General features: G+C 41.1%; 66 protein-coding genes and 1 pseudogene (1 of these 67 cut by a window edge). 55 read left to right on the forward strand and 12 right to left on the reverse strand.

Annotated features, from left to right (window positions below):
* Positions 1-1,311 (forward strand): SF1B family DNA helicase RecD2 (gene recD2, locus KHB02_RS13025; protein ID WP_241113844.1); only part of this gene is annotated, 1,311 nt, incomplete at its 5' end.
* Between the two features lie 34 nt (positions 1,312-1,345).
* Here recD2 and KHB02_RS13030 read toward each other — a convergent pair.
* Positions 1,346-2,038 (reverse strand): N-acetylmuramoyl-L-alanine amidase, encoded by a 693-nt coding sequence (locus tag KHB02_RS13030; protein ID WP_213144762.1) that lies wholly within the window; start codon positions 2,036-2,038, stop codon positions 1,346-1,348.
* Between the two features lie 148 nt (positions 2,039-2,186).
* Here KHB02_RS13030 and KHB02_RS13035 point away from each other — a divergent pair, with 148 nt between their 5' ends.
* From KHB02_RS13035 to KHB02_RS13110, 16 genes are all read left to right on the forward strand, one after another.
* Complete coding sequence (locus KHB02_RS13035) at positions 2,187-2,663, forward strand: PRC-barrel domain-containing protein (protein WP_213144763.1); 477 nt, start codon at positions 2,187-2,189, stop codon at positions 2,661-2,663.
* A 12-nt stretch (positions 2,664-2,675) separates the two neighbouring features.
* Entirely contained in the window at positions 2,676-2,867 is a 192-nt protein-coding gene (locus KHB02_RS13040; protein WP_213144764.1) for a hypothetical protein, read from the forward strand.
* 22 nt (positions 2,868-2,889) lie between these two features.
* Positions 2,890-3,024: a YrzQ family protein gene (locus tag KHB02_RS13045; RefSeq protein ID WP_213144765.1), complete on the forward strand. Its 135-nt coding sequence runs from the start codon at positions 2,890-2,892 to the stop codon at positions 3,022-3,024.
* Between the two features lie 93 nt (positions 3,025-3,117).
* Entirely contained in the window at positions 3,118-4,197 is a 1,080-nt protein-coding gene (locus tag KHB02_RS13050; RefSeq protein ID WP_213144766.1) for an AI-2E family transporter, read from the forward strand.
* Between the two features lie 333 nt (positions 4,198-4,530).
* On the forward strand, positions 4,531-7,170 hold the full coding sequence (gene alaS, locus KHB02_RS13055) for an alanine--tRNA ligase (protein ID WP_213144767.1): 2,640 nt from the start codon (positions 4,531-4,533) through the stop codon (positions 7,168-7,170).
* A 55-nt stretch (positions 7,171-7,225) separates the two neighbouring features.
* Positions 7,226-7,492 (forward strand): IreB family regulatory phosphoprotein, encoded by a 267-nt coding sequence (locus KHB02_RS13060; RefSeq protein WP_066311816.1) that lies wholly within the window; start codon positions 7,226-7,228, stop codon positions 7,490-7,492.
* Between the two features lie 3 nt (positions 7,493-7,495).
* Positions 7,496-7,912, forward strand: a complete 417-nt coding sequence (ruvX, locus tag KHB02_RS13065; RefSeq protein ID WP_213144768.1) for a Holliday junction resolvase RuvX — start codon at positions 7,496-7,498, stop codon at positions 7,910-7,912.
* Between the two features lie 12 nt (positions 7,913-7,924).
* Positions 7,925-8,227 carry a DUF1292 domain-containing protein gene (locus tag KHB02_RS13070; protein WP_213120080.1) on the forward strand — a complete coding sequence of 101 codons (303 nt, stop codon included), beginning with the start codon at positions 7,925-7,927 and terminating at the stop codon, positions 8,225-8,227.
* Between the two features lie 180 nt (positions 8,228-8,407).
* Positions 8,408-9,532: an endolytic transglycosylase MltG gene (mltG, locus tag KHB02_RS13075; RefSeq protein ID WP_213144769.1), complete on the forward strand. Its 1,125-nt coding sequence runs from the start codon at positions 8,408-8,410 to the stop codon at positions 9,530-9,532.
* A 232-nt stretch (positions 9,533-9,764) separates the two neighbouring features.
* Positions 9,765-10,409, forward strand: a complete 645-nt coding sequence (locus KHB02_RS13080; RefSeq protein WP_213144770.1) for an O-methyltransferase — start codon at positions 9,765-9,767, stop codon at positions 10,407-10,409.
* Between the two features lie 2 nt (positions 10,410-10,411).
* Positions 10,412-11,341 carry a peptidase U32 family protein gene (locus tag KHB02_RS13085; protein WP_213144771.1) on the forward strand — a complete coding sequence of 310 codons (930 nt, stop codon included), beginning with the start codon at positions 10,412-10,414 and terminating at the stop codon, positions 11,339-11,341.
* 24 nt (positions 11,342-11,365) lie between these two features.
* Positions 11,366-12,634 (forward strand): peptidase U32 family protein, encoded by a 1,269-nt coding sequence (locus KHB02_RS13090; protein ID WP_213144772.1) that lies wholly within the window; start codon positions 11,366-11,368, stop codon positions 12,632-12,634.
* 1 nt (position 12,635) lies between these two features.
* Positions 12,636-13,271 carry a uridine kinase gene (gene udk, locus KHB02_RS13095; RefSeq protein ID WP_213144773.1) on the forward strand — a complete coding sequence of 212 codons (636 nt, stop codon included), beginning with the start codon at positions 12,636-12,638 and terminating at the stop codon, positions 13,269-13,271.
* Positions 13,272-13,436: 165 nt separating this feature from the next.
* Positions 13,437-13,913, forward strand: a complete 477-nt coding sequence (gene greA, locus KHB02_RS13100) for a transcription elongation factor GreA (RefSeq protein WP_213144774.1) — start codon at positions 13,437-13,439, stop codon at positions 13,911-13,913.
* A 66-nt stretch (positions 13,914-13,979) separates the two neighbouring features.
* Positions 13,980-15,728 (forward strand): peptidoglycan D,D-transpeptidase FtsI family protein, encoded by a 1,749-nt coding sequence (locus tag KHB02_RS13105; RefSeq protein WP_213144775.1) that lies wholly within the window; start codon positions 13,980-13,982, stop codon positions 15,726-15,728.
* 96 nt (positions 15,729-15,824) lie between these two features.
* Positions 15,825-16,493 carry a YrrS family protein gene (locus KHB02_RS13110; protein ID WP_213144776.1) on the forward strand — a complete coding sequence of 223 codons (669 nt, stop codon included), beginning with the start codon at positions 15,825-15,827 and terminating at the stop codon, positions 16,491-16,493.
* Positions 16,494-16,523: 30 nt separating this feature from the next.
* On the opposite strand, the gene KHB02_RS13115 is transcribed toward KHB02_RS13110, so the two are convergent.
* Positions 16,524-16,727 (reverse strand): YrzA family protein, encoded by a 204-nt coding sequence (locus KHB02_RS13115; RefSeq protein WP_213120089.1) that lies wholly within the window; start codon positions 16,725-16,727, stop codon positions 16,524-16,526.
* Positions 16,728-16,916: 189 nt separating this feature from the next.
* On the opposite strand from KHB02_RS13115, the gene mtnN reads away from it, so the two are divergent.
* Positions 16,917-17,609 (forward strand): 5'-methylthioadenosine/S-adenosylhomocysteine nucleosidase, encoded by a 693-nt coding sequence (mtnN, locus tag KHB02_RS13120; RefSeq protein WP_213144777.1) that lies wholly within the window; start codon positions 16,917-16,919, stop codon positions 17,607-17,609.
* A gap of 190 nt (positions 17,610-17,799) precedes the next feature.
* Positions 17,800-17,979 (forward strand): hypothetical protein, encoded by a 180-nt coding sequence (locus KHB02_RS13125; protein ID WP_241113845.1) that lies wholly within the window; start codon positions 17,800-17,802, stop codon positions 17,977-17,979.
* 154 nt (positions 17,980-18,133) lie between these two features.
* Here KHB02_RS13125 and KHB02_RS13130 read toward each other — a convergent pair whose 3' ends face one another.
* Entirely contained in the window at positions 18,134-18,394 is a 261-nt protein-coding gene (locus KHB02_RS13130) for a YrhC family protein (RefSeq protein WP_213144778.1), read from the reverse strand.
* 525 nt (positions 18,395-18,919) lie between these two features.
* On the opposite strand from KHB02_RS13130, the gene KHB02_RS13135 reads away from it, so the two are divergent.
* The 3 genes from KHB02_RS13135 to KHB02_RS13145 are packed head-to-tail and all read left to right on the forward strand — an operon-like array spanning position 18,920 to position 19,417.
* Positions 18,920-19,060 (forward strand): YrzI family small protein, encoded by a 141-nt coding sequence (locus KHB02_RS13135; RefSeq protein ID WP_213144779.1) that lies wholly within the window; start codon positions 18,920-18,922, stop codon positions 19,058-19,060.
* 36 nt (positions 19,061-19,096) lie between these two features.
* The gene (locus tag KHB02_RS13140; protein WP_213144780.1) at positions 19,097-19,237 is read left to right on the forward strand and encodes a YrzI family small protein; all 141 of its coding nucleotides are present in this window, start codon (positions 19,097-19,099) and stop codon (positions 19,235-19,237) included.
* 39 nt (positions 19,238-19,276) lie between these two features.
* Positions 19,277-19,417 (forward strand): YrzI family small protein, encoded by a 141-nt coding sequence (locus KHB02_RS13145; RefSeq protein WP_213144781.1) that lies wholly within the window; start codon positions 19,277-19,279, stop codon positions 19,415-19,417.
* A 430-nt stretch (positions 19,418-19,847) separates the two neighbouring features.
* Here KHB02_RS13145 and KHB02_RS13150 read toward each other — a convergent pair whose 3' ends face one another.
* Positions 19,848-21,650 carry a M3 family oligoendopeptidase gene (locus KHB02_RS13150; protein WP_213144782.1) on the reverse strand — a complete coding sequence of 601 codons (1,803 nt, stop codon included), beginning with the start codon at positions 21,648-21,650 and terminating at the stop codon, positions 19,848-19,850.
* Between the two features lie 122 nt (positions 21,651-21,772).
* On the reverse strand, positions 21,773-21,940 hold the full coding sequence (locus KHB02_RS13155; protein ID WP_213144783.1) for a hypothetical protein: 168 nt from the start codon (positions 21,938-21,940) through the stop codon (positions 21,773-21,775).
* Between the two features lie 160 nt (positions 21,941-22,100).
* Here KHB02_RS13155 and KHB02_RS13160 point away from each other — a divergent pair, with 160 nt between their 5' ends.
* A complete protein-coding gene (locus tag KHB02_RS13160; protein WP_213144784.1) occupies positions 22,101-23,075 on the forward strand; it encodes a F510_1955 family glycosylhydrolase in 975 nt (324 codons plus the stop codon).
* Positions 23,076-23,296: 221 nt separating this feature from the next.
* Here KHB02_RS13160 and sigK read toward each other — a convergent pair whose 3' ends face one another.
* On the reverse strand, positions 23,297-24,016 hold the full coding sequence (gene sigK, locus KHB02_RS13165; protein ID WP_213144785.1) for an RNA polymerase sporulation sigma factor SigK: 720 nt from the start codon (positions 24,014-24,016) through the stop codon (positions 23,297-23,299).
* Between the two features lie 170 nt (positions 24,017-24,186).
* A complete protein-coding gene (gene pssA, locus KHB02_RS13170; RefSeq protein WP_213120099.1) occupies positions 24,187-24,726 on the reverse strand; it encodes a CDP-diacylglycerol--serine O-phosphatidyltransferase in 540 nt (179 codons plus the stop codon).
* Between the two features lie 131 nt (positions 24,727-24,857).
* Here pssA and KHB02_RS13175 point away from each other — a divergent pair, with 131 nt between their 5' ends.
* Positions 24,858-25,640 carry a phosphatidylserine decarboxylase gene (locus KHB02_RS13175; protein ID WP_213144786.1) on the forward strand — a complete coding sequence of 261 codons (783 nt, stop codon included), beginning with the start codon at positions 24,858-24,860 and terminating at the stop codon, positions 25,638-25,640.
* A 64-nt stretch (positions 25,641-25,704) separates the two neighbouring features.
* Here KHB02_RS13175 and sda read toward each other — a convergent pair whose 3' ends face one another.
* Positions 25,705-25,845, reverse strand: coding sequence for a sporulation histidine kinase inhibitor Sda (gene sda / locus KHB02_RS13180; protein WP_213144787.1), 141 nt, complete (start codon positions 25,843-25,845; stop codon positions 25,705-25,707).
* A gap of 488 nt (positions 25,846-26,333) precedes the next feature.
* Here sda and KHB02_RS13185 point away from each other — a divergent pair, with 488 nt between their 5' ends.
* Genes KHB02_RS13185 through KHB02_RS13220 form a run of 8 tightly spaced genes read left to right on the forward strand, consistent with a single transcriptional unit; the run spans position 26,334 to position 31,360 of the window.
* A complete protein-coding gene (locus tag KHB02_RS13185) occupies positions 26,334-26,849 on the forward strand; it encodes a YqeG family HAD IIIA-type phosphatase (protein ID WP_213144788.1) in 516 nt (171 codons plus the stop codon).
* Positions 26,850-26,852: 3 nt separating this feature from the next.
* A complete protein-coding gene (gene yqeH, locus KHB02_RS13190) occupies positions 26,853-27,959 on the forward strand; it encodes a ribosome biogenesis GTPase YqeH (RefSeq protein WP_213144789.1) in 1,107 nt (368 codons plus the stop codon).
* Between the two features lie 27 nt (positions 27,960-27,986).
* Positions 27,987-28,817, forward strand: coding sequence for a shikimate dehydrogenase (gene aroE / locus KHB02_RS13195; RefSeq protein WP_213144790.1), 831 nt, complete (start codon positions 27,987-27,989; stop codon positions 28,815-28,817).
* 3 nt (positions 28,818-28,820) lie between these two features.
* The gene (gene yhbY / locus KHB02_RS13200; RefSeq protein ID WP_213144791.1) at positions 28,821-29,111 is read left to right on the forward strand and encodes a ribosome assembly RNA-binding protein YhbY; all 291 of its coding nucleotides are present in this window, start codon (positions 28,821-28,823) and stop codon (positions 29,109-29,111) included.
* Between the two features lie 17 nt (positions 29,112-29,128).
* On the forward strand, positions 29,129-29,698 hold the full coding sequence (locus KHB02_RS13205; RefSeq protein WP_213145288.1) for a nicotinate-nucleotide adenylyltransferase: 570 nt from the start codon (positions 29,129-29,131) through the stop codon (positions 29,696-29,698).
* Positions 29,688-30,257: a bis(5'-nucleosyl)-tetraphosphatase (symmetrical) YqeK gene (yqeK, locus tag KHB02_RS13210; RefSeq protein WP_213144792.1), complete on the forward strand. Its 570-nt coding sequence runs from the start codon at positions 29,688-29,690 to the stop codon at positions 30,255-30,257. The genes KHB02_RS13205 and yqeK overlap by 11 nt, the downstream gene beginning before the upstream one ends.
* Positions 30,258-30,614 (forward strand): ribosome silencing factor, encoded by a 357-nt coding sequence (rsfS, locus tag KHB02_RS13215; RefSeq protein WP_213144793.1) that lies wholly within the window; start codon positions 30,258-30,260, stop codon positions 30,612-30,614.
* The gene (locus tag KHB02_RS13220) at positions 30,611-31,360 is read left to right on the forward strand and encodes a class I SAM-dependent DNA methyltransferase (protein WP_213144794.1); all 750 of its coding nucleotides are present in this window, start codon (positions 30,611-30,613) and stop codon (positions 31,358-31,360) included. The genes rsfS and KHB02_RS13220 overlap by 4 nt, the downstream gene beginning before the upstream one ends.
* A 67-nt stretch (positions 31,361-31,427) precedes the next feature.
* Here the strand turns inward: KHB02_RS13220 and comER are convergent, their stop codons facing one another.
* Positions 31,428-32,252 (reverse strand): late competence protein ComER, encoded by an 825-nt coding sequence (comER, locus tag KHB02_RS13225; protein ID WP_213144795.1) that lies wholly within the window; start codon positions 32,250-32,252, stop codon positions 31,428-31,430.
* Between the two features lie 87 nt (positions 32,253-32,339).
* On the opposite strand from comER, the gene KHB02_RS13230 reads away from it, so the two are divergent.
* The 3 genes and pseudogenes from KHB02_RS13230 to KHB02_RS13240 all read left to right on the forward strand — a co-directional run bounded on the left by KHB02_RS13230 (position 32,340) and on the right by KHB02_RS13240 (position 35,921).
* Entirely contained in the window at positions 32,340-32,993 is a 654-nt protein-coding gene (locus KHB02_RS13230) for a helix-hairpin-helix domain-containing protein (RefSeq protein ID WP_241113846.1), read from the forward strand.
* 73 nt (positions 32,994-33,066) lie between these two features.
* Positions 33,067-33,513 (forward strand): annotated as a pseudogene (locus KHB02_RS13235) (ComE operon protein 2); the annotation flags it as partial.
* A 77-nt stretch (positions 33,514-33,590) separates the two neighbouring features.
* Positions 33,591-35,921 carry a DNA internalization-related competence protein ComEC/Rec2 gene (locus tag KHB02_RS13240; RefSeq protein ID WP_213144797.1) on the forward strand — a complete coding sequence of 777 codons (2,331 nt, stop codon included), beginning with the start codon at positions 33,591-33,593 and terminating at the stop codon, positions 35,919-35,921.
* 67 nt (positions 35,922-35,988) lie between these two features.
* Here KHB02_RS13240 and KHB02_RS13245 read toward each other — a convergent pair whose 3' ends face one another.
* Positions 35,989-36,123, reverse strand: coding sequence for a YqzM family protein (locus KHB02_RS13245; protein WP_213120113.1), 135 nt, complete (start codon positions 36,121-36,123; stop codon positions 35,989-35,991).
* A gap of 341 nt (positions 36,124-36,464) precedes the next feature.
* Between KHB02_RS13245 and holA the strand changes: the two genes are divergently transcribed.
* On the forward strand, positions 36,465-37,481 hold the full coding sequence (holA, locus tag KHB02_RS13250; protein WP_213144798.1) for a DNA polymerase III subunit delta: 1,017 nt from the start codon (positions 36,465-36,467) through the stop codon (positions 37,479-37,481).
* A gap of 34 nt (positions 37,482-37,515) precedes the next feature.
* On the opposite strand, the gene rpsT is transcribed toward holA, so the two are convergent.
* Positions 37,516-37,776, reverse strand: coding sequence for a 30S ribosomal protein S20 (gene rpsT, locus KHB02_RS13255; protein WP_213120116.1), 261 nt, complete (start codon positions 37,774-37,776; stop codon positions 37,516-37,518).
* A 221-nt stretch (positions 37,777-37,997) separates the two neighbouring features.
* On the opposite strand from rpsT, the gene gpr reads away from it, so the two are divergent.
* From gpr to mtaB, 12 genes are all read left to right on the forward strand, one after another.
* Positions 37,998-39,113 (forward strand): GPR endopeptidase, encoded by a 1,116-nt coding sequence (gene gpr, locus KHB02_RS13260; protein ID WP_213144799.1) that lies wholly within the window; start codon positions 37,998-38,000, stop codon positions 39,111-39,113.
* 105 nt (positions 39,114-39,218) lie between these two features.
* Positions 39,219-40,418 carry a stage II sporulation protein P gene (spoIIP, locus tag KHB02_RS13265; protein WP_213144800.1) on the forward strand — a complete coding sequence of 400 codons (1,200 nt, stop codon included), beginning with the start codon at positions 39,219-39,221 and terminating at the stop codon, positions 40,416-40,418.
* A gap of 18 nt (positions 40,419-40,436) precedes the next feature.
* Positions 40,437-40,763 (forward strand): DUF3679 domain-containing protein, encoded by a 327-nt coding sequence (locus KHB02_RS13270; RefSeq protein ID WP_213144801.1) that lies wholly within the window; start codon positions 40,437-40,439, stop codon positions 40,761-40,763.
* A gap of 110 nt (positions 40,764-40,873) precedes the next feature.
* On the forward strand, positions 40,874-42,709 hold the full coding sequence (lepA, locus tag KHB02_RS13275) for a translation elongation factor 4 (protein WP_213144802.1): 1,836 nt from the start codon (positions 40,874-40,876) through the stop codon (positions 42,707-42,709).
* A gap of 189 nt (positions 42,710-42,898) precedes the next feature.
* Entirely contained in the window at positions 42,899-44,041 is a 1,143-nt protein-coding gene (hemW, locus tag KHB02_RS13280; protein WP_213144803.1) for a radical SAM family heme chaperone HemW, read from the forward strand.
* Positions 44,042-44,118: 77 nt separating this feature from the next.
* The gene (hrcA, locus tag KHB02_RS13285) at positions 44,119-45,150 is read left to right on the forward strand and encodes a heat-inducible transcriptional repressor HrcA (protein WP_213145290.1); all 1,032 of its coding nucleotides are present in this window, start codon (positions 44,119-44,121) and stop codon (positions 45,148-45,150) included.
* A 101-nt stretch (positions 45,151-45,251) separates the two neighbouring features.
* Positions 45,252-45,878 carry a nucleotide exchange factor GrpE gene (gene grpE, locus KHB02_RS13290; protein WP_213144804.1) on the forward strand — a complete coding sequence of 209 codons (627 nt, stop codon included), beginning with the start codon at positions 45,252-45,254 and terminating at the stop codon, positions 45,876-45,878.
* A gap of 34 nt (positions 45,879-45,912) precedes the next feature.
* Entirely contained in the window at positions 45,913-47,748 is a 1,836-nt protein-coding gene (gene dnaK / locus KHB02_RS13295) for a molecular chaperone DnaK (RefSeq protein WP_213144805.1), read from the forward strand.
* Positions 47,749-48,109: 361 nt separating this feature from the next.
* On the forward strand, positions 48,110-49,246 hold the full coding sequence (gene dnaJ / locus KHB02_RS13300) for a molecular chaperone DnaJ (protein WP_213144806.1): 1,137 nt from the start codon (positions 48,110-48,112) through the stop codon (positions 49,244-49,246).
* A 17-nt stretch (positions 49,247-49,263) separates the two neighbouring features.
* Positions 49,264-50,205, forward strand: a complete 942-nt coding sequence (prmA, locus tag KHB02_RS13305) for a 50S ribosomal protein L11 methyltransferase (RefSeq protein ID WP_213144807.1) — start codon at positions 49,264-49,266, stop codon at positions 50,203-50,205.
* A gap of 109 nt (positions 50,206-50,314) precedes the next feature.
* A complete protein-coding gene (locus KHB02_RS13310) occupies positions 50,315-51,064 on the forward strand; it encodes a 16S rRNA (uracil(1498)-N(3))-methyltransferase (protein WP_213144808.1) in 750 nt (249 codons plus the stop codon).
* A gap of 7 nt (positions 51,065-51,071) precedes the next feature.
* The gene (gene mtaB / locus KHB02_RS13315; RefSeq protein WP_213144809.1) at positions 51,072-52,445 is read left to right on the forward strand and encodes a tRNA (N(6)-L-threonylcarbamoyladenosine(37)-C(2))-methylthiotransferase MtaB; all 1,374 of its coding nucleotides are present in this window, start codon (positions 51,072-51,074) and stop codon (positions 52,443-52,445) included.
* A gap of 23 nt (positions 52,446-52,468) precedes the next feature.
* Here the strand turns inward: mtaB and KHB02_RS13320 are convergent, their stop codons facing one another.
* Positions 52,469-53,413: a Na/Pi symporter gene (locus KHB02_RS13320; RefSeq protein WP_213144810.1), complete on the reverse strand. Its 945-nt coding sequence runs from the start codon at positions 53,411-53,413 to the stop codon at positions 52,469-52,471.
* Positions 53,414-53,631: 218 nt separating this feature from the next.
* On the opposite strand from KHB02_RS13320, the gene rpsU reads away from it, so the two are divergent.
* From rpsU to yqfD, 7 genes are all read left to right on the forward strand, one after another.
* On the forward strand, positions 53,632-53,805 hold the full coding sequence (gene rpsU, locus KHB02_RS13325; protein WP_007087607.1) for a 30S ribosomal protein S21: 174 nt from the start codon (positions 53,632-53,634) through the stop codon (positions 53,803-53,805).
* Between the two features lie 13 nt (positions 53,806-53,818).
* Positions 53,819-54,265, forward strand: coding sequence for a GatB/YqeY domain-containing protein (locus KHB02_RS13330; protein ID WP_213120130.1), 447 nt, complete (start codon positions 53,819-53,821; stop codon positions 54,263-54,265).
* A gap of 114 nt (positions 54,266-54,379) precedes the next feature.
* Positions 54,380-55,015 (forward strand): NfeD family protein, encoded by a 636-nt coding sequence (locus KHB02_RS13335; protein WP_213144811.1) that lies wholly within the window; start codon positions 54,380-54,382, stop codon positions 55,013-55,015.
* A 34-nt stretch (positions 55,016-55,049) separates the two neighbouring features.
* Positions 55,050-56,021, forward strand: a complete 972-nt coding sequence (gene floA, locus KHB02_RS13340) for a flotillin-like protein FloA (protein WP_372447637.1) — start codon at positions 55,050-55,052, stop codon at positions 56,019-56,021.
* Positions 56,022-56,045: 24 nt separating this feature from the next.
* Positions 56,046-56,471 carry a hypothetical protein gene (locus KHB02_RS13345; RefSeq protein ID WP_213144812.1) on the forward strand — a complete coding sequence of 142 codons (426 nt, stop codon included), beginning with the start codon at positions 56,046-56,048 and terminating at the stop codon, positions 56,469-56,471.
* Positions 56,472-56,562: 91 nt separating this feature from the next.
* The gene (yqfC, locus tag KHB02_RS13350) at positions 56,563-56,847 is read left to right on the forward strand and encodes a sporulation protein YqfC (protein ID WP_213144813.1); all 285 of its coding nucleotides are present in this window, start codon (positions 56,563-56,565) and stop codon (positions 56,845-56,847) included.
* A 15-nt stretch (positions 56,848-56,862) separates the two neighbouring features.
* Positions 56,863-57,349 carry the beginning of a sporulation protein YqfD gene (gene yqfD / locus KHB02_RS13355; RefSeq protein ID WP_213144814.1) on the forward strand. The gene runs 707 nt beyond the window's last position, so the window shows 487 of its 1,194 coding nt (coding positions 1-487); it begins with the start codon at positions 56,863-56,865; the stop codon falls past the right edge of the window.

A 57,349-nucleotide genomic window follows, 5' to 3' on the forward strand; every position in this document is an offset into this window, starting at 1 on the left:
AAAACGACCGTTATCAAGGGGATTGTCGAGCTTTATGGAGAGCTCCACGGCTGCTCCTTGGAAATAAAGGATTATCAAAAAAAGGACGAACCATTTCCGTTTCTGCTTGCGGCACCTACCGGGAGAGCAGCGAAACGGATGAGTGAATCTACTGGATTGCCTGCTGTCACCATACACCGTCTGCTCGGCTTTAACGGGACGGAAGGCTTTGATCGTGATGACGGGAGCCCGCTTGAAGGGAAAATTCTCATTGTTGATGAAACCTCGATGCTCGATATTTGGCTCGCGAATCAACTCTTCAAAGCGTTGCCGGAAAACATTCAAGTCATCATGGTTGGTGACGAAGACCAGCTGCCGTCTGTCGGCCCTGGTCAGGTTTTAAAGGATTTACTAAGATCGGAGCGAATCCCGACAGTACGGTTAACGGATATCTACCGCCAGGCGGAAGGCTCCTCTATTATTGAACTGGCGCATGAAATCAAAAAGGGACATTTGCCGGCTGACATAACCCAAAAACAAGCTGATCGTTCCTTTATCAGATGTACTACCGCACAAATTGCAGAAGTAATCGAAAAGGTCGCATTAAATGCGAAAAATAAGGGTTATACGGCAAAGGATATTCAGGTCCTAGCCCCAATGTACCGGGGTCCAGCCGGGATTGACCGATTAAATTTGCTCCTGCAGGAAATCTTTAACCCAAACCCGGATGGCAAAAGAAAAGAAATCCAATTTGGCGATGTTAAGTACCGGATTGGCGACAAAGTTCTTCAGCTAGTCAACCAGCCTGAGAATAATGTGTTTAATGGCGATATCGGGGAAATCATCTCCATCATCTATGCAAAGGAAAATACCGAAAAACAGGATATGATTTATATTTCCTTTGAAGGCAATGAAGTGGAGTATACAAAGCAGGATTTGACGCAAATTACCCATGCCTATTGTTGCTCGGTCCATAAATCACAGGGAAGTGAATTTCCGATTGTCATTCTTCCTGTAACTAGAAGTTATTACAGAATGCTGCAAAGGAATTTAATTTATACGGCGATAACAAGAAGTAAACAATCCTTGATATTATGCGGAGAGGTCGATGCACTGCAAATGGGGGTTGCGCGGGCGGATGAAATGTCAAGACTGACCACACTTTGTGAAAAACTTCAGGAAACCATTGCCATTGGCGATATAACAGCCGAGCCTCAAAAGGACCAAGAACAGAGCAAATTGTCTCTTGAGGAAGAATTAATGGCCGTCAATCCGATGATTGGGATGGAAAATATAACGCCATATGATTTCATGGAGAAAACTGGCAGCTAAATGAAAAAGGACCCCGGATGGGTCCTTTTTTCATTCATTTACTTGATAGTTCCTGTATTTTTCGAGACACAAGCGGGTAAAAATTATTGATGGCGTCGGTAGTCGAGTTACCCCCGAAAAAACCTGTTCCCGGGCAGGTTTTTACATTGTAATCCGGACCTCTGTCTAGAACTCGCTCACCCGTTTTTACATTCCACCAATGATGATAGGTAATACTGTCAATGGAGGGAGTCAGTCCGAATCTTAAGGAAAGTGCAGCCGTGATGTAAACAATCGTTTCTTTTTGCTCAGCTGTCATCACATCATGGCCGATATCGAAGTTTCCGACATTTTCAATCATGATTCCGGTTGTGTTAGCGATCGGGCCAATCGAGCCTTCCGGGGCAACGTCAAACGGTCTGGACACTGCAACCTTTCCATCAGGAAACGTTGTTAAGTTTTGCGCGATATTCTTCCAGCCTCTTTGCTTCACATGGAAATTTTCCATGCTCTCGAGCATTTTAAAATGATTATTCCCATAAAACTGCTTGTAGGACGGAAGCCAGGTATGATGCTGCTGGATGAGGTTTATATTTCTGGTAAATTTATTTTGAAATAACCAATCCTTAAATTCCTCTCTAGTCATCAAAATATATTGTCCATGTGTAGCCGCCCCAAGTGCACGGGAAGGGAAAATAGTAATCATCATGATAAAAATTAAACTAAAAAAGATTAGATTTTTTTTCATTTCTTCGACCTCTGCTTTAACCTCTTTTCTACATTGTTTGTTAAACAACCTTTCTTATTCCAAACAGCTCTTTATGGAAAACGTTTCACCTTATGAATTGATGAAAGATAACGGAAACTAAGATTGTTCGAAGGAGGTGGGATACTCTTTGCGAACATTTTCCTTATTGAAGGGGCAGCCGGTTTTTGAAACGAAAAGAGGAACGAAAATCGGCGAGGTTTGCGATCTTTGCATTTCAAAAAACGGAACCGTCAAAGGCCTATTGATTAAAAAAGGCGTTTTCTTCAAACAATCCTGTTTCTTGGACATTCAGAAGGTTTCTTCCTTTGGCTGGGATGGGGTCATGATTGAGGATGCTGGCAGCTTAGAAAAGCTGAAAGAAACTCCTGAGTTTACATTGAACCATCAGCATTCACTTGAAGGGATGATGATGCTTTCCAATAGCGGCCAGTCGCTCGGATTGTTAAAAGATGTATACTTTCAGGAAGAAGTGGGAACAATCGTAGGGTACGAAATCACGGATGGCTTCTTTTCAGATATCACTGATGGGAAACAGGTAATTCAGTCCGAGAAACCCTTAACGGTTGGAAAAGATGCCATTATCGTTGACGTTAATCAAACGTGAGGTGTCTTTTCCATGCTTAAGTGTCCCAATTGTGCGAGCAAGGATATCGGAAAAATCGGTATCAATCAATACTATTGCTGGAACTGTTTTATTGAATTGTCTGTTGCTAAAGGAATTATCAATACCCATCAAGTCGAGGAAGACGGAACCTTAAGTTCATTAGACGATTTGTTTGAAGAAGAATTACGTCGTTACACACTCTAAATCCAAATAAGAGGTGAAACGTATGAACAAAATGATGACGACCATGGTTGCTTTTGGTGCCGGGATGGCTGCTTATAATTTGGCGCAAAGAAATAATTTGATGTCAGGCCGGCAAATGAAAAGAATGCAGAGAAAAGTAAAACGAGCGATATTTTAAATGCTTAGGTCCCCCTCACATGAAGAGGGGGATTTTTAATGAATATTTATTTACCGAGTCTCCAAAAATAACCACTAAAGGAGGGCACGGGCGTTGGATATTCGTATGAAATGGTATTACCGAATCGGTTTTTCTCTCCTTTTATTAATTGTCATTTACGTATTTCTTAAAATACGTTTTGTCTGGTTGCCGGTTGTAAAAGTGGCCATCATTATTGCACTTCCGTTTGTCATTTCTGGATTTATCACCTATTTGCTGCATCCGATAGTTGAAAAATTGCATGAAAAAGGACTTCATCGTGGCATTGCCATTCTGCTCATTTATGTCATATTTTTTGGTGGACTTGGGTTTACCCTTTATAAGGGGATTCCAGCAGTCATAGATCAAATAAAAGACCTTTCGGAAAGTGCCCCTGTTTACGCTGAGCAGTATCGAGATTGGATTCGTACTCTCCAATCCCATACAAGAGAATGGCCTGACGGACTGCAAACGAGAATCAATGACGGCATTGATGCCTTTGAGAAAAGACTTGATTCTCTTTTATCTATTATTGTTGGCTATTTAGGTCAATTGTTAAATTCAGCAGCACTTTTGCTGATTATCCCTTTTATCACCTTCTATATGCTGAAGGATTTTGCCCTAATTAAACGAAGTGTTTGGTATATGACACCTAAAAAATGGCGGAAAAGAGGAACCCTGTTTCTAAAGGATGTTGACGATTCACTTGGCAGATACATTAGGGGCCAGCTGCTTGTTTGTGTCATTATCGGAACAGTCTCGTCTCTTCTTTTCTGGGTGTTTGATTTAAAGTATCCCTTATTGTTAGGAATGATTGTAGGAGCGACAAATGTCATCCCCTATTTTGGCCCCATCATCGGTGCTGTTCCAGCGGTAATTGTGGCAGCAACGATCTCGGTGAAATTGGTTATTATCACGCTGATTATTGTATTTGGATTGCAGTTTCTCGAAGGTAATATCCTATCGCCCTATATTGTGGGTAAAAGCCTTCATATGCATCCCTTAGTCATCATGGCGGCACTGACAGCAGGCGGTGAGATTGGCGGGATCTTAGGGTTGATTTTAGCGGTTCCGGTGGTAGCGATTCTGAAGGTTGGCATCATTCATGCAAAAAATCACTTTATCGCTGCCCGAAGTAATGAAACATCTCCATAGGTATTTGACAAACTAAGTCAGTACTAGCTATAATTCGTCATAGATAATATTGATTAAAATGAAGAAGGAACAAGTATGTTATAGACCATCTGTAACGCATCATGCGCTGAAGAGAGGGGCCCCCTTGGCTGAAAGGGGTTCTGGATGAAGGATAACAGAACGCTAATCCGGAGTGCAGCTAACCACTGCCGTAAGACCTGCGTTAAAGGCTTTTGAGAGATGGGTGCAGTTTTTGTATCCATAATCAGGGTGGTACCGCGAGATATGCTCTCGTCCCTGTTTTGGGATGAGGGCTTTTTTGTGTGCTTTTTTAAAATAAAGGAGGTATAAAATATGAAAAATTTAACTGGATCGCAAATTCGCTCGATGTTTTTACAATTTTTTAATGAGGAAAAAGGTCACCATGTTGAGCCAAGCGCATCTCTAGTTCCCCATGATGATCCGTCATTGTTGTGGATTAACAGCGGTGTCGCAACCTTAAAAAAATATTTTGATGGCCGTGTCGTGCCTGAAAATCCAAGAATCACAAATGCTCAAAAATCGATTCGGACTAATGATATTGAAAACGTCGGCAAAACTGCCCGTCACCATACTTTCTTTGAAATGCTTGGGAACTTCTCTATCGGTGAGTATTTCAAGGAGGAAGCCATTGAGTGGGCTTGGGAGTTTTTAACGGACGAAAAATGGATTGGTTTTGAAAAAGAACTTCTTTCTGTGACGATTCATCCTGAAGATCATGAAGCCTATGAAATTTGGCATAACAAGATCGGCATTCCAGAGGAGCGGATTATCCGTCTTGAAGGGAACTTCTGGGATATCGGCGAAGGCCCAAGTGGTCCAAATACGGAAATTTTCTATGACCGCGGACCTGAGTATGGAAATGACATTAACGATCCAGAATTGTATCCTGGCGGGGAAAACGAACGCTACTTAGAGGTTTGGAACCTTGTGTTCTCTCAATTTAACCATAATCCTGACGGTACATATACACCGCTGCCAAAGAAAAACATTGATACCGGTATGGGACTAGAGCGGATGGCATCAGTCGTGCAAAATGTTCCGACTAACTTTGACACAGACCTGTTTATGCCGATTATTCGGGCGACTGAAGAAATCTCCGGCGTAAAATATGGTGTCGAGAAGGGTCAGGATGAAGCTTTCAAAGTGATTGCTGATCATATCCGAACCGTAGCCTTTGCGATTGGTGACGGAGCGCTGCCATCAAATGAAGGCCGCGGCTATGTGCTAAGACGCTTGCTCCGCCGTGCTGTCCGGTACGCTAAGCAAATCAACATCAATCGTCCATTTATGTATGAGCTTGTTTCGGTTGTAGGTGAAATCATGCATGATTTCTATCCGGAAGTAAAGGATAAGGCTGAATTTATTCAGAAAGTCATCAAAACGGAAGAAGAACGCTTCCATGAAACCCTTCATGAAGGCTTAGCGATTTTAGCAAGCGTTATTAAGAAGGAAAAGGAAAAAGGCAGCGACATCATCTCTGGTGAAGATGTTTTCCGTCTTTATGATACGTATGGTTTCCCAGTTGAATTGACTGAAGAATATGCCGAAGAAGAAGGCATGAAGGTTGACCACGATGGCTTTGAGGCAGAAATGGAAGTCCAGCGGGAACGTGCCCGTGCGGCCCGTCACGATGAAAATTCGATGCAGGTTCAAGGCGGCGTATTAAGAGATATTACCGTTGAAAGTAAGTTTGTTGGGTATAATGAACAGACCACAAACTCCACAGTTTTAGCAATTATTAAAAATGGCGAACTGGTGGATGAGGCTTCAAGCGGTGAAGAAGTTCAGCTTATTCTTGATGTTACTCCGTTCTATGCGGAAAGCGGTGGACAGATTGCTGACCGCGGTGTCATTCAAGGCGATGGGACAATAGTTTCAGTTAAAGACGTTCAAAAAGCGCCAAACGGCCAGAACCTTCATAAAGTTACAGTGCAAAGCGGAACAATAAAGACAAACCAGCAGTTAACTGCCCAGGTGGATCCGGAAAACCGTGTGAAAATCATTAAGAACCATACAGCTACCCACTTATTGCATCGTGCGTTAAAGGATGTATTAGGGGAGCATGTGAATCAGGCAGGGTCACTTGTCGAACCGGATCGTCTACGCTTTGACTTCTCGCATTTTGGTCAAATTAAACCAGAAGAACTGGAGCAAATCGAAAAGATTGTCAACGAAAAAATCTGGAGCAGCATCGAAGTGGATATTAGCCAGAAGCCAATTGCTGAAGCAAAAGCAATGGGAGCAATGGCCCTGTTCGGTGAAAAATACGGCGACATCGTTCGCGTCGTCAAGGTTGGCGACTACAGTCTGGAGCTGTGCGGTGGCTGCCACGTTCCAAACACATCTGTTATCGGCGTGTTTAAAATCGTCTCTGAGGGTGGAATTGGTGCCGGCACAAGGCGCATTGAGGCTGTTACCGGCGAATCAGCTTACAAAGCTTTAAATGAGCAGGTTGGCATGTTAAAGGATGCTGCGGAGAAATTGAAGGTTATTCCAAAAGAAGTGGGGCATCGAATTGATGGTTTACTGGCTGAAATCAAACACCTTCAAAGAGAAAATGAATCGCTCTCTGCTAAGCTTGGCAATATTGAGGCAGGAAATCTGGTCAACAAAGCAAAAGAAATCAATGGAGTTACTGTCTTAGCCGCAAAAGTTCAAGCGCAGGATATGAACAACTTGCGAAACATGGCTGACGATTTGAAACAAAAGCTCGGTTCTGCAGTGATTGTATTGGGAAGCGCCCAAGATGGCAAGGTGAATTTAATTGCAGCCGTTACAAAGGATTTAATTGAACAAGGTTACCATGCCGGCAAGTTAATTAAAGAAGTGTCTGCCAAGTGCGGCGGCGGCGGCGGCGGCCGCCCGGATATGGCTCAGGCAGGCGGCAAGGACCCTGAAAAACTGGATTCAGCGCTATCCTTTGTCGAAGAATGGGTAAAATCTGTTTTGTAATAAGGACAAAGTAGTGTAAAATGTAGGTAACAATTCCAATTCGAGGTGCACGTTCATGAGCTCATTTGATAAAACAATGAGATTTAATTTTCCTGAAGAGCCTTTTGAACATGATGTCAATGATGTTCTTTTTCAAGTGTATGAGGCATTAAAGGAAAAAGGGTATAACCCTATTAATCAAATTGTCGGTTACCTATTATCTGGAGACCCAGCCTACATTCCGCGTCATCGCGATGCCCGCAATATCATCCGTAAGCTGGAACGGGATGAAATCATTGAAGAACTGGTAAAATCGTATTTAAAACAGCAGCGAGAGGGTTAATCAATGCGTTTAATGGGTTTAGATGTAGGTTCAAAGACAGTTGGAATCGCCTTAAGTGATGAACTTGGGTGGACAGCGCAAGGCCTGAAAACACTCAAAATTGATGAAGAAAAAAAACAGTTCGGTTTTGAGGAAATTGGCCAATTAATCAACGAAAATCAAATTAATACTGTAGTAGTAGGCTTGCCAAAGAATATGAACGGTACAATCGGACCGCGAGGAGAGGCAAGTCAGTATTATGCGGAAGAACTGGAACGCCGGTTTGCCGTTCAAACCGTTTTATGGGACGAGCGGCTGACCACTATGGCAGCAGAACGAATCCTGCTTGAAGCAGATGTCAGCAGGAAAAAGCGGAAGAAAGTCATAGATAAAATGGCGGCCGCCATGATTCTTCAAGGCTATTTGGATAGTAAAAAATAATGAGGTGAAAAAATGGCGCACGAACACCATTATGATGATGAACAATATATTACCCTGATCAATGAAAACGGTGACGAGGAGTTATTTGAAATTCTGTTTACCTTTGAATCTGATGAATTCGAAAAGTCATACGTTTTATGTTATCCGGTTGGTGAGGCAGAGGATGATGAGGAAGTCGTTGTCCACGCCTATTCCTACATCCCTACTGAAGAAGGCGAAATTGGAGAATTATCACCTGTCACAACCGATGAAGAATGGGACATCATTGAAGAAGTATACAATACCTTCATCCAAGATGAAGAAGAAGAGGAATAACACTCAGGAGGAATCAGCTGACAAAGCTGGTTCCTTTATTTTTTTATCGTCAAATTTCCGTCGACAAATTAAATGTAAAATTGACATTTTTCCTACCTTATGCTGAAATTATTACGACATGGTTCAAGTTTATTAAAGAATAAATAAAGCACCCGAGCTAACAGGGAGGGGGGAAATTAGATGACAGAAGACAAGAAACATGTAATTCAGCAAAAAATGCTCGAACATCAGAGTGAAGCACGAATCGTCAGAAGAATTGTGTTAATTATTACGATTATATTGGCGGTCACCATCGTCCTCATTGGCGGCGGGGGATACCTCTATATACAATCAGCACTTAAACCCGTAGATTCTAGCAGCAAAGTGCAGAAAAATGTGGAAATTCCGATTGGCTCCTCAGTAACTGGGATAGGTGAAAGGCTTGAGCAAAACGGGATCATTAAGGATGCCAAGGTATTCAAATATTATGTAAAGCTCAAAAATGAAGGCGGCTTTATGGCGGGGGACTATCAATTAAGTCCTTCCATGGATGTTCCTGAAATTGTCAGCCGCTTGAAAACAGGCAAGGTCCTTGCCAAAGCATCGTTTAAAATTGCAATACCAGAAGGAAAACAGCTGAAGGAAATTGCCGCCATTATGGCGAAGGCAACAAATCAGGATGAAGCCCAGGTACTTGCCAAATTGAATGATAAAGAATTTATAAAAACATTAATGGCAAAATACCCTGATATTCTAACGAATGAAATCTTGAACCCTTCAATCATGTACCCGCTAGAGGGGTATTTATATCCAGCCACCTATCCATTCTTTAAACCGAATCCATCTGTTGAGGAAATGGTTACAGCCATGCTTGATAAAACGAGAGAAGTTCTAGCTGACTACACAGATGAGGCGAAAGATAAAAAGCTGTCCGTTCATCAGCTCCTTACAATGGCATCCTTGGTCGAGGAAGAGGCCACGGAGAAAGCTGACCGAAAAAAGATTTCCAGCGTCTTTTATAATCGGATGGAAAAGGGGATGCCGCTGCAGACGGATCCAACCGTTCTATATGCCCAAGGTAAGCATAAGGAAAGAGTGGTCTATAAGGATTTGGAAGTCAATTCTCCTTACAATACGTATAAAAATCCCGGACTTCCACCAGGCCCTATTGCTAATGCAGGAAAATCTTCCATCGAAGCTGCGTTAGAACCGGAACAAACGGATTATTATTATTTCCTGGCAACCGCGGACGGCACGGTTATTTTCACTAAAACGCTAGAAGAACACAATCAGGAAAAAGCCAAGCATATTTCCAGTAAAAAATAGTACGTCACCCGAGGGAATTATTCGCATTCCCTCTTTTTTTATGGTAGAATACTAAAGTGTTTCATAAGGTATCTATAGCGTCACTCACAGGTTATTTTGGCGGTTTACTGCCAGTGTCAATGGTCCGAATGAATATCGCTCGGTTCGTTGTTTTTCTGTGAACGCTATTTTTTATGTCTAAAGAGCTATATTTTGGCAACAATGCAGTTTAAAAGGATTGAGGTGAAGCAGCTTGTTAAATGAAAAGCTGCATTCTTATATAGAAGGTCTAATTCCGGAGCGTCATTCTTTGTTAATGGAAATGGAGAGTTATGCCAACGAGCATCATGTTCCAATCATGGAGCTGGCCGGAATGGAAGCGATGATTCAAATGCTAAGAATCCATGGTGCCAAAAATATCCTTGAAGTGGGCACCGCCATTGGCTACTCTGCATTGAGAATGGCTTTTGCACTTCCGGATTCGAATATTATCACGATTGAGCGGGATGAAGAACGCATTCAATTAGCAAAAGAATTTATTGCTAGGTCCGATTACCATGAAAATATATTTCTCATCGAAGGAGATGCGCTGGATGTTGAAGAGCGTGTAAGAGGCCATGCTCCCTACGATGCTATTTTTATTGATGCGGCTAAGGGGCAATATCAAAAATTCTTTGAAATTTACTCAAAATATTTAAAAGCAGACGGTTTGATTATTACGGATAATGTCTTGTTTAAAGGACTTGTTGCAGAATCGGAAATAGAATCTAAAAGGACGCGGAACCTTGTCAAAAAAATAGACGAATTTAACCGCTGGTTAATGAATCATAAGGATTTTGATACGGTTATTCTCCCAGTCGGTGATGGGGTCGCAATCAGTAAACGAAGAGGTGAATGAAAATGAAAAAGACAGAACTATTGGTAACTCCCATTTCTGTTGATGACATTTTGCCATTGGCAGAGGCAGGGGCTGATGCCTTTGTTGTTGGGGAGCAGCGGTACGGCTTGAGACTTGCAGGGGAATTTACTCGAAGTGACGTGCAAAAAGCTATTGAACTGGCTCACTCAAAAGGAAAAAAAGTATATGTGGCTATGAATGCCATTTTTCATAATGATAAACTTCCAGAGCTGAACGATTATATTCGCTTTGTATCTGATGCAAAGGCTGATGCTATTATATTTGGCGATCCGGCTGTATTAATGGCTGCAAAAGAAACAGCTCCGGAAATGAAGCTGCATTGGAGCACCGAGACAACTGGTACCAACTGGTATACCTGTAACTATTGGGGCAGAAAAGGAGCGAAAAGAGCAGTCCTTGCCCGCGAAATTAACATGGATTCAATCGTGGAAATAAAGGAACAAGCAGAGGTTGAAATTGAAGTTCTCGTTCATGGAATGAGCTGCATGTTTCAATCGAAGCGTTCGCTCTTAGGCAACTATTTTGAGTACCAAGGCAAAGTCATGGAAATCGAAAACCGCAAACAGCAAAAGAATATGTTCCTCCACGATAATGAACGCGAGAACAAATACCCGATTTTTGAAGATGAAAATGGAACTCATATTATGAGCCCAAATGATATCTGCATTATCGATGAGCTGCAGGATATGCTTGAGGCCGGAGTTGATTCGTTTAAAATTGATGGAATCTTAAAGAGTCCGGAATATATTTTAGCTGTTACAAAATTATACCGCGAAGCCATTGACCTTTATTTTGAAGACTCGGACAATTATGAGGACAAAAAGGACGAGCTGTTAGAGGCGATTGAACAAATCCAGCCGGCTAACCGCCCATTAGATACAGGATTCTATTTTAAAGAGACAGTTTACTAATTCAGAAAGGGAGGAGTTCAAATCATGAGTACTGTAAAAGATAAGATTTCAGAGATTATTGATGGAAAACGCGTCATTGTCAAAAAGCCGGAACTCCTAGCTCCTGCAGGCAATCTTGAAAAATTAAAAATTGCTGTTCATTATGGTGCTGATGCCGTATTTATCGGCGGACAGGAATACGGACTGCGCTCCAATGCCGACAATTTCTCTCAAGAAGAAATCAAAGAAGGCGTAGAGTTTGCGAAAAAGTACGGGGCTAAAATTTATGTAACCACTAATATTTATGCTCATAATGAAAATATTCCCGGTCTGGAAGAATATATTCTAGGACTAAAAGACGCGGGAATTGCGGGAATTATCGTGGCAGACCCGCTGATTATTGAAACCTGCCGCAGGCTTGCACCTGAAATTGAAGTTCATTTAAGCACACAGCAATCTCTTTCTAACTGGAAAGCCATTCAATTCTGGCAGGAAGAGGGGCTTGAGCGTGTCGTGTTGGCCCGGGAAACAAGTGCGGAAGAAATCCGTGAAATGAAGGAGAAGGTGGATATTGAAATTGAGACCTTCATCCATGGAGCGATGTGTATCGCTTATTCCGGCCGTTGTACTCTCTCTAATCACATGACAGCCCGCGATTCTAACCGCGGCGGCTGCTGTCAATCATGCCGCTGGGATTATGACTTGTATCAGTTAGAGGGCATGGATGAAAATGCCTTATTTGTTGAGGGTGATTCTCCATTCGCGATGAGTCCGAAGGATTTAAACCTTATTCAGTCCATTCCGAAAATGATTGAGCTGGGCATCGACAGCTTGAAAATTGAAGGACGGATGAAGTCCATTCACTATATTGCCACTGTCGTAAGTGTCTACCGAAAAGTGATTGATGCGTACTGTGCGGATCCTGATAATTTTGTGATTAAGAAGGAATGGCTTGAAGAGCTTGATAAATGTGCCAACCGTGAAACGGCTACGGCCTTTTTCGAGGGTGTTCCCGGGTATAAAGAGCAAATGTTTGGTAATCATAGCAAAAAGACTAGTTTTGAATTTGTCGGTCTTGTCTTGGATTATGACAATGAAACGCAAATGGTTACCCTGCAGCAGCGTAATCACTTCAAACCTGGTGATGAAGTTGAATTCTTTGGACCAGAAATTGAGAACTTTACCCATGTAATCGATAAGGTTTGGGATGAAAAAGGAAATGAATTGGATGCGGCAAGACATCCGCTTCAAATTGTACGATTTAAAATGGACAAACCGGTTTATCTTAACAACATGATGCGAAAGGAGAACTAGCATGATGCATAGGCCGGTTGTGATCGGTGTTGCCGGAGGGTCAGGCTCCGGTAAAACGAGTGTGTCAAAAGCGATATATGAAAGCTTTAAGGGTCACTCGATTTTAATGCTTGAACAGGATTATTATTATAAAGACCAAAGCCATCTGCCGTTTGAGGAGCGGTTAAAAACGAATTATGATCATCCGCTTGCCTTTGATACGGATTTACTTATCGAGCATATCGAACAGCTCTTGAGGTATGAGCCGATTGAAAAGCCGGTATATGATTATTCCATTCATACACGCTCTGACCAGGTGATTGATGTAGAGCCGAAGGATGTTATCATCTTAGAGGGAATTTTGGTTCTTGAGGACGAGCGGCTCCGTGATTTAATGGATATTAAATTATTCGTCGATACCGATGCGGATATTCGTATTATCCGCCGCCTCCAGCGCGATATTCAGGAACGCGGGCGTACACTTGATTCGGTTATAGACCAATATGTCAATGTTGTCCGCCCGATGCATAACCAATTTATTGAGCCGACCAAGCGCTATGCAGATATCATTATTCCTGAGGGCGGGCATAATCATGTGGCGATTGATTTAATGGTCACAAAAATTCAAACAATTCTTGAACAAAAGTCATTTTTATGAAACAATAGCAAGTGATAATCCTAAAAATGTCCACAAAATGGATGAATATTAGCTGCGCGCCCTATAATAGGACGCGCTGCTATCAATTTTTTGCCAATTGGCATAATGCTTACATATCATACATACACAATCTATGGGGTTGTGAGACCAGAAGGAGTGAGGGTTTTGGCTGCAGAAAAAGTTTTTCCAATGACTCAGGCAGGAAAAGAAAAATTAGAACAGGAACTTGAATATTTAAAAACGGTTAAGCGTAAAGAGGTAGTAGAAAGAATTAAAATCGCCAGAAGTTTTGGGGATTTATCTGAAAACTCCGAGTACGATTCTGCTAAAGAAGAGCAAGCTTTTGTTGAAGGCAGAATCACTACGTTAGAAAATATGATCCGCAATGCCAAGATTATCAGTGAAGGTGAATTGGCAGGGGATACTGTGTCTCTAGGCAGCTCAGTAACATTTGTTGAGCTTCCGGACGGCGATGAAGAAACCTATACGATTGTCGGTAGTGCAGAGGCAGATCCGTTCGAAGGGAAAATTTCCAACGACTCTCCAATTGCCAGGAGCTTAATGGGCAAAAAGGTAGGGGACCAAGTATCTGTCCAAACCCCTGGCGGCGAGATGAGTGTCCGCATTGTTAGTATAAAATAAGGAAAAATCAGCCTGAATAGTTTGAAAACGCTAAACCTCGTCAAAACTTTTGACGAGGTGTTTTTTATGTGGAGAAGAAGAGCAAAAGGCTGGCTTATAATTTGTATCGTTTGCTTTATGCTTTTAATGGGGCGTCTTATGCAAATTCAATTGTTTGAGACGGAAACCTTTTCCAAGCATAATGTGAATTTGCTTGAAGACAGCGTCCAGCAGAGGACACAGGAACTGGTGATTGATAATGGGAGGGGGAACTTTCTGGACCGAAACGGCACCATGCTGACACATAAAAAAGTCAGTGTACTTGTCTTATTCCCATTCCTAAAAAAGTTGGACTGGGATATTAAAAAGGTGTCCGACATCTCAGGCATATCGGAATTTGCTCTGAAAAATGCGGTGGATTCAGCGCAAAAGCCATTTGCCTATGGTGACCCGGCCCCAATTGAATTGACACCTTCACAGATGGAAAGAATCAATGCGTTAAACATACCTGGCGTATTTGCGATAGAGAAGAAATTTGAACGGGCCAATGTGCCGGCAGAACAATTGCTTGGACTGACAGGAGAAAATGCAGCCGAATTGCAAAAGCGCTATCCTAATAAAGAGCTGTCCGAGAAAACCTTAATAGGTGTTTCTGGGCTTGAGGAAAGCTTTGATGAATTCCTGCTTCCTGAAGGGAAATCGAAGCTTGTCTACCACGTAGACGGGGGAGGGGCGCCTTTATTTGGCATAAACGTAAAATATGTTGACCCGGCTAATCCATTTTATCCTGTCAATGTTCGGACAACCATTGATAAAACAATTCAGCAAAAAGCCGAGGAGCTGGTTGATAAGTATCAAATTAAAAAAGGTGGACTGGTTCTGCTGAACATCGAGGATAACAGTGTACTGGCTATGGTTTCAAGGCCTGACGTCAATAAGAAGGATCCTTACAGCGGGACAGGCATTACTAATAGAATGCTGAAGCAGCAAATCATGGGTTCTGTTTTTAAAACAGTTGTTGCGGCGGCCGCAATTGACCATAATCTTGATGATCCAAACAGACTGTTTGACTGCAGTAAAAAAATCAATGGCAAACCGGAATTAAAATATGATTACGGCATGTTAAATTTTACGGATAGTTTTGCCAGAAGCTGTAATCGCACCTTTGGTGAACTGGCGAAGGAGCTGCAAAAGATCGACCCAAATCTTTTGGAAGTGTATGCAGAGAAATTGTCTTTAACGGGTTCTGTCGGTTGGCAGGGAGACGTTTATCATACAAGTGATTTCAAACAGTTTGATAATGAAGACAAGGGCAGGGTCTTTCTGTCCGATGAGGCTAGAAAGGATCCGAACTTTGCCGCAATGTCTGGAATTGGCCAGAATGAGGTCAGGGCAACTCCACTGGCTGTTGCCAATATGATGGCGAGCATCGCTAGGGGCGGCAAGAAAGAATCGGTCCGCGCCGTTTCAAAAATAGAGTATAAAAACGGAACTACGATGGTTAATTTCCCTGAACAGCCGCTTAAAGGCGATTCCATTTCCCCATATACGGCGATGAAACTACAAAAATTACTGAGAGAGGTCGTATTGAACCAAAATGGGACGGGCCGCTGGTTTAAGGAACTCCCATATGAGGTGGCGGGAAAATCCGGTACAGCTGAAACTGGTAAATATGAGGATGGCAAGCAGCTGCATAATAAGTGGTTTGCAGGCTATTTTCCCTATCAGAATCCAAAATATGCACTAGTAACCGTTAATTTGGATGTGACAGAAAATGAAGGAGGGGTAAATTTATTATTTGCCGATATGGTGAAAAGGCTATCCGAGCAGGAATAATGGGTTTAATTCACTTCTAAATCGAGGAAATTCCTTCAAGTTGTTTTGAAATCATGTTAAAATATTCACAGCCTAGCTTTTTAGGAGGGATGATTTTTGAATAATGATTTCAAGCAAAATTCACGGTCTACTTACCGTGCCAAAAGAAAAAAAACGAATATTGTCTTAAATAGTTTAATTATCATTGTCCTGGCCTTAATAATTTTGGTAGCTTATAATATTTTTGCATCTGGAAGTGACGAGAAAGCTGTGACTAAACAGGAAACGCCGAAACAAGAACAAAAACAGGCGGCACCTAAAGAGAAAAAAGCTGAAGAGACCAAGAAAAAGGAAAAGCCTTCAGAAGATAAAGCAGCCAAAGAGGAAGATGAAAAACAAAGCGAGGAAGCCACAGCACCAGAAAATGCTGATGATTCACAGGCTGTTATTACTGATGGAGGGACTTCGCCTAATGTGGTAAAAACCATTGAAAATCCAGCTTGGAAGCCAGTAGGTACAACGCAAACAGGAGAACATACAGCTGTCTACGATCAATCTTCAGTTGATTGGCAGGAAATGCTAAAGGCCGTCTCCTATGCAACTGGGCTGGATTCTGGCAATATGACTGTTTACTGGCTCGGCCGGGATAAAACCACTGCTAATGCATCCTTTGCTACAGTTGCATCCAAGGATAAACAGCAGAAATATAATGTATATATCAAGTGGGTTGATGGCCAAGGCTGGATGCCGACAAGGGTCGAAGAATTAGCGGAAATCCAGCAATAGTGAGCAGGATGGGCCATAACCGGTTCCATCCTATTTCTTTTTAAAATGGACCACTGCCGAAAAGTAGGTTTGTCCTTTTTCATTCACATGGACTTGATGGGAAACGGAGTGGACCCCCAGCAGGATTCCTTTGTTGACCTCGATTTGGTTCGCGATTTTCTTTTCCAGCGTTTTTAAATCTCCGGCTTCAAAAAACTCCACTTTATCTTCAATAAAATCAAGTTGAAAATTCATCTATACAACCTCCTTCCATGCATAATTCTAATGAAATATTTATTCTAAATCAATGATTTGATAGAAAGCTGTCAGCAAAAAAGGTACAATGATGTTTGCGGATACGATGTAACAATTTGAAGAAAAATAATAAAACAATCGTTTAAGCGAAAAATAAAGCAAAAGCTTTTAGGAGAGAGGTTTATACATATGAAAATTGCTATCATTGGTGCAATGGAAGAGGAAGTAACCTTACTAAGAGACCATATTGAAGGACAAACAAAAGAAGAAGTAGCTGGCTGTGAATTTACCTTTGGGAAAATGCACGGCAAGGATGTCATCCTGTTACGTTCAGGCATTGGTAAGGTAAATGCCGCCATGTCTACAACCATTCTATTGGATAAATATAAGCCAGATTGCATCATCAACACTGGTTCTGCTGGCGGTTTAAATCCAGACCTGAATGTGGGAGATGCAGTCATTTCAACAGAAGTGCGCCACCACGACGTTGATGTAACGGCTTTTGATTATGAATATGGCCAAGTACCCCAGCTGCCGGCAGCTTTCTTGGCTGATGAAAAGTTAATGTCGATTGCCGAAGCAGCAGCAGGGGAGTTGGAAAATTTCCAGATTGTCAGAGGTTTAATTGCAACAGGCGATTCCTTTATGGAGGACCCTAAAAAAGTGGAATTTATCCGCGGGAAATTTAAAAATCTACAGGCAGTGGAAATGGAAGCAGCAGCGATTGCGCAGGTCGCCTTTCGGTTTGGTGTTCCATTTGTAATTATTCGTTCCCTTTCGGATATTGCCGGAAAAGAGTCAGAAATTTCCTTTGATCAGTTTATCGATAAAGCAGCCACAAATTCGGCAACCTTAGTTATGAAAATGGTTAAGGCTTTATAGCCTTTTAAGAAAAAGCTCCTCATAGGATCGAGAGGATCCGCACTTATCGGTTGGGGATCAGGTTAAGCACCCGAACTGAAAAATAGACGGAAAAATTTCGCTTATTTAGTGATTGTTATTAAAAAAGGCTTAAATAGACGGAAAATTTTCGGTTATTGACTCGATAAATTCAAAAATGGGGGATTTTTCTTTGCATAACCGGAAATTCTTCCCTTATTTACCCCAAAACGAGCTCATTTCTGTATTTAACCGGAAAACCTTCGCTTATTTTACTTTTGCTGATTACTCGATTAAGGACAAGGCATCATATTTAATGAGGAGTGAGTTTTTCCAAGAGAACGGTGAAGTAAGTGAGGTTTTATATAAATAAGGTTTTGGTTTTACTAATAAAGAAACTCGCCAATTCCTATGGCGAGTTTTACTTTTTTAAATACCAATAACGATTCCAATACCACTGTCATTTCGGCCCTTATTTTTAGAGAAGCACCTCAAAAAAGGAACCCTTTAATTCACAGCAGAGGCGCTTATTTCTTCGAGTAATAATCCTGTCCATCCTCTATCTCTAGCAATTTCATTTCGCATTGCTTGGAAAAAGTAAAGAATAGTATCGATGCGGCCAAGAAGGACATAGAGGATAGAATGCATATATTTAAATCCATATCCGTTTTTGTATCGGACGGAATAATGACGCCAATAAAGAAAAAGATCCCCACAGCCAATAAAACAGTTCCGTACCGCTTAAAATCAACCACCTTCTCATAAAGACTCCGCGTTTTCTGCTTCACAGCTGATTCACCCCTTCTTTTAAAAATCTACTAAACCACTTTACCATACAGATTTCCGATAAACAGTTAGTAAATTCTTGAAAAGATGCCTAACACTTAATATCCTGGGGTATTTGACTATTTTTGAAATAAATTTCTAAAAAGTGGTTTACAAACCACTTGTATGTGGATATAATTACCGTAGCAAGTAAAAAATTCCAAAAAGGAGGTCGAAGGTAATGTTATTAGCGATTAATGTAACGAGTTGTGTTCCAAATGCAATGGCTGAAACTGAATATTTGAATATCATGCATTCGACCAGATTGGAATGGATTGCTTAGTGTGTTAATTTGCATCTACATATCCATGCCGCAGGGAGAATGACGCCTTGCGGTATTTTTGTGCCCATTTTTCGGGGAAAGGCCGCAAGGAACTATCTTCTTGCGGCCTTTTTGTGCCCTTTTCACTAGCACTTTGGATATGTTCTGCATAATCTGAAAATGTTGTTGGACTAACAGAAATAACTTTATAAGGAGGTGATCAAACATGACACTGAATATTTTATTCTTCACCATCACAATTCGAAAAAGAAAAGTAACATTGCAGGAAGCCGCTCAGCAGGAAATGGTTGAAAAGCTTTACGAACAAAATAGGGATCGCCAGATTTCTATGCATAATTTCATGTAATCAAGAATTTGGCTGCAGAAAGGAAGGTGAATGAGAATGACTTTAAATCTATTCTTTGTAACTGTTACATTCAAAAAAAGAGAAATTAGTCTAGAAGAGGCTGTCCAGCAGGAGATGGTTGAACGGTTATATGAGCAGAACAAGGACCGTCAGATTTCTATGCACCAGCTAATGTAAGGGAAATTTAAAGGGTTTAAACTAAAGGAAGTGATAATCATGACCCTGAATATATTGTTTTTAACGATTACGATTTCAAAAAGAAAAGAAAGCCTTGATGAAGCTCTTAATCAAGAAAGGATTAACAAGCTTTACGAAGAAAACAAAGACCGGCAAATATCAATGTACCGTGTTATGTAAGTGGAACAAAATTTAAATAATGAAAGGTGGTTTTTATAATGATTTATTTAATGCAGGGAAGAGGAGCTTATTTCTGGGTTTTGAAAGATACCACTTAGCCAAGGGAATTTCGGATAGGGAGGTAGTCGGTATGCCGCTGCATATTTTGCTTTTGTCGCTTATTTTTAAGTCTAATAAAAAGGAATCATAATTTCATTTTGAGGATTGAAGTTTGTTAACATAATGTTCACATTTCCCAAAGTTAGATACTGTGAAAATATGATAAATTGAAGGTAAGAAAGCAGTATCCATTAAGGGGTGGGGAAGATGTTCATGGTAGCATTGGCCTTTGTTATTACAGGTGCAATTGGCTGTGTAATCTCTGCTGAGATCAGTGTTGTTGAATAACAAAGAAGCATCGGCCAATTGGCCGATGCTTTTATTATGCTAATTATTTTCCTTCAGTCAGCTCCAAGAATTCATCGATGTCATCCAAACAGATACCTACAGCTTTTTCCCAGAAATCCTTTTCTGTCAGGTTTACCTGAAGATGTTTCGCTGCAAGGTCTTCAACTGTCATGGATGCTGTATCACGCAGCAAGGAAATGTATTTTTCTTCGTAGCCTTTCCCTTCCGCTAGTGCCTGTGCGTAGATCCCCAATGAGAAAAGATACCCAAATGTATAAGGGAAGTTATAGAACGGAACACCTGTAATAAAGAAATGCAGCTTTGATGCCCAGAATAATGGATGATACTCCTCAAGGGCGTCACAGTACGCTTCCCTTTGTGCTTCTAACATTACCTCATTTAACCGTTCAACAGAAATAGGTCCCTGCTTTCTTTCTTCGTAAAAACGGGTTTCAAACAGGAAGCGGGCATGGATATTCATCAACAGGGCAACGGTTCTTTGAATCTTATCATCAAGGAGAACCAGCTTTTCATCCTCATTTTTCGCACTCTTAACAGAAGCGTCGGCCACAATCATCTCAGCAAACGTGGAGGCAGTTTCGGCCACGTTCATCGCATATAAGCGGTTGATATGCGGGACGCCTCTCATTGCGTACGTATGGAAGCCGTGTCCGAGCTCATGGGCTAATGTGGAGACATTTGACGGCGTACCCGAGTATGTCATGAAAATGCGGGATTGTTCGCTCTCTGGCAGATAGGTACAGAATCCGCCTGGTGCTTTGCCTGGCCGGTCTGCTGCTTCAATCCACTGCTCCTCAAACGCCATTTTGGCAAATGCTGAAAGCTTTTCGCCGAATTTTGCAAAGTTTTCTTCAATAAATTGGGCGCCTTCCTGATAAGAAAGTTTGGATTCTGTTGTGCCGTATGGGGCATCAAGGTCATACCAGCTTAACTTTTCAAGGCCAAGGAGCTGTGCCTTCCGCTCTAAATATTTCACGAGTTTTTCCTTGTTTTCTGTGATGACCGCCCACATGGTGTCAAGCGTCTCTTTTTTCATTCGGTTGATGCTAAGGGGTTCTTTAAACACCTCATCCCAGCCCCGTTTTTTGTATACATTTAAACGGAATCCGGAGAGATGATTTAAGGTTTTTGCCAAGAAGTCTGCCTGATCGCCCCATGCCTTCTCCCAGTTTTCAAAAACAGCTTGTCGGATTTCTCTGTCTGGGTTGGAGAATTTATTGAAAGCCTGACCGACAGATAGCTGTTTTTCCTCACCATTTTCGTCGGTATATTGAACTTTGATTTTGCTGACGATTAAGTCATATAATTGCCCCCAGCTGTGATAGCCGTCGACACCAAGAGCGTTAATGAGTGCTTCCTCTTCTTTTGAAAGCTTCTCTTTAGCCCGATCACGCCATTCCGATAAAATAAAGCCAAGTTCCTTTAAAGAAGCTAAAGATATAATGTTATCCCATACTTTATCGTCTATTGTTGTCAGCAGATTGTGAAAAGCTCCAAGCGCTGTTTGGAAGGCTGCACTTAATTCGGTAACCTGTGCATCAAGTGCGTACGCCTTTTTATCCTCGGTATTTTGTGCCAGCAGGCATCCGATAAATGCACCTGCCTGACGGAGTTTTTTTCCAGTTTTCTCAAAGTCATGAAGCACCTCCTGCAGGAATGCACTGTCCTGGGCAGAGTTGCTTGGTGTCCAGTTATTTACTTTTGTATGGAAAAGGTTAATCAATTCTTCGGTTTGCTTCAGGTGATTCTGCAATTCCGGGGAATCGCTTCCTCCTTTAAAAAACACATCAAGATTCCAAATATCCGAATATGTAACCGCTGCCATAATGGGACCTCCTTTTTTATATGTACGTTCTTAATTATATTGTTATTTTTCAAAAAATTCCATCAAAATGGCAAGACGATAATAGAAAAAGCTTATGCCAAAACGCATAAGCTACAAAAAGTTTAATAATAAAAACAGCTAAACCACCACCAGGCGAAGAAGATTAACAGCAGTATAAAAAGGATAATCACAACTGCAAACCAAATCCAGCCGCGCCGTGCGCAAGGGGCTGAATATGCAGCATAGGGAGCCCCGAAGCCTGCGGGGGCGTATGGGTAACCAAAAGCCATCTAACACACCCCCTTTTCCTGTTTTTAATAGTCTATGTGGTTGTATGCCTTCATGAGTAGGCACCTGCTGAATGAATGTCTATAAACTGATTATTTGACAATGATACTAAGGCTGAGTTATAAGTGATAAGAATTAATATTCTCGCTTGGAGGAATAGAAGTGAAGGGTCATAAGTTAATTTACTTTACGATTTTAATCGTGTTTATTTTGGCTGCTGCTGGCTGCACAAATAATACGAAGGAATCTAAAAAGACTGAACAGGATCAAAAAACCGCTGTACTGCCGAAGTTTGATGTTACAGCAGCAAAATCGATAAAGGTTAACCGGATCTATGGGATTGGTTATCCTGGTAATGACAACGCTCTCTATGTAGCAGCGGGTAATGGTCTAAAGATATATAAGGAACCAAATTGGTTCGAAACGACAACGAACCGTCATCAATATATGGGGTTTCAGGCCGTGGAAGATGGCTTTATCTCAAGTGGACATCCGCAAAAAGGGACAGGTTTAAAAAATCCGCTTGGGCTTGTTAAAAGCGATAATAAAGGGGAGACCTTAAAAAAACTGGCCTTTTATGGAAAAGGTAACTATGTTTTCATGGCCTCAAGCTATTCAGGTAAAGGTCTTTATGTGATCAGTGATCAAGAGACGGACCAATTAAATACTGGTGTGAATTATTCTAAAGATAACGGGCAGACTTGGCAGCCTAGTAAATTCAAAGATTTCCAAGCAGATTCGCTTGGAATGATGGCTGTCCACCCGGTCAATGGAGACATTATGGCCATGTCTACACGGTCAGGCATTTATTATTCCACTGATAATGGAAACACGATGAAGCTTGTGACGGAGCCATTTATGGTTACTGCTCTTACTTTTGCTGGAGATTCTCTTTTATTTTGTAGTGTTGAAAACGACAAAATACTTTTAAAAACTTTAGATCCTGCAACGGCCGAGCAAACGAATATTGCCATTCCATTCTTGGACTACGATAATCCGATTACCTATTTGGCAGTAAATCCAAAGAATCCAAATCAGATGGCCTTCACTACCTACAAAAATGACCTTTATGAAAGCCCAGATGGCGGGAAAACGTGGAATAATTTATTTTTAAAAGGGGAAAAAGAGCAGGAGTAGCCTGCTCTTTTTTACGGTCTAGGAAATTATAGATTAAGCATAGTGGATAATTTGTTACTAGGATAGACACGTCCAGCTCCAGCGCCCTAGCGGCTAGTGTCCTTCGCTCTCCGCCCTACGATAAGTCAACATCGAATCGCTTACGCTCTTCGTGTTTCCTTTATCTCAGTTGGAGAGCTCCAGGCCATACGCCGCTGAACAGGGCGCTTGCGCTTTTGTTCTTATGAGTTTTTTTTCTTTTTTTCCTTCTCGGCCCGGTAAAATTCATGGAACATTTTCATCAGAGCCCGCTTTTCAATCCTAGATACATAGCTTCTTGAGATGCCAAGCTCTTTGGCAATTTCGCGCTGGGTTTTTTCTTTTTGCAGATCAAGGCCAAAGCGGCCGATAATCACTTCTTTTTCCCGGCTGTCTAAAACCTCGATATATTTCTTGATTTTTTCAAGTTCCATATTCAGCTGGATCGTATCAATAACATCTTCCGATTCTGATTTCAAGACATCGATTAAGGAAATTTCATTCCCTTCTTTATCCTGGCCAATCGGGTCGTGCAGGGAAACATCTTTTTTTGTCTTCTTTAAAGCTCTTAAATGCATAAGAATTTCGTTTTCAATACAACGGGCGGCATACGTGGCCAGCTTTGTTCCTTTACCCTCTGAATAACTCTCGATGGCTTTGATTAACCCAATCGTTCCAATCGAGATTAAATCCTCAGAATCCTCACCGGTATTTTCAAATTTTTTTACGATATGGGCAACCAGCCGCAAATTGTGTTCAATCAACATATTTCGCGCATGGGAATCCCCTTCGGCCATCAAGCGCAGGTACTTTCTTTCATCTGCAGCGGATAGGGGTTGAGGAAAGGCGTTGTTCTTTACGTAAGATACAAGAAATAAAAATTCCTTAACCAAATAGCCAAGAGCCGTTAAGATTCCAGACATTCACTTCCACCCCGTATCTTTATTGGACTTTAGCCTATTATTAATTCCTATGAAGAAAACGGGAAATTGTGTCTGTCCAGTTAATTTTATTTGAGTGCGGTAGGAAATATAAAAAAAAAGACCTACTTAGTACTAAAACCAAGTAAGTCAATTTATTAAATTCCGAATTTTTAAACTTTTCTAAGCTTAAAGGTGCTAACCATAAGGAATGAAAGAATGATAATAATAAATAAGAACGTTTGTGACGGCAGGTATGGTATCGCCAAAAAGCTTAGAGTTGCCAAACAGCCAGCAGCAGTAATCGGCAGACCAGTAAAGTAGCCGTTGCTTTCGGTAATATTAAACCTAGCTAAACGAAAGGCACCGCAGCCAATATAAAATACAGTGAAAAATGAACCGGGGCCGCCGAATTCATTTAAAATTCCTTGGTATAGTAATAGTGCAGGGGCAACTCCAAATGATATAATATCACTCATGGAATCTAATTGTTTACCTAATTCCGACTCAATATTAAATTTTCGGGCGATCATTCCATCAAATCGATCTGCCAGCGCCGCAATAAAAATGAGCAGTAAGCTTAATCGCAAATTCCCGTGCAGACCAAACACGATGGCAAATCCACCTAATGATAAATTGGCTAAAGTGATGACATTTGCAGTTTGCGATTTTAATTTCTTGATGGTTTGATCTATAACATCCAATAAAAACATTTTTTACCTACCACTCCTTTCTTCAAGCCGAAGGAATTTATAATTTCCACAGTTTACTTTATAATATTTAATTTTAAGGGTTTTATGTCTATTCGTAAAGAGTATTTTTACACTATTTGGGGGTAATACCAGTGATACAGTCCTTTTACCGATTATTTATTGAATTAACGAATGGAAGGTGGACATCAAGCTTCTTAAAAAGATTTGCCAGGTCCCGTGCGAGCCGCGTCATTGTCCCTTCCTTTGCAAGAGTTTATCATCTCAATTTAGGAGAGATGGAGAAGGAACTGCACGAGTTCCCTACCCTGCATGATCTATTTGTCAGAAGACTGAAGAAGGATGCACGGAAAATTGATGAAGCAACCGATTCTGTGGTGAGTCCGGTTGATGCAGTCATTGAAGATGTTGGGAAAATCAATCAGAATAGTGAGATTCTTGTAAAAGGAAAAACGTATTCTATCGAAGAAATGCTGGGGGACGCAGGAGCTTTGCCAAAATATTTAAATGGTACATATATGATTCTATACTTAAGCCCAAGTCACTACCACCGGATTCACAGCCCAGTAAGCGGTACGGTTACTAAGCAATGGAAGCTTGGTTCAAAATCCTATCCTGTTAATAAGCTCGGGCTAAAATACGGAGTTCGTACACTTGCCAAAAACTACCGTATCATTACAGAAGTTCAAACAGAGTTTGGGCATGTGGCGATCGTGAAGGTTGGGGCTATGTTTGTCAATTCTATTGAAACCATTCATGAGGGTTCAGATTTAACAAAAGGCAGTGAGATGGCTTATTTTACCTTTGGGTCAACAGTGGTGTTGCTGTTTGAACATAACATCTTCGAGCCTGCTGCGGATCTAGAAACTCCTAAAGAAATTAAAGTCGGCGAAAAAATTGGTATCCTATTAAAATAAAAATGAGGCGCGCAAAAATAGCGCCTGCTTTTGGGCAAAAAGAAAAGCCCATTTGGGCAGTTAATTATGATGATTTTTTTATTTTATAAGAAAGGGACCGACGGCGAATTTCGGACTCAATAAGGTTAATAAATTCGCTGCTTAGGTTTAATTCTCTTGCTTTAAAGTAAGATTCAATCAGTAATTCATCGGAAAGTTTACGCATGTCTGATTCCACCTCCGGTTTATAAATTGATGGTTCTATTTTAGTAAAAGGGAACATAATATAGTAAGTTCAGATGGTGTACCCTAAATCTACCAAATTTATTCCTGTAGAACAATCGTTCTAATTATCCACAGGATAAGGTGGATAACTTGTGATTAGCTTGTTTATAAAGCGATGAAAAGTGTATGATTCAATGGGTATAATGTTAATAACGTTATCCACAGGTGTAGGGAAAGTAGATGTTTGTCGAAAAATATTTTTATTTTTTTATGAAACTGCCTTTTTCTTCATAAATCTGATATGATTCTGCCTATTTTGCATACATACATATCATGTATTGTCGGGATTTGAAGAACAATAAGATTAAGAATAAAATGGTTTTGCTTTTTCTTTTGAAACCAAAGTTAAAATTAGTTATGATGGTACAAGAATAGGGAAATCCTTGGCTTCATCACCAAAGATTAGTAATTTAATGAGGTGTACGCTTAGTGCTAAAACAATTTTTACCTGATGAACACGTGAAGAGCATTCTTGAGATATCTCCGGAACAATTAAAATCAAGAGGCATAAAGGGAATTATTACTGATTTGGATAACACATTGGTGGAATGGGACCGTCCAAACGCAACTCCCGCTTTAATTAAATGGTTTGAGGAATTAAAAAAGCAAAATATTCTAGTTACAATTGTTTCAAACAATAACAAAGAACGGGTAGGAGCCTTTGCAGATCCTCTCGATATTCCGTTTATTTTTCAAGCCCGAAAGCCGCTTGCAAAGGCTTTTAAGAAAGCAATTACACAAATGGGCATAAAAAAGGAAGAGGCTGTCGTGATTGGCGATCAGCTGTTAACCGATGTGCTTGGTGGAAACCGCAGCGGCTTTCATACCATTTTGGTGGTGCCTGTTGCCCAGACAGACGGCTTTTTCACAAAATTTAACCGTTTTGCAGAACGGCGGATTTTAAATTGGTTTCGAAAAAAAGGAATGGTTTCATGGGAGGATTAATTAGTGAGTGACCTACAACATATATGCATAGGCTGCGGAGTAAAGGTTCAGACAGAAGACCCTGAGAAAATTGGTTATGCTCCCGCTTCCGCATTGGAAAAAGAAACAATTATTTGTCAAAGATGCTTTCGTCTCAAGCATTATAATGAAGTACAGGATGTCAGCTTAACAGATGACGATTTTTTAAAAATACTAAATGGAATCGGCAAAACCGATGCGTTGGTTGTCATGATAGTCGATATTTTCGACTTTAACGGCAGTTGGCTTCCTGGGCTCCACCGGTTTGTCGGGGGCAATAAAGTGATCCTCGTTGGCAACAAGGTCGATCTGCTGCCGAAATCAGTTAAACATAATAAGTTGATTCATTGGATGAAGCAGGAAGCACGGGAGCTAGGGTTGCGTCCTGAGGAGGTATTTTTGGTCAGTGCGGCAAAGGGCTGGACGATGAAAGAAACAGCCGCTGCCATAGATGAATACCGCGATGGAAAGGACGTCTATGTAGTCGGCTGTACGAATGTTGGAAAATCTACCTTTATCAATCGGATTATAAAAGAGGTGACCGGCGAAGGGGATATCATTACGACCTCTCACTTTCCTGGCACGACGTTAGATATTATCCAAATTCCGCTTGATGACGGAAAATCACTAGTGGATACACCGGGAATTATCAATCACCATCAAATGGCGCATTTTGTTGATAAAAGGGATTTAAAAGTGATTACGCCTAAAAGAGAAATCAAGCCGATGGTTTTTCAATTGAATGAGGGGCAGACATTATTCTTTGGCGGGCTGGCCCGGTTTGATTACGTAAGCGGAGGCAGAAGATCTTTTGTTTGTTATCTTTCCAACGATTTAAACATCCATCGGACAAAAGTCGAAAATGCCGATGAGCTTTATGAAAAACATGTTGGGGAAATGCTGACCCCTCCTCGGCAAGAGCATCTGGAAACATTTCCGGAGCTTGTCAAACAAGAGTTTTTCATTAAGGAAGCCAAGACAGATATTGTTTTTTCAGGTCTTGGCTGGGTGACTGTCAATGAACCAGGAGCTAAGGTAATCGCCTATGTTCCCAAAGGTGTTCAAGCATTATTACGAAAATCATTAATATAAAAAGTGAAACTGGGTGGGGAGAAATACGTGAAAAAGCTATATGCGGTTATTGGATATCCAATCGGGCACTCCATGTCCCCGGTGATGCACAATGATTTATTTTCTTTTTATCAAATCGATGGCCATTATCTCCCTTTTCAAGTGGCGCCGGAGAACCTCGAGGATGCTGTGAAAGGCTTAAAAGCAATTGGGGTTGGTGGATTTAATGTAACTATTCCTCATAAAAGCAGAATCATCCCTTATCTTGATGGGGTAGACGAACTGGCGAATGCAATTGGTGCGGTAAATACCGTCGTTAACGAAGACGGCCGTTTGATTGGTTATAATACAGACGGATCTGGATTTCTAACGGGATTGGAAAACCAATTTGCTTCTATTGAAGGAAAAAAGATTCTTGTGATTGGAGCGGGCGGTGCGACCAGAGGTATTTATTTTACTTTGGCAAAGGAAAAACCCGCTAAGATTGACATTGCCAACCGGACCGTGGAGAAAGCTTGGAGTCTCATTAATGATTGTCCGTATCCCAATTCATCAGCTGCCTTTTCTTTGGAGGAAGCGGAACAGGTACTGGAAGATTACGACTTAATTATCCAGACAACCATGATTGGGATGGCGCCGAAAGTTTCTGAACAGCCGATTAAACTCGACAACTTAAAGAAACAGGCAATTGTTTGTGATATTGTTTACAATCCGCTGAAAACAAAATTTTTACAAGATGCGGAACAAAAAGGTGCACAAATTCAAAATGGGATTGATATGTTTGTTTTTCAAGGGGCTCTTGCTTTTGAAAAATGGACAGGGACTTTCCCGGATGCAGAACGAATGAGAGCAATTGTGCTCAAACAACTCGGAGGTTAATACATGTTAACAGGAAAACAGAAACGATTTTTACGTTCAAAGGCCCATCATTTAGATCCGATTTTTCAAGTTGGAAAGGGCGGCGTAAATGAGAACATGGTGAAGCAAATTGCTGATGCTCTTGAGGCAAGGGAACTCTTTAAAGTAAGTGTCCTACAAAACTGCGACGAAGATAAAAATGTGGTTGCCCAGCAGCTTGCTGATGGGGCAGGGGCAGAATTAGTACAGATTATCGGAAATACGATCGTCCTTTATAAGGAATCGGTTGAAAATAAACAAATTACTCTTCCCTAAAGTAAAGGTGGGGTTGTATTATGAAGGTTGGAATTTTGGGCGGAACGTTTGATCCACCACATTTCGGACATCTTTTGATTGCTAATGAGGTTTTAGCCGCTCTTTCGCTTGATGAAATTTGGCTCATGCCGAATCGAGAGCCTCCGCATAAGAAAAAATCGGAATCGATTTCGAACAATGACAGGCTTCAGATGCTGGATTTGGCCATTGAAGGGAATCAGGCATTCAAAATTCAGCCAATCGAACTTGACAGGGAGGGGCCATCTTATACCCTTGATACGATGAAGGTCCTTAATGAAACCTATCCCGGGCATCAATTTCATTTCATAATTGGTGCGGACATGATTGAATATTTGCCTAAATGGCATAAAATTGATGAACTGGTTAAGCTTGTCCAATTTGTCGGCGTACAAAGACCTTCCTACAGCCATCTTACAGAGTATCCTATTCTGTACGTTGATGTACCGGCGATAGAGGTATCTTCAAGTATGATTAGAGAAAGATTTAAAAACGGAAAAACTGCGCGTTATTTAATGCCTGATTCCATCATCCACTATATTGAGGAGAACCATTTATATGGAACGTGATGTAGCATTAAAGCTTGTAAAGGAACAATTAACGGAGCATCGCTACCAGCATACCTTAGGCGTAATGGAAACAGCCATTGCGTTAGCTAGAAGGTATGGGGCAGATGAAAAAAAGGCCGAAACGGCTGCTATTTTTCATGATTATGCCAAATTCCGCCCAAAAGAGGAAATGAAGGAAATTATTAGGACCCAGGGGTTTTCTCAGGATCTACTCAGGTTTAATGCTGAACTTTGGCATGCTCCTGCCGGCACCTATCTTGTTGAGAAGGAAGCAGGGATTAAAGACAGAGAAATTCTCGATGCTATCCGTTACCATACATCAGGAAGGCCGGGGATGAGCCTGCTTGAAAAAATTATCTATTTAGCGGATTATATTGAACCAGGCAGACACTTTCCGGGTGTTGAGGAAGTACGGGAAATGGCAAACGAGAATTTAGATAAAGCATTGATCCAATCAGTCAAAAATACGATATTATTTTTAATGAAAAAAAATCAGACTGTCTATCCAGAAACGTTTCATACGTATAATGATTTAATCCAAAATGGAAGGGTTGAGTAAATGGACAATCAAGAACTACTTCAATTGACAGTTAAAGCAGCGGATGATAAAAGGGCTGAAAACATTCTTGCACTAAACATGAAGGGAATTTCGCTAATTGCCGATTACTTTATGATTTGTCATGGAAATTCCGATAAGCAGGTTCAGGCAATCGCAAGAGAAATTAGGGAAAAAGCCAATGAAAACGGGCTTGATGTGAAGAGAATGGAAGGTTTTGATGAAGCGCGGTGGGTGTTAATCGATTTGGGGGACGTTGTTGCCCATGTCTTCCATCGTGACGAAAGAAGCTATTATAATTTGGAGCGCTTGTGGGGAGATGCCCCGCGGGTTGACGTCTTGAGTGAATTAAATTCATGACAAGCTACCAGCATTTCGCCTATCTTTATGACGAACTCATGAAGGACGCACCATATGATGAATGGATTCGATTTGTGGAAGAGAAGCTTGCCAAATACGATATTAAAGGTAGAAAGCTGCTTGACCTAGCCTGTGGAACAGGGCAGCTTTCTGTTCGTTTTGCCAAGCAGGGCTTCCAAGTGACCGGATCTGATTTATCGGCTGACATGCTGGCTGTTGCCCAAGCAAAAGCAGAAGCAGAGGGGCTTGTGATTCCATTCTTTGAACAGAATATGGCTGAATTCGAAAACCTGGAACAGTTTGATGTCATCGGCATCTTTTGCGACTCCTTGAATTATTTGGAAACGGAACAAGAGGTTAAAGAAACCTTTTTGCATGTTTTTCAACATTTACAGCAGGGCGGACTTTTTATTTTTGATGTTCATTCTATTTATAAAATCATTCAAGTCTTTATGAACCAAACCTTTGCTTTAAATGAAGACCATATCGCTTATATTTGGAATAGCTTCCCAGGGGAGGAGCCAAATAGCGTGGAGCATGAGCTAAGCTTTTTTGTCTTGGATGAAAAGTCGGGAAGATATGATCGTTATGATGAGCTTCATTATCAGCGAACCTTTAGTGTTCAGCAATATTCCGATTGGCTGGCTGAGGCAGGTTTTCAATTATTAGAGATAAATGCTGATTTTGAGCATGCTAAACCACAAACCCATTCAGAACGAATTTTTTTTATTGCACACAAAAAATAAGCCATCTTTCTTAAAAAGATGGCTTTTTTTTATTTATTCTTGCAGGAATTTGCGGAAATTTGGCGAATTAATGTTTTGAGATATGCAATTCTACTTTATCAAGATCTTCCTTGAATTTTGCGTGGGTGGCTTGAAATACATGTTCAAACATTTCCCCAAGCTCATTGTCGAGCACCTTAATTCCTTCTCCGGTAATTCCGCCTTTCACACAAACTTTTTCCTGGAGCGATGGTAAGGTATAATGGCCTTGCTTAAGCAATTCACCAAGACCTACAATCATCTCACTGGCCAAAACTGTGGCTACTTTTTCATCGATTTCCGTTTCCTTTACGGCTGCATTAATAAATGCCTGCAGCAAATAACTGAAAAATGCAGGTCCGCAGCTGACAATATCCGATGCTACTCTTGTTACCTTTTCATCAATATCAACTGGGACTGAAATCTTCGTCATTAAATTGTCCATTTCCAATCTCCAATTATCCTGACAGCTTTCCCCATAGGTCATTAAGGAAACTCCCGAAAGAGCCCGATTCGTGATGCTTGGGATGACTCTTACCACAGAACAAGAAACCTTACTCTCAATTTGTGCTGTACTGATAGGGCTTGTTATCGAAACAAGACATTTATTTTCCGTCAAATGGGGATTGATCTTATCTATCACCTTAAAAACATCTAATGGCTTTACACAAACAAATATTAAATCGGATTGTGCCGCAACTTCTACTTCATTTGCCCCAACCCTAATTTCCTTGTATTTATCTTTAAGCAGCATGGCTTTAGCGATCGTTCTGTTCGTAATCAGCATCGAAGAAGGAGATACGGCTTCTCCGTCAATTAACGCTTCCACCAAAATCCTCCCCATATTACCGGTGCCGATAATGCCAATATTCATTGTTTCGACCCTCCTTCACCTCAGAGTTTCTTTTATAACCTTATGAGGAATGTTTGTAAAATATACCTTTAGAAAGGATGGATCCAAGTGAAAGACTGGTTGATGGAACATAAGAGTTATGCTGTTGCTGTTGCATTGCTTGTCGTGGTCTTGATTTTTTATTTTTACCAAAACGGTGCTAGTGAGGCTATCCAACCGCAGCCCTTAGCGACTGATCAAGTATCAGAGGCAGGCAGTATTCAAGAAAAATCCGATGAAATTATGGGGAAGAAACAGAGTCAAACAGCTCCAGTGATCATGGTAGATGTAAAGGGACAGGTGAAACAGCCAGGTGTTTATAAGGCCTCAGAGGGGGAGCGGGTTATTGATGTGGTTAGCCGTGCGGGAGGTGTAACCGAACAGGCCGAGCAAGGCCAAGTGAATTTTGCTGAACGGGTAAAGGATGAAATGGTCATTTATATTCCGGCAAAGGGTGAAGGGGCGGTGGTTCTCCCGGAGGCATCGGGAAATGGAGTAATGGTCTCAGGGGGGACAGGTCAGAATGAAGGGAAAATTAATCTCAATAAAGCGGAGGTCAATGAACTGCAAAACCTGCCTGGTATCGGGCCGGCAAAGGCAGCGGCGATCATCGATTACCGGGAAACAAGCGGACCCTTTAAACGAGCAGAAGATTTAAAGAATGTCAGCGGAATCGGTGAAAAAACGTATGAAAAATTAAAGGATTTGGTTACGGCGCCATAATTCTATCATTGACGTTCATGGACAAGCACTATTAAACTTAAACAAAGAAAACATCATCAAGGGAGTGGCTAAGGTGAATCGTATTTCATGGGATCAATATTTTATGGCGCAAAGTCATTTGCTTGCACTGAGGAGCACTTGCACCCGGCTCACAGTTGGGGCGACCATTGTTAGGGATAAGCGGATTATCGCCGGGGGCTATAACGGTTCCATTGCCGGCGGAGACCATTGTATCGATAAAGGTTGTTATGTCGTAGATAATCATTGTATTCGTACTATTCATGCTGAAATGAATGCCCTTTTGCAATGTGCAAAATTTGGCGTTCCGACAGCAGAAGCGGAAATTTATGTGACCCATTTTCCTTGTTTGCAATGCTGTAAAGCGATTATCCAGGCTGGCATTAAAACTGTTTATTATGCTGAAGATTATAAGAATCATCCTTATGCAATTGAACTGTTTAAACAAGCGAATGTAAAAGTGGAAAAGGTAGAATTAACCGAATCAGTGATAGATTTTCGAAAGGTTAATTCATAACCTTTGTTTGGCGCCGGACTTGAATCCGGCGTCAATATTATTCAAAGACTGGAGAAGGCACGATGACCGGAAAATATATTTATTTTGCAGTTGCAGCTCTTTTAGGAGTATTGGCGGCACTGAACCATTTTCTGCCCTATTTTATGTTGTCCATCCTTTATCTGTTTGTTTTGCACCATTATAAAAAGCTTCAACCATACCTATTATCTGTAATAACCGCAGTATGGCTTGTATTTTTCCTCTTTGGCTTTCAGGCAGCCAACCACAATCATACGAAAATTCCTGAGACTGTCTCTTTATTTTCCCTTGAATATATTCAAGACCCCAAAATAGATGGTGATTTATTACAAATCCAGGCAAAAGAGCATGTTTATAAAGAAAAACTCCTTATCCGCTACAAAATGAATTCACAACAAGAAAAAGAAGACCTTAAAGATAAGTCTTTTTATGGTTATGTATGCAAGCTGTCTGGTGATTTGAAGAAACCAAAGATAGCTAAAAATCCGAATGGCTTTGACTATAGTAATTACCTTAAAACAAAAGAAATTTACTGGATTGTTGAAAGTAAGGAAAATCCTCTGAGTAACTGTACTCCTGTAAAGAGAAGTTCCCCGTTCACTCTCATTCAAGATCTCCGCTTTATGGGAATACATTACCTCGAAAAACAGTTTCCAACCGAAATTGCATCATTATCTTCCGCTTTAATTTTTGGCGAGAGGGGAATGCTTAGCCTGGATTTACAGGAGGATTATCAAAAGACAGGACTCGTTCATTTATTGGCGATCTCAGGACTCCATGTTTCCCTCCTGATCGGGATGGTTTTTTATATGGGGATAAGATTGGGTTTGACTAGACAGACGATGACGAATTTTCTTTTGATGGTATTGCCTGTATATGTCATCTTAACTGGCGCGTCTTCGTCAGTAATTCGTGCAGGGCTTATGATTTTTCTTGTTCTGGCAGTAATAAAGTGGAAGAACCAGCTTAAATTGCTGCCCCTTGATGCCATAAGCCTTGCCTGTATCATATATCTGACCTTTAATCCGTTGGTGCTTTTTGACGTCGGCTTTCAATTATCGTTTACAGTAAGTGCCGCCATCATCTTGTCTGCAAAGTATATTTTGGGGAAATACTCGATTACTATTATCCAAATGATTGTCATTTCCGCAGCCTCTCAATTAACCGCACTCCCTTTTCTGCTGTATCACTTCTTTGGATTGTCCTTCATAGGAATAGTGGCTAACTTAATCTATATCCCGTTATTTTCATATGTTTATCTTCCTGGATTGTATGGTTTATTTTTTATTCAACTTGTATTAGGGTGGACTCCGGGAATCCTCATAAAATTCTTCATGTCTATAATTACCCTTTTTAACACTTTAATTGCTTTACTTGCTGATTTAAACTTTGCTGCATTAGTGCCCGGAAGACCAAATCTTTTCTTTTTACTATTTGATATTGTGGTGATTGTTTGTATTTTTTACATTTGGGAAAAGAGGGGGTATCCAAATAGAAAATGGCATCTTGTCGGTTTATCTGCCGCTCTATTGACATTTCAATCAGGCTGGAACTGGGCCGACCCCTTTGGTGAGGTAACGATGATCGATGTGGGACAAGGAGATAGTATCTTCATCCATTTTCCCCGTGGTGGCGGGAATTATTTGATTGACACGGGTGGAACGATGAATTTTATGGATGAAAATTGGCAAAAGCGGGCGAAACCGTACGAGGTGGGAAGAGATGTTGTTGTTCCATTTTTAAAGGGAAAAGGGATCACAAAAATTGATAAATTAATCTTAACACACGGGGATATGGATCATATCGGGGGTGCCAAATCTATAATAAAAGAACTTAAAGTAGAAGAAATTCTTCTGCCCTCAGTCGCCGAACCATCTGCCATGGAGGAAGAAATCAAGGCGGAGGCTGAAAAAAAGGGAATAAATCTCGTTCTCGTTTCTTCTGGATATCGATGGGGAAACGCGGATCATCAATTTTATATACTTAGTCCGGATGAGAACTTTAAAGGAGAACGAAACAGCGGGTCGCTTGCCATTTTTGCCCGTTTCGGAGGGTTGAATTGGTTTTTTGGCGGAGATTTGGATAAGCCGGGTGAGGAAAGAATTATCCAGAAATATCCAGAATTAACGGTAGATGTCCTTAAAGCTGGACATCATGGGAGTAAAACATCAAGCTCTGAAGCCTTTATTCGGCAGGTTAAGCCTAAAGCGGCCATTATTTCTGTAGGGGAAGATAATCGATTTGGACACCCCCATCAGGAGGTGATTAAGCTTTTAAAAGAAGTAAATGCGGTAATTTATCGAACTGACCTGCAGGGAGCGATTACTTACAGTTTTTATAAAAATACAGGAACCTTTTCTACGTTTTTGCCATAAGATACATCACTTAATGAAAAAGAGGCTGCGGGTAATACAGCCTCCTGAAACTCTTATGTAGCATTAATTAAGAACCGATCAGCTTAATGACTGTAGCAATGATAAACATTACAGCAAAAAAGCCAAAAGACACACCAAATCCAACCCCTGAATCAATTGCATCGTTACGCTTGCTTTGCGGATTTTTTTCAAATTGGTTCACAGTCTACCCCTCCTATTTCACAATATAGTATAAGCGATTTCCTTAAAAAAATCCAGCCTCCCCTAAATGCTTTTCCTGTACTGACAAGTGTTGTCAAAATAGTTTGACTAACAAAGGGCTACAATAAGCTTACCAAAGGAACTCCGCCTGACATATCGGTACCTAGGGCTGATAAAAGCAGGCGTTCATTATAGATCGGGAATTGGCACTATGGCGAATGCTGTCAATTCCCTTTTAATTATTCGGAAATAACTATTTCGAACCTGGCGTTTTGTACTTGTCAAATTGTCCAAGCTTCATTACGATAATAAAGAATGAAATAAAGGGGAGCGCTGGACAAAATGGTAACAGATGTATGGCGAAAAATTAAACAAAATCATATTGCTCCTATTTATTTATTATATGGAACAGAAAGCTTTTTAATCAATGAGACCAAGCAATTGCTGCTAAACCATATATTAAATGAAGAGGAAATGGACTTTAATTTTGCAGCCTATGATTTGGAGGAGACTCCGCTTGAAATTGCAGTAGAGGATGCGGAAACCTTTCCGTTTTTAGGAGAGAGAAAGGTTATTTTTTTACATAATCCGATTTTTTTAACAGCTGAAAAATCGAAAGAAAAAGTCGAGCATAATATAGCAAAGCTTGAAGCCTATATACAGGAGCCTGCACCGTATACTGTCTTGGTCATTTCGGCACCTTATGAGAAATTAGATGAACGAAAGAAAATTACAAAAGAACTTAAACGAACTGCAGAGGTCGTCGAGGCAAAAAAATTAAATGAACATGAACTAAAAAATTGGGTGAGGGACCGGGCGAAGATAGCAGGAATCGAAATCGAGACTGATGCTGTGGAGCAGCTCCTCGCGCTTTCGGGCACCAACTTGTTCATGCTGTCGAGTGAATTAGAAAAGCTTGCTTTATATGCTGCAAATGAGAAAAGAATTGATGCGGCGCTTGTGGAAAAATTGGTTGCTCGTTCATTGGAGCAAAATATTTTCACGCTAATCGAAAAAGTGGTGCAGCGGAAATTGGAGGAAGCATTAAGGATTTATTTTGATTTGTTAAAGCAAAATGAGGAACCAATCAAAATATTGGCTCTGCTTTCTAATCAATTTCGCCTAATTTATCAAGTGAAGGAGCTGTCACGACGCGGATATGGCCAGCAGCAGATTGCCGGTTTCTTGAAGACCCATCCATTTCGAGTGAAGCTAGCTCTCGGACAGGCAGCGCAATTTACGGACGAGGAGCTTGCAAATCTCATGAGCCTCCTTGCCGAAGCCGACTATCAAATGAAAACCGGCGGGATGAATAAGTCATTACTGATAGAAATGTTACTGTTCAAATTAAAGAAATAAAAAAACGATTCCTGAAAAAGGAATCGCTTTTTTATTATAGTGCGTTGATTTTCTTCATTAGGCGAGCTTTTTTACGAGCTGCAGCGTTTTTGTGGATAAGACCTTTTGCAGCTGCTTTATCTAATTGGCTAGCAGCATTTACTAAAGCTTCCTTCGCAGTAGCAGCGTCGTTAAGAGTAACAGCAGCTTCTACTTTCTTTACTGAAGTACGCATTGCAGATTTCGCCATTGTATTTTGAGCATTACGAGATTCGCTAGTTTTTACACGCTTAATAGCAGATTTAATGTTAGGCATCAATTTCACCTCCTGTAAAGAATCGAGACTATATGAACTCGACTAAACATTCATAAACAATTATTCGCAACAAGAGATATTTTATCAAATGGTCAACTAGATTGCAATATAGAATTCATTAGCTCGGCTAGAATAAATTGCATGTTTTCTTTGAAAAGGGGCAAAAATAGGAAATAGTTTCTATTTGCAGGAAATCTTTTTTTACTAATGGAGGATTGAACATGAAGGAATCTATCGACTTAAGTCAATATTCGGTCCGCACTGATTTAGCGATTGAAGCCAGGGAAATGGTACTGGCCCAATCTGTTGAACAAGAGGAAAACTTGTCTCAAATTGAAGGGGTCATTATTAAAGAAAAAGATGTTGACGATATAAAAATCTCCTTAGTAGAAGTGACGAAACAAGGAGAGGCGCAGCTTGGAAAAAAAGCCGGACGATATTTAACCTTGGAGGTCCAGGGGATCCGTCAGCAAAATACGGAAGTGCAGCAAAAAGTGCAGAAAATCTTTGCTAGCGAGTTTGCCCATTTTCTAGAGGGGTCAGGGGTTAAGAAAACCGATTCCTGTCTTGTGGTTGGATTAGGGAACTGGAATGTAACGCCGGATGCGGTTGGTCCGATGGTTTGTGAAAACCTGCTTGTGACACGCCATCTTTTCCAGTTACAGCCGGAAAATGTGGAGGAAGGCTACCGATCTGTCAGTGCATTGTCACCGGGAGTTATGGGGCTGACAGGCATTGAGACCAGCGACATTATTTTCGGAGTTGTAGAAAAGATCAAGCCGGATTTTGTAATCGCTATTGATGCCTTGGCATCACGGTCTATTGAAAGGGTAAATTCTACCATCCAAATCTCTGATACTGGCATCCATCCCGGTTCTGGGGTGGGGAACAAACGAAAGGAATTAAGTAAAGAAACATTGGGTGTTCCTGTTATTGCTGTAGGAGTTCCTACAGTGGTTGATGCCGTTTCGATTACAAGTGATACGATTGACTTCATTTTAAAGCATTTTGGCAAAGAAATGAAAGAAGGGAACAGACCTTCAAGAGCACTTGCTCCGGCCGGGATGACCTTTGGAGAACGACGCAAACTGACCGAAGAAGATTTGCCGGAGGAAAAGCATCGTAAAACCTTTCTTGGCATTGTCGGTACACTTCCGGATGATGAGAAACGCAAACTGATTCAAGAAGTCCTTTCACCGCTTGGCCATAATTTAATGGTTACGCCAAAAGAGGTTGATGTGTTTATTGAAGATATGGCAAACCTTCTCGCCAATGGACTAAACGCCGCCCTCCACAGCACCGTTGATCAAGGTAACGCAGGGTTCTATACACGATAAAAATGTTAGAGGCAGTCTGATTTGGACTTGCCTCTAAAAAATGGTTCTACCAACTCTATTAATGTCATAGGATTTACTAGAATCCTTTTTGTGAGAGGTGGAACCATGAAAACCAAAGCTTCAGGAACTTTTATTATGGTGCAAGGGACAAGTGTCCTTAAGTTTATGGCAGCACTGTTTATATTTTTATTGTTTATTTTTTCTATCAGCGGGCTCTTAACATCCTTAAAGCCCCAATATAGACTATCTTCATCCTCTGTCAACCAGGCGGCAACGAAAGTGAACGGTGAACTTCTTTTTCAACTAATGGGCTGGGAAAACCACCACTTCTTAAAAGTGAAGCCTGACTTTACGATGCCAACATTAACGAATTTGGTTTTTAAACTGTCAAGCAACATTAATTTGGATGACCCAAGAAGTATGCTTGGCCGAGAACTGCCAGGATTTTTTCAGTTTGATGGGCAGATATTGGTTGCAGGGGAAGGGACAAATTATACAAATATGCCATTGGAATCCTCGCCGCCGATTGAAATTATGAAAGCGGAACAAGAGGCATCCCTTCAGAATATAGAAGGCTTGGACAAACCTTCGGATAATAATCCGTCACCTGCACCCGGCCAAACGACTGGAGATCGGAAGGTTGTCTACGTTTACTTTACTCATAATCGGGAATCCTATTTACCGTACCTTAAAGGGGTCACCAATCCTAATTTAGCTTTCCATTCGCAAATCAATGTCACAAAAATCGGCGACCAATTAAAAGAAAGCCTTGAAGAAAGAGGAATCGGAACCTTTATTGATAAAACGGATGTTCAAGCGAATCTAAATAAAAAGGGTTTAAAATATTGGGATTCTTATACGGAATCCCGTTCCGTGGTACAAACAGCCATGGCCTCCAACCGGGATTTGCAATATTTAATTGATATCCACCGCGATTCAAAGCGGAAGAAGGATACGACCGTTACTATTAACGGGAAATCTTATGCCAAAATTGCTTTTATCGTCGGTGGTAAAAATCCAAATTATGAAAAAAACGCAAAGCTTGCAAATGAATTACACCAACTTTTGGAAAAAAAATATAAAGGTTTAAGCAGAGGAGCATTCGTAAAAAATGAACCTGGAAGCAACAATATCTATAATCAAAACCTTTCTGAAAATGCGATGTTAATTGAATTTGGCGGTGTCGATAATACATTTGAAGAACTGAACAGGTCGGCAGATGCACTCGCAGATGTGTTCAGCGATTATTTCTGGCAGGCAGAAAAGGTGAACAAGGATACGGAGCAATCTACTAATAAACAATAGATGATAGGAGCATTTCATATGAAAATGTTCATGGTAAAAAGTTTCATTATCGCAGCGCTAATGTTTATTTCAGTTTTAACGGGAATGGAACTGGCGAACAATGGAATCCAAAAAATGAAAGGGTATCAGGATCCCAATTTTCAAAACGCGGTCTCTATAAATGAAACAGGGACTGATCTAAAGGCGACCTTTCTTGGCAAAAATATTTCCAATCATGATATTGAAGCAAAAAAGAAGAAACTTGAAGAGATCAATGCCTATAATTTTTTCTCCTCAATGGGTAGAAAAATGTCAGATGGCTTAACCAAAGCTTCTGAGAGTCTGATTGATTTGGTAGTGAAATAAACGGCGGCACCAGTGAAGGTGCTGCTGTTTTAGTTTTCATTGAATCTTGATAATCCTCTTGTTATAATGAAAAATAGTGTATCTGCGCCAATTTAGTAGGAGTGAACCACATGAATAGAGATGAACGACTGAAACGACAAGAAAAAATCAGAAACTTTTCAATTATTGCCCATATCGATCATGGTAAATCGACCTTGGCCGATCGAATTTTAGAAAAAACCAATGCCCTCTCCTCCCGAGAAATGAAAGCCCAGCTTTTGGACTCGATGGACTTGGAGAGAGAGCGCGGGATAACGATAAAATTAAACGCGGTCCAGTTACAATACAAAGCCAAAGATGGCGAAGAATATATTTTCCATTTAATTGACACCCCGGGACATGTCGATTTCACCTATGAGGTGTCGCGCAGCCTGGCTGCTTGTGAGGGGGCTATTCTAGTTGTCGACGCAGCGCAGGGAATTGAAGCGCAAACATTGGCAAACGTTTATCTAGCATTGGATAACAATCTTGAAATCTTACCTGTAATTAATAAAATCGACCTCCCGAGTGCAGACCCAGAAAGGGTGCGCGATGAAATTGAAGAAGTCATAGGGCTTGATGCTTCCGAGGCAGTTTTAGCCTCTGCAAAAGCTGGAATCGGAATTGAAGATATCCTTGAGCAGATTGTTGAGAAGGTCCCTGCCCCTGTAGGAGATCCTGGGGCGCCATTAAAAGCACTGATTTTCGATTCGCTATATGATGCCTATCGCGGTGTAATCGCCTATATTCGTATCGTCGATGGGACTGTAAAGGTCGGCGATAAAATTAAAATGATGGCCACCGGTGCGGAATTTGAAGTGACTGAAGTCGGCGTTCATAATCCAAGAGAAGTGCAGCGAAATGAATTAACTGTCGGTGATGTGGGCTATCTGGCGGCATCTATTAAAAATGTCGGCGATACCCGTGTCGGGGATACGATCACCAATGCCAAAAACGGAGCTAAAGAAGCGCTGCCTGGCTATCGTAAATTAAATCCAATGGTTTATTGCGGAATGTACCCAATTGATACAGCTAAATTTAATGATCTCCGTGAAGCGTTGGAAAAGCTGCAGCTGAATGATTCCGCCCTGCAATTTGAACCGGAAACCTCACAGGCGCTGGGGTTTGGCTTCCGCTGCGGATTCCTGGGACTGCTTCATATGGAAATCATCCAAGAGCGGATTGAGCGGGAATTTAAAATCGATTTAATTGCGACTGCTCCAAGTGTTATCTATCATGTCCATATGACAGACGGAGAACAGATCAACGTGGACAACCCATCCAACATGCCTGACCCGCAAAAAATCGACCGGGTAGAGGAGCCATATGTGAAAGCAACCATGATGTCGCCAAATGATTATGTTGGCGCAATTATGGAGCTTTGCCAGCAAAAACGCGGCAATTTTATCGATATGCAATACTTGGATGAAAACCGGGTCAGCATTATTTACGAAATTCCGCTTGCAGAGATTGTTTATGATTTCTTTGATCAATTGAAGTCAAATACGAGAGGCTATGCTTCATTTGATTATGAACTGATCGGTTATAAACCGTCCAAGCTGGTTAAAATGGATATCATGTTAAACGCCGAAAAAGTTGACGCTCTTAGCTTTATTGTCCATAAAGACTTCGCCTATGAACGGGGAAAAGTAATTGTCGAAAAGCTGAAGGAACTAATTCCAAGGCAGCAATTCGAAGTTCCTATTCAGGCTGCCGTCGGGCAGAAAATTGTCGCCCGTTCAACCATAAAGGCGATGCGTAAAAACGTTTTAGCGAAATGTTACGGTGGTGACATCTCCCGTAAACGTAAATTGCTCGAAAAGCAAAAAGAAGGTAAGAAGCGGATGAAACAGGTTGGTTCCGTTGAAGTGCCGCAAGAAGCGTTCATGGCCGTGCTAAAGATGGACGACAATAATACAAAAAAATAACTTCAACACGAGGTCAGGACAAGCCCATAAAGGTGAAGCCTGCCTCTTTTTGTTAGCTAATAAGGGATTATAAAATTTTTCCAAATTTTATAATCCCTTAACGCATAAATTCAACTACGCCTCTGTCATCGTCCTAACGGACTCGCCAATCGGCGAGTTTTCATTTATTAATTAGGAGTTGAAACATAAATGATTAAAGCTGCCTATCTGCACATTCCTTTTTGTGAACATATTTGCCATTATTGTGATTTTAACAAAGTGTTTCTTAAGGGGCAGCCTGTTGATGAATACTTACTAGCTCTGGATCGGGAAATGCAAATGACTCTGGCGCAGTATCCAGTGAAAGAACTTGATACTATTTTTGTTGGGGGAGGAACGCCCACCTCTTTAAATGAAAAACAGCTTGAACGATTCTGTGAAAGCATTAACCGACATTTATTGAAAAGTTCAGATGTAGAATTTACTTTCGAGGCAAATCCCGGTGATTTATCGAAGGAAAAATTACAAATATTAAAGGATGCAGGTGTCAACCGGATAAGTCTTGGCGTCCAAACCTTTAATGATGAATTGTTGAAAAAAATCGGCCGTGTTCATCGGGCCGAGGATGTCTATCGAACCATTGACAATGTGAAGGAGACAGGATTTCAGAATATTAGTATCGACCTGATTTACAGTTTGCCCGAGCAAACACTTGAAGACTTTCAAGCTTCTATTCATACGGCGTTTTCATTGGACATTCCGCATTACTCGGCCTACTCGTTAATTATCGAGCCTAAGACCATTTTTTATAATTTAATGAAAAAAGGCCGCCTTCCAGTCCCAGGTGAGGATATAGAGGCACAAATGTACGAAATGGTAATGGAGGCAATGGAAAAACACGGATTCAAACAGTATGAAATCAGCAACTTTGCCAAGCCCGGCTTTGAAAGCAAGCATAATTTAACCTATTGGGACAACGAAAACTACTTTGGTTTTGGGGCTGGAGCGCATAGCTACGTAGACGGCTTTCGCCGTTCAAATTATGGGCCTTTGAAAAAATATATGGACCAGATTAACAGTGGAAAACTTCCTTTCATTGAGGAACATCCAGTAACATTAGCGGAACAAATGGAGGAAGAAATGTTTTTAGGCCTGCGAAAAACGGAAGGTGTTTCAATCTCACGTTTTAAAATGAAATTTGACCGTGATCCCGAGCAATTATTTAAGCAGGAATTAGTTGATTTAACATCAAGACAATTGTTAAATGTACAGGATGGCAGAATATATTTAACTAAAAAGGGCCGTCTGCTAGGAAATGAAGTTTTTCAGTCGTTTTTAGGAGTATGTAATTGACACCATAATTCCTTTTTGATAATTTATTAGTATAATTAGCACTCGTTAATGCGGAGTGCTAACAGAGGTGATGAATGTTGTTAACAGATCGTCAATTGTTGATTCTTCAGGTTATTGTTGATGACTTTATTCGATCTGCACAACCAGTCGGCTCTAGAAGTTTGTCGAAAAAAGAGGAAATTTCCTTTAGTTCGGCAACGATTCGAAATGAAATGGCCGATCTTGAGGAAATGGGGTTTATCGAAAAAACCCATACCTCATCGGGGCGTGTCCCTTCGGAAAAAGGTTATCGTTACTACGTTGACCATTTGCTTTCACCGCAGACTTTGAATCCTCAGGATATTTCAATCATTCAATCCATCTTTGCGGAGAGGATTTTTGAATTTGAAAAAATTATCCAAAGGTCTGCGAAAATTTTGTCAGAAATGACGAATTATACTTCTATTGTTCTAGGGCAGGATGTCGGCATCAATAAGCTAAAAAGAATTCAAATCATCCCTTTAAACAAAGAAACAGCTGTTGCAATCTTAGTGACAGATACTGGCCATGTGGAAAATAGGACCTTTTCACTGCCGGCTGTACTTGATATGAGCGAATTGGAGAAAATCGTCAACATCCTAAACGAAAAATTATCCGGCGTCCCGCTTGAAGATTTACATGATAAGATTTTTAAAGAGGTGGCAATGCTTTTAAAACAGCATATCCGCCGTTATGATCTTTTTCTTCATACCATTGCGGAAACCTTTAAAATGCCAGCAACTGAGAAGTTATTTTTCGCAGGGAAAACGAACATGTTAAGTCAGCCAGAATTTCATGATATTGCCAAAATACGTAATCTATTAACCATGATAGATCGAGAAGATTGGATTACAAATTTAATCAGAAGCAATCAAAAGGGTATTAGCGTGAAGATAGGCAGTGAGAATCAAAATAGTATCATGGAAGATTGCAGTCTGATCACGGCTACTTATTCTGCCGGCACAGAAAAATTGGGGACGATTGCGATTCTTGGCCCGACAAGGATGGAATATTCACGTGTTATCAGCTTATTGCAGTTATTAAGCCATGATTTATCGGCGGTATTAACAAAGCTGTATCAATACAAATAACACTGGTAATATTGAGTAAGGGTGAAATCAACCATTTCACCCTCTTACCATGGTTATCAGCCATTAAATAATTGAGATTTGATTCTTTAAGGGAGGTGAGTATGTTGTCAAACGAAAAAAACAATACCTTGAATGAAGAAATGGAAGATTTAAGAGGCAGCGAAAACGTTGAATTTACTGATAATGAAGCTGCTCGTGCCGGACAATCAATTGAACAAACAATTGAAATGGAGGCAGAAACTGCTGAACAGCCTGTTCGTGCTGAAGCTGAAGCGCAATTGCAGGAAATACAAATGTTAAAGGATAAACTGGAGGCGGCAGAGAACCGCTACCTTCGCCTGCAAGCAGACTTTGATAATTTCAAACGCCGTACCCGCTTGGATCAAGAGGCGGGCGAAAAATATAGAGCGCAAAAACTAGTGACCGATTTACTTCCGGTACTTGATAACTTTGGAAGAGCTTTGGAGATTGAGGCAGACAACGAACAAACAAAGTCAGTGCTGCAGGGAATGGATATGGTCTACCGCAGCTTAATCGATGCTTTGAAAAAAGAAGGTGTCGAGCCAATTGAAGCAGTGGGGAAGGAATTTGATCCCCATCAGCATCATGCTGTAATGCAGGGAGACGATGCTGCTTATGGCTCAAACATAGTGATTGAGGAATTCCAGAAGGGCTATTTACTAAAAGACCGGGTGATTCGGCCATCAATGGTAAAAGTGAATCAATAAGCCTACATATTATTTTATAAGGAGGATAAAGGCAATGAGCAAAATTATCGGTATTGACCTTGGTACAACCAACTCCTGTGTTGCTGTACTTGAAGGCGGGGAACCAAAGGTAATTCCCAATCCAGAAGGCAACCGTACAACTCCATCTGTTGTAGCCTTCAAAAATGGGGAACGTCAAGTAGGGGAAGTGGCAAAGCGCCAGGCGATCACAAACCCAAATACGATTATTTCCATTAAACGTCATATGGGGACTGCCCATAAGGAAGAAATTGAAGGAAAGCAATATACACCGCAGGAAATTTCGGCTATCATTCTTCAGTATTTAAAATCCTATGCAGAGGATTATCTTGGTGAGCCAGTAACAAAGGCAGTCATTACAGTTCCTGCTTACTTTAACGATGCTGAGCGCCAGGCTACGAAGGATGCAGGTAAAATTGCCGGTCTTGAAGTAGAACGGATCATTAACGAACCGACTGCTGCTGCTTTAGCATACGGTTTGGATAAAACAGACCAAGATCAAACGATTCTTGTTTATGACCTTGGCGGTGGTACATTTGACGTTTCCATTCTTGAACTTGGAGACGGTGTTTTTGAGGTAAAATCAACTGCTGGCGACAACCGTCTTGGCGGTGATGATTTTGACCAAGTGATTATTGATTATTTAGTAGATCAATTCAAAAAGGAAAATGGCATTGACCTTTCTCAAGATAAAATGGCCTTGCAACGTTTGAAGGATGCTGCTGAAAAAGCGAAAAAGGATCTTTCCGGCGTGACTTCCACGCAGGTATCCCTGCCATTTATCACTGCAGGCCCTGCAGGTCCGCTTCATTTGGAAGTAACTTTATCAAGGGCTAAATTTGATGAATTAACAGCACATCTTGTTGAACGTACGATGGGACCTGTCCGCCAGGCATTGAGCGATGCAAGTATGTCTCCATCAGAACTTGACAAAGTTATTCTTGTCGGTGGTTCTACTCGTATCCCGGCTGTTCAAGAAGCTATTAAAAAGGCAACTGGCAAAGAGCCGCATCGCGGTGTAAACCCTGATGAAGTTGTAGCGATGGGTGCAGCAATTCAGGGCGGCGTTATCACTGGTGACGTAAAAGACGTTGTACTTCTAGATGTAACGCCATTATCCCTTGGTATTGAAACAATGGGCAGTGTATTTACAAAATTAATCGACCGTAATACAACCATTCCAACTTCCAAGTCACAGGTGTTCTCAACTGCTGCTGACAACCAAACAGCCGTGGATATCCACGTTCTTCAAGGGGAGCGTCCAATGGCAGCGGACAATAAAACATTAGGCCGCTTCCAGTTATCTGACATTCCACCGGCACCACGCGGAATTCCGCAAATCGAAGTAACTTTCGATATTGATAAAAACGGTATCGTAAATGTTCGTGCCAAGGATCTTGGTACAAATAAAGAGCAGCAAATTACCATCAAATCATCTACAGGACTTTCTGATGATGAAATCCAAAAAATGGTCCGTGAAGCAGAAGAAAACGCGGAGGCGGATAAACAACGCAAAGAAGAAGCAGATCTTCGCAATGAAGCAGATCAGCTAGTCTTTACGACAGAAAAAACCTTAAAGGATCTGGAAGGTAAGGTTGACGCTGCTGAAGTAGCAAAAGCAAATGATGCGAAGGATGCTCTAAAGCAAGCTATCGAGAAAAACGATTTAGCAGAAATGCGTGCGAAAAAAGATGCTCTTCAAGAAATCGTTCAGGCTTTGACTGTAAAGCTATATGAGCAGGCTGCTGCTGCACAGCAAGCGCAGGCAGGCGGCGCTGATGCAGGTGCCTCTGGCAAAAAAGACGACAATGTAGTTGATGCAGAGTTTGAAGAAGTTAAAGACGATAAATAGAAAAGCGGAAGCGCCTTGACCAGTGACGACAGGCATAAGACGAGCCGGCTTGAAGGTTGCTTTTTAACCTTCAGGACGGATTGGCTTATGACCCAGAGCCCCTAGGCGCTGGAGCTAGACAGTAATCGTTGTATTAGACGGTTACTTGTATTACTGATAAAAAAGTCAAAGTCAGACTAAAGGCTTTGGCTTTTTTAGCTAATCAGAATTTATTTCATAAATTCTGAACGCATAAATATAACTACGCCTCTGTCTTTGTCCTAATGGACTCGCCAGTCGGCGAGTTTTTATTTATTGCTATACCTTTCCTAGGGTGTTAGAATAATCTTTATGTGAAAAGATTCGGGAGTGATGGTAATCAATGAGTAAACGGGATTACTATGAGGTGCTTGGTTTAAGCAAAGGTGCCTCTAAGGATGAAATAAAAAAGGCTTATCGCAAACTGTCTAAACAATATCACCCGGATATCAATAAAGAACCGGATGCAGCGGATAAATTTAAGGAAATTGCAGAAGCCTATGAAGTGTTGAGTGATGACCAAAAACGGGCACACTATGACCAATTCGGACATACAGACCCGAATCAAGGCTTCGGAGGATTTGGCGGCGGTTCTGATTTCGGCGGCGGTTTTGGCGGCTTTGAAGATATCTTTAATACCTTTTTTGGCGGAGGCGGTTCTCGTCGGAGAGACCCGAATGCGCCAAGACAGGGTGCAGACCTGCAATATACAATGACCATTTCTTTTGAGGAAGCGGCATTCGGTAAAGAAACGGATATTGAAATGCCTCGTGAAGAAACATGTGAAACATGTAGTGGTACAGGAGCAAAGCCTGGAACGAAGCCAGAGACCTGTAAACATTGTCAGGGTTCAGGACAAGTAAGTGTGGAGCAGAATACTCCATTCGGCAGAATTGTGAACAGACGTACCTGCCACTACTGTAACGGAACTGGTAAAGAAATTAAAAATAAATGTGCCACATGCGGCGGCACTGGTAAAGTAAAGAAGCGGAAAAAGATTCATGTGAAAATTCCTGCGGGTATTGACGATGGCCAGCAGATGCGTCTCTCTGGACAAGGCGAAGGTGGTATTAACGGCGGGCCGGCAGGAGATCTTTATGTTGTTTTCCACGTTCGTGAGCATGAATTTTTTGAACGTGATGGCGATGACATTTATTGTGAAATGCCAATCACGTTTGTTCAGGCGACACTCGGAGCCGAGATTGAAGTGCCAACCTTGCATGGGAAAGTAAAATTGAAGGTACCTTCTGGTACACAAACCGGAACCAAATTCCGATTAAGAGGAAAAGGCGTTCCGAATGTCCGTGGTTATGGTACGGGCGATCAACATATTCTTGTTCGGGTTATCACCCCAACAAAATTAAGTGATAAACAAAAACAATTGCTGCGCGAATTTGATGAGGCAAGCGGCAATGCTCCTCTAGGGGAACATGAAGAAAGCTTTTTTTCAAAAGTAAAACGTGCCTTTAAAGGCGAGTAAGGATTGGAGCTGGTAGAATGAAATGGTCTGAAATTAGTATCCACACAACAAATGAAGCGATTGAGCCAATTTCTCATATTTTACACGAAGCTGGGGCGAGCGGTGTTGTAATTGAGGATCCATTTGAATTGACAAAGGAAAGGGAAGATCAATTCGGTGAAATCTACCAGCTTAATCCAGATGATTACCCTGAGGAAGGTGTCATTGTAAAGGCCTATTTGCCGGTCAATAGCTTCTTGGGCGAAACAGTCGAAGCGATTAAAGATTCTATTAATAATCTTATCCTATTCAATATTGATATAGGCTTAAATAAGGTTACAATCAGTGAGGTAAACGAGGAAGAATGGGCGACTGCTTGGAAGAAGTATTATAACCCTGTTAAGATCTCTGAAAAGTTCACGATTGTACCTACTTGGGAGATATATAACCCCGTCAGCAGCGATGAATTAATCATTGAATTGGATCCAGGCATGGCGTTTGGTACGGGGACACATCCGACGACGGTGATGTGTATTCAAGCCCTTGAAAGAACGGTCCGCCCTGGTGATCGAGTCATTGATGTTGGAACAGGTTCGGGTGTTCTAAGTATTGCTGCTGCCATGCTGAGAGCAGAGGATGTCAGGGCTTTTGACCTTGATGAAGTGGCGGTTACACAGGCAAAATTAAATATTAAGTTAAACAAAGTTCACAATAAGGTGAATGTTTCTCAGAATAACCTGCTTGATGGCGTTGAAGAAGGATCAGCTGATGTCATTGTGGCCAATATTTTAGCGGAAGTCATTTTGCGATTTACCGATGATGCGGCCCGGATTGTAAAGCCGGGAGGTTATTTCATTACATCAGGTATTATTCAGCAGAAAAAAGATCAAGTAAAAGAGGCACTTGTATTATCCGGTTTTGAAATTACAGAAACCATTTTAATGGAGGATTGGGTTGCCATTATTTCTAAAAGGGTATAATGAAGAAGCGAGGGGGGATATTCATTCCCCTTTTTGTATTTCATTCTTTATTATTGCGTTAAATTTTAGTAAAATAAGACGTATTCTGTTTTAGAGAGGGTGCAAAGTTGTGCAGCGCTATTTTGTTAAAAACCGAGCAAGTGAAGATCGTTTTTTCATAGACGAAGAAGATCGCCACCATATAGTCAAGGTGATGCGCATGGAACTTGGCGATCAAATCATCTGTGTCGATCCTGATGGAAAGCAGGCCATCTGCCGGCTTGCAGAAATTACCGATGAAAGAGTTGCTGCAGACGTTGTACAATGGAAAGAAGAAGTTTCTGAGATGCCGATTTCAATTACTATTGCAAGCGGGCTGCCTAAAGGGGACAAGCTTGAGTGGATTATCCAAAAAGGAACGGAATTAGGAGCTCATCAGTTTATCCCTTTCTCGGCCGCACGCTCGGTTGTTAAATGGGATGAGAAAAAGGCTGCGAAAAAAATAGAGAGATGGCAAAAAATTGCCAAAGAGGCGGCCGAGCAATCACATCGTGCCATGCTGCCAAAAGTGGAAAGAGCGATGAGTTTTAAAGAATTGCTTGCTAAAAGTAAAGAATTTGATTATAGATTAGCTGCGTATGAGGAGGAAAGTAGAAACGGAGAAACATCCGTTTTTTCTGCTGTCCTGAAACAATTAAAACCTGGTGAATCTCTCCTTCTTGTCTTTGGACCCGAAGGGGGCCTTTCAGAAGAAGAGGTACAGCAGTTAACGCATAATGGTTTTGATCTTTGCGGACTCGGTCCGCGCATATTAAGGACGGAAACGGCCCCATTGTATTCCCTTGCGGCCATTTCCTATCATTTTGAATTACTGAGGTGAACATACAATGGCAACAGTTGCTTTTCATACATTGGGTTGTAAAGTCAACCACTATGAAACAGAAGCCATTTGGCAATTATTTAAGCAAGAAGGCTATGAGCGCGTGGATTTTGAATCCATATCAGATGTTTATGTGATAAATACCTGTACGGTTACAAATACAGGAGATAAAAAAAGCCGCCAAGTCATCCGTCGTGCGGTTAGAAAGAACCCAGATGCGGTGATCTGTGTTACAGGCTGTTATGCACAAACATCGCCGGCAGAGATCATGGCTATCCCTGGCGTAGATGTTGTTGTAGGAACACAGGATCGTGTTAAAATGCTGGACTATATCGAGCAGTATAAAACAGAACGGCAGCCAATTAACGGTGTCGGCAATATCATGAAGAATCGCGTCTATGAAGAACTGGATGTACCATCCTTTACAGACAGAACACGTGCCTCTTTGAAAATTCAAGAAGGCTGCAATAATTTTTGTACATTCTGTATTATTCCATGGGCACGCGGCCTGATGAGATCACGTGATCCGCAGGAAGTTATTCGCCAGGCCCAGCAATTAGTGGATGCGGGCTATAAGGAGATTGTCCTTACAGGTATTCACACAGGCGGTTATGGCGAGGATATGAAGGATTATAATCTTGCGATGCTGCTTCGCGACTTAGAGGCACAGGTTAAAGGAATAGAACGACTGAGAATTTCTTCGATAGAGGCCAGCCAAATTACCGATGAAGTAATTGAAGTCATCAAGCATTCGAATATTGTTGTCCGCCATTTGCATATTCCGATTCAATCTGGTTCAAATACTGTTTTGAAAAGAATGCGTCGTAAATATACAATGGAATTTTTCGCAGAGAGATTGGAACGTTTGAAGGAAATCCTGCCAGGTCTAGCTGTAACCTCTGACGTAATTGTTGGTTTCCCTGGTGAAACGGAAGAGGAATTTATGGAGACTTTTAATTTTATAAAAGAACATAAATTCTCCGAGCTTCATGTTTTCCCTTACTCCAAGCGTACAGGAACACCTGCTGCCAGAATGGAAGATCAAGTTGATGAAGAGGCCAAAAATGACCGCGTTCACCGCTTAATCACTCTTTCTGATCAACTAGCAAAAGAGTATGCTTCAGAATTTGAAGGTGAGGTTCTGGAGGTTATTCCGGAAGAGGAGTTTAAAGAAGAGGCTGAATCAGGCCTTTACGTTGGCTACACTGATAACTACTTAAAGGTTGTTTTCCCGGCAACTGAAGATATGGTTGGCAAAATTGTAAAAGTAAAGATTACAAAAGCCGGATACCCTTACAACGAGGGACAATTTGTCCGTGTGGTTGAAGATACAGCAATTGTTAAGGAAGAAGTTTTTACAACTGAAGAAGCAGCTATTTAAAAAGGACCCATTTGTGGGTCCTTTCATTTTGTTATCGGTTTTGAGGGTCTTCTATCGTGTAAAAATAAAATCATCTCGCCAAACTTAGTTGCAAACGGCAGCACCAACAGAGAGGACACTACATTAAAAATAACGCTGATATGAGCCAGTTGAACATCCTTCCTGGCTGCGAGCAGCGGGGCATTTTCGGTCAGCAGAGGGATGAGCGGGATAAATAATAATACGCCAAAAACATTTAGCCACACATGCGCATAGGCCGCCAATTTTGACTCCTTCCCGCCGCCAATGGATGCAATAATGGCGGTGATACAGGTTCCAATATTAGCCCCTAGAACAATGGCAATTCCCGCATCAAGCTGCAGGAGCCCCGCAGTTAGAAATCCCATTGTAATCCCGGTCATTGCCGTACTTGATTGAATAATGGCAGTAATGACCGTTCCCGTTAATAAACTCATCAGAATATTATCATTTATGGAAAGTATGAATTGATGGATCACATTCATCGATGTTAACGGCTCAGCTAACCTTTCAAACCCCTTCATCGCCGTAAAAACAGAAGCGATGCCAAACAGAAGCATTCCAATACTTCTGGCTTTTTTATTGGGAAATAAAATTAGAATTGCCCCAATTATCGCAAATGGGACAAGAACAGCATCTATGTCAAACGTAATTAATTCTGTCTTAAAAGTAGTACCAATATTGGTACCAAGAATAATCCCAATCGATTGAGGAAAAGTCATGATTCTTGCGGAAATTAAGCCGATTGTAATAACCATTACCGCAGAACTGCTTTGCAAGAGTGCAGTTATAAATGTCCCCGTCAGCATTCCCTTTAAAGGTGTACTGGTTAGTTTTATCAGCCATGTCTTAAGCTTGTTGGCGGATAAATTAAATAGTCCAAATCTGATTATTGTCATGCCAAAAATAAATATTAAAATGCAAAGTACAAATAATAATATGTAAAGCATGGTCTATCCTCCCCCCCCTTCATTGTATGGTCAGATAGGGGGGGACATGCCATCTTTAAAAGGAAAATTAAGACATGCTAAAAAATAATTTGCATAAAATGTACATTCCTTGTCACATCAGTGTGAAATACAGTTGACCTTGCACCTAGGTTATATTATAATTGCAAGGTACATGGATTGAATGTAAGTGTGTTGTGTTTCGGAGGGAGGGAAAGAGAATGTCTAAAACCGTTGTTCGTAAAAACGAATCGCTTGAAGATGCTCTTCGTCGCTTCAAACGTACAGTATCAAAAACTGGTACTTTGCAAGAGGCAAGAAAGCGCGAATTCTACGAAAAGCCAAGTGTAAAACGTAAGAAAAAGTCTGAAGCAGCAAGAAAACGTAAGTTTTAAGAGGGTGTAATAAATGAGTCTTCTCGAGCGTTTAAATAATGACATGAAACAAGCGATGAAAAACAAGGAAAAAGACAAACTTTCTGTTATTCGGATGATTAAAGCTTCGATTCAAAACGAGGCGATTAAGCTTGGTGTAAGTGAGCTGTCCGATGCAGATGAGTTAACGGTCCTTTCTCGCGAATTAAAACAACGCAAAGACTCCCTCCATGAGTTTGATAAGGCCGGTCGTGAAGACTTGGTTGAAAAATTGCGTACAGAGATCGCTATTGTCGAACTGTATATGCCGAAACAGCTTTCCGAAGAGGAACTTTCAGAAATAGTAAAAGAAACTATTGCTGAAGTCGGTGCAAAATCAAAAACGGAAATGGGAAAAGTGATGGCTGCTATTATGCCTAAAGTAAAGGGCAAAGCAGACGGCTCACTTGTTAATAAATTTGTACAACAACACCTTTCATAGTATTCTGACACTAAGACCATAGGTAAATGCCTGTGGTCTTTTATTTTTTAAATGAAACTTTCAGGCCAATAATCCGTAAGTATTATTATAGGATGTAAAGAAAGGAGGGCTCGGATGGTTGAGTTTCTTATGAACCCTGTTGTTGTAACCGTTCTCCTGACGATTGGCGGAGTTGGACTGGTATTGGAGCTTTTTTCGCCAAGGTTTGGACTATCAGGCTTAATTGGACTTTTGGCGCTTGTTTTATTTTTTTATGGGCATTTCATGGCAGGCTATGCCGGTGTTGGCACTCTGGTTTTATTTGCTGGGGGAATCCTGCTGCTTTTCTTTGAATTGTTTCTTCCGGGGGCAGTTGCGGGAACTTTGGGCCTGGCAGCTTTGATTTTAAGCTTCTTTCTAGCCGGAGAGGATGCTTTACAAATGGGTGTTTCAATTTTAATTTCAATTTTCTTATCAACCCTCGTGTTCTTTTTAATGATAAAGGTGCTGGGAAAAAAGCTTGTTTTATTCAATAAATTGGTTTTATTTGATTCCGCCAAAAAAGAAGATGGTTATGTTTCCAATATTAATCGTACCGATTTATTGGGGAAAGAAGGAGTGGCATTAACCATCTTAAGGCCTGCTGGTACAGCAATTTTTAATAATGAAAGAGTTGATGTGGTAAGTGAGGGCGGGTTTATTGCCCAAAATTCAAAAATTAAGGTCATCAAGGTCGAAGGTGCTCGAATTGTTGTCAGAGAGGTAATTTAATAACAGAAGGGAGTAATGGACTGTGGACGGATCTATTTTTATTATTGGTTTTGTGGTTATTGCCTTAATTTTATTTGGCATCCTGTTATCGTTTGTGCCGGTCATGCTTTGGGTTTCTGCGCTTGCTGCGGGTGTTAGAATCAGTATTTTTACCTTAATAGGAATGAGATTGAGAAGGGTAACACCAAGCAAGGTGGTTAATCCGCTAATAAAAGCCCATAAGGCTGGTTTAAATGTTACTACAAACCAGCTCGAAAGCCATTATTTGGCGGGCGGGAATGTTGACCGTGTGGTAAATGCACTTATTGCCGCACATCGGGCAAATATTGAGTTATCATTTGAGCGTTGTGCTGCTATTGACCTAGCGGGACGTGACGTACTGGAAGCCGTTCAAATGAGTGTGAATCCGAAGGTTATTGAAACACCGTTTATTGCAGGTGTTGCCATGAACGGAATTGAAGTAAAAGCAAAGGCAAGAATTACTGTTCGTGCCAATATTGATCGCCTTGTTGGGGGCGCCGGCGAGGAAACGGTCGTTGCTCGTGTTGGCGAAGGCGTTGTCTCCACCATCGGTTCATCAGATAGCCACAGCAAAGTCCTAGAAAATCCTGATTTGATTTCGCAAACGGTACTGGCCAAAGGGCTTGATGCAGGCACTGCATTTGAAATTCTCTCGATTGATATAGCTGATGTTGATATCGGCAAGAACATTGGCGCTGAATTGCAGACGGAACAAGCGGAGGCTGACAAAAAGATTGCTCAGGCGAAAGCGGAGGAACGGAGGGCTATGGCTGTCGCCCTAGAGCAAGAAATGAAGGCCAAGGTGCAGGAAATGAAAGCCAAGGTAGTAGAGGCCGATGCAAAAGTGCCGCTTGCGATGGCTGAGGCATTGAAATCGGGCAATATCGGCGTCATGGATTATCTTAACTTTAAAAACATCTCCGCCGATACTGAAATGAGAGGGTCAATCGGGAAAATAACAGGAGAAAACAAAGATGGTCAGTAAAATTCATCTTAGGAGGCGGTTGTAATGGAAACGCTGCTCTTCCTAATCATTCTTGGAATCATCTCCACGATTTTTCGCAAAGGGAAAAAACCAACGACAAAATATAAACCATTTTCTATGAATACCTTTGAAGATTTAAGGGCTCATTTTCAAAATGAGCCGGTTAAAACGAAATTTAAACAATCTAAACAAAACAACGAAAAGGATATAGAAAAAGCTTATCAAAAGGTAAAAAAGAAGATGGCAACTGGTTCAACTGTAAATCAGAGCGAGGAAAAGCCTGCCGAAATCAGCCAGAAAGCAAAGGTAGATCCTAATGTTGTCGAGGGGGAAACTGCCATTTCTGTGGAACCAACCCCGCAAAAAATAATCAATGGTATCATTTGGGCCGAAATTCTTGGTGAGCCACGATCTAAAAAATCGTATTACGTAAAAAAGGGTAGAGGGTAATGCCTTAAAGAACGCAGGACCCAGTACGAAAAAGATGTGCTAGAACCCCTATTCATTTCATAAACATGAGATGAAAGGGGGTTCTTTTTTTATGGCAAAAAAATGGGGCCAACGGATTCGCAACTGGATGGCTAATAAAATGGATCTTCCTCAAGACGTTTTGATGGATTTACCCCGAATTACGATGATCGGACAAATCCATATTTATATAGAAAATCACCGAGGCTTGCTCGCCTTTACCGATAAAGAACTCCGTCTGCTATTAAAACAGGGACAGTTACAGATAAAAGGAAAATCTTTCGTCATTAAAACCATCTTACCTGAAGAGATATTACTCGAAGGAAAAATAGATCAGGTTCTGTTTATTAATGATTAATCTGGGAGGAACAAAATGAAGAATATGTGGATGGAATATTTATTTGGAATTGTCACAGTAAAAGTATCCGGTAAAGGGATGGAGCGCTTTATTAATGTCCTGATTAGGAATGGCTTTTTTATCTGGAAGGTAAAGCGGCATGGAACAGAAACCATTACGTTTAAAATGAGGCTTGAGGATGCCAAGAAAATCAGATATTTTGTTCGTAACAGCGGGTGCAGGGTTTCTTTTTTACGAAGAACCGGCATGCCCTTTTTATTTAAAAGGATATTGAAAAACAGCGGCTTTTTGATAGGTGCGGGAGTCTTCCTGATCATAATTTTTGTTTTATCAAATGTCATTTGGGGAATCCAAATTAAAGGGGCTAAGCCTGCAACTGAGTATCAAATTCGCAAAGAATTGGACAAGATGGGCGTTAAGATTGGCAAGCTGCAATTTTCGGTAAAAAATGTTGAGGGAATTCAAAGACAGTTAACCAATAACATTGGTGATCTTACGTGGG

It is taken from the genome of Neobacillus citreus (genome assembly GCF_018343545.2).
Taxonomy (GTDB): domain Bacteria; phylum Bacillota; class Bacilli; order Bacillales; family Cytobacillaceae; genus Neobacillus; species Neobacillus citreus.

Coding starts and splice junctions, on each gene's coding strand:
- KHB02_RS13030 (WP_213144762.1), bottom strand. CDS start 2,038: ATGAAAAAAAATCTAATCTTTTTTAGTTTAATTTTTATCATGATGATT.
- KHB02_RS13040 (WP_213144764.1), top strand. CDS start 2,676: ATGCTTAAGTGTCCCAATTGTGCGAGCAAGGATATCGGAAAAATCGGT.
- KHB02_RS13045 (WP_213144765.1), top strand. CDS start 2,890: ATGAACAAAATGATGACGACCATGGTTGCTTTTGGTGCCGGGATGGCT.
- alaS (WP_213144767.1), top strand. CDS start 4,531: ATGAAAAATTTAACTGGATCGCAAATTCGCTCGATGTTTTTACAATTT.
- KHB02_RS13060 (WP_066311816.1), top strand. CDS start 7,226: ATGAGCTCATTTGATAAAACAATGAGATTTAATTTTCCTGAAGAGCCT.
- ruvX (WP_213144768.1), top strand. CDS start 7,496: ATGCGTTTAATGGGTTTAGATGTAGGTTCAAAGACAGTTGGAATCGCC.
- KHB02_RS13070 (WP_213120080.1), top strand. CDS start 7,925: ATGGCGCACGAACACCATTATGATGATGAACAATATATTACCCTGATC.
- mltG (WP_213144769.1), top strand. CDS start 8,408: ATGACAGAAGACAAGAAACATGTAATTCAGCAAAAAATGCTCGAACAT.
- KHB02_RS13085 (WP_213144771.1), top strand. CDS start 10,412: ATGAAAAAGACAGAACTATTGGTAACTCCCATTTCTGTTGATGACATT.
- KHB02_RS13090 (WP_213144772.1), top strand. CDS start 11,366: ATGAGTACTGTAAAAGATAAGATTTCAGAGATTATTGATGGAAAACGC.
- udk (WP_213144773.1), top strand. CDS start 12,636: ATGATGCATAGGCCGGTTGTGATCGGTGTTGCCGGAGGGTCAGGCTCC.
- KHB02_RS13105 (WP_213144775.1), top strand. CDS start 13,980: ATGTGGAGAAGAAGAGCAAAAGGCTGGCTTATAATTTGTATCGTTTGC.
- KHB02_RS13115 (WP_213120089.1), bottom strand. CDS start 16,727: ATGAATTTTCAACTTGATTTTATTGAAGATAAAGTGGAGTTTTTTGAA.
- mtnN (WP_213144777.1), top strand. CDS start 16,917: ATGAAAATTGCTATCATTGGTGCAATGGAAGAGGAAGTAACCTTACTA.
- KHB02_RS13135 (WP_213144779.1), top strand. CDS start 18,920: ATGACACTGAATATTTTATTCTTCACCATCACAATTCGAAAAAGAAAA.
- KHB02_RS13140 (WP_213144780.1), top strand. CDS start 19,097: ATGACTTTAAATCTATTCTTTGTAACTGTTACATTCAAAAAAAGAGAA.
- KHB02_RS13145 (WP_213144781.1), top strand. CDS start 19,277: ATGACCCTGAATATATTGTTTTTAACGATTACGATTTCAAAAAGAAAA.
- KHB02_RS13150 (WP_213144782.1), bottom strand. CDS start 21,650: ATGGCAGCGGTTACATATTCGGATATTTGGAATCTTGATGTGTTTTTT.
- KHB02_RS13155 (WP_213144783.1), bottom strand. CDS start 21,940: ATGGCTTTTGGTTACCCATACGCCCCCGCAGGCTTCGGGGCTCCCTAT.
- sigK (WP_213144785.1), bottom strand. CDS start 24,016: ATGTCTGGAATCTTAACGGCTCTTGGCTATTTGGTTAAGGAATTTTTA.
- pssA (WP_213120099.1), bottom strand. CDS start 24,726: ATGTTTTTATTGGATGTTATAGATCAAACCATCAAGAAATTAAAATCG.
- sda (WP_213144787.1), bottom strand. CDS start 25,845: ATGCGTAAACTTTCCGATGAATTACTGATTGAATCTTACTTTAAAGCA.
- yhbY (WP_213144791.1), top strand. CDS start 28,821: ATGTTAACAGGAAAACAGAAACGATTTTTACGTTCAAAGGCCCATCAT.
- yqeK (WP_213144792.1), top strand. CDS start 29,688: ATGGAACGTGATGTAGCATTAAAGCTTGTAAAGGAACAATTAACGGAG.
- rsfS (WP_213144793.1), top strand. CDS start 30,258: ATGGACAATCAAGAACTACTTCAATTGACAGTTAAAGCAGCGGATGAT.
- KHB02_RS13220 (WP_213144794.1), top strand. CDS start 30,611: ATGACAAGCTACCAGCATTTCGCCTATCTTTATGACGAACTCATGAAG.
- comER (WP_213144795.1), bottom strand. CDS start 32,252: ATGAATATTGGCATTATCGGCACCGGTAATATGGGGAGGATTTTGGTG.
- KHB02_RS13240 (WP_213144797.1), top strand. CDS start 33,591: ATGACCGGAAAATATATTTATTTTGCAGTTGCAGCTCTTTTAGGAGTA.
- holA (WP_213144798.1), top strand. CDS start 36,465: ATGGTAACAGATGTATGGCGAAAAATTAAACAAAATCATATTGCTCCT.
- rpsT (WP_213120116.1), bottom strand. CDS start 37,776: ATGCCTAACATTAAATCTGCTATTAAGCGTGTAAAAACTAGCGAATCT.
- gpr (WP_213144799.1), top strand. CDS start 37,998: ATGAAGGAATCTATCGACTTAAGTCAATATTCGGTCCGCACTGATTTA.
- spoIIP (WP_213144800.1), top strand. CDS start 39,219: ATGAAAACCAAAGCTTCAGGAACTTTTATTATGGTGCAAGGGACAAGT.
- KHB02_RS13270 (WP_213144801.1), top strand. CDS start 40,437: ATGAAAATGTTCATGGTAAAAAGTTTCATTATCGCAGCGCTAATGTTT.
- lepA (WP_213144802.1), top strand. CDS start 40,874: ATGAATAGAGATGAACGACTGAAACGACAAGAAAAAATCAGAAACTTT.
- hemW (WP_213144803.1), top strand. CDS start 42,899: ATGATTAAAGCTGCCTATCTGCACATTCCTTTTTGTGAACATATTTGC.
- grpE (WP_213144804.1), top strand. CDS start 45,252: ATGTTGTCAAACGAAAAAAACAATACCTTGAATGAAGAAATGGAAGAT.
- dnaK (WP_213144805.1), top strand. CDS start 45,913: ATGAGCAAAATTATCGGTATTGACCTTGGTACAACCAACTCCTGTGTT.
- dnaJ (WP_213144806.1), top strand. CDS start 48,110: ATGAGTAAACGGGATTACTATGAGGTGCTTGGTTTAAGCAAAGGTGCC.
- prmA (WP_213144807.1), top strand. CDS start 49,264: ATGAAATGGTCTGAAATTAGTATCCACACAACAAATGAAGCGATTGAG.
- mtaB (WP_213144809.1), top strand. CDS start 51,072: ATGGCAACAGTTGCTTTTCATACATTGGGTTGTAAAGTCAACCACTAT.
- KHB02_RS13320 (WP_213144810.1), bottom strand. CDS start 53,413: ATGCTTTACATATTATTATTTGTACTTTGCATTTTAATATTTATTTTT.
- rpsU (WP_007087607.1), top strand. CDS start 53,632: ATGTCTAAAACCGTTGTTCGTAAAAACGAATCGCTTGAAGATGCTCTT.
- KHB02_RS13330 (WP_213120130.1), top strand. CDS start 53,819: ATGAGTCTTCTCGAGCGTTTAAATAATGACATGAAACAAGCGATGAAA.
- KHB02_RS13335 (WP_213144811.1), top strand. CDS start 54,380: ATGGTTGAGTTTCTTATGAACCCTGTTGTTGTAACCGTTCTCCTGACG.
- KHB02_RS13345 (WP_213144812.1), top strand. CDS start 56,046: ATGGAAACGCTGCTCTTCCTAATCATTCTTGGAATCATCTCCACGATT.
- yqfC (WP_213144813.1), top strand. CDS start 56,563: ATGGCAAAAAAATGGGGCCAACGGATTCGCAACTGGATGGCTAATAAA.